The following is a 57671-nucleotide window of genomic DNA, read 5'->3' on the forward strand; positions in this document are numbered from 1 at the left end:
GTTTCTTGCGGCGCGCTTTAAAAAACCAACCGGGGGGGGCCCCCCCCCCCCCCCCCACGGCCTTTTGCTAATCGTCCTGCTTGATGGACCGCCTAAGGATTCGGGCCCGTTGCAACCGGCCGCGACGAATCGGAACTCCATTCGCTCCACGATCCCGCATACAGCGCCGCGCCATGCATGCCGGCAATCTCCATCGCGAGTGCGTTCACGCATGCCGTCACGCCCGAGCCGCATTGCAGAACGACGTGTTCCGGTGACGTGTCACCCAGCAGCGCATGGAATTCCTCACGCAGCGTGTGGGCCGGTTTGTAGCGGCCGTCGGCGGTGAGGTTGTCCTTGAAGAACCGGTTGAGCGCGCCAGGAATATGGCCGCCGACGCGATCCAGCGTTTCGTTCTCGCCGCGATAGCGATCGTTCGCGCGCGCATCGATCACGACGCGTTCTTTCGTGCCGAGATTGCGCTCGACGGTCTGCGCGTCGACCGTGACGGAGAGCGGTGCGCCGGCCTTGAAGTCACCGGTATTCTGCGCCGGTGCATCCTGCGTCAGCGGTTGGCCGGCGGCCTGCCAGGCCTGGAGCCCACCGTCGAGCAGCGCAACCGCGTCGTGGCCGAGCCAGCGCAGCAGCCACCAGGCACGCGCGGCGTACATGCCGCCCTGCGCGTCATAAGCGACCACCTGTTGACCCTGCTTCAGGCCGCGGGACTCCAGCGTCTCCACGAGCCGCGCGCGATCCGGCAGCGGATGGCGTCCATTGCGGCCGTTCTTCGGTCCCGACAGATCGCGATCGAGGTTCAGATAATGCGCGCCCGGCAAATGCCCGGCCAAGTAGGCTTTCTCGCCCGCCTCGGTGTCCGCCAGATCGAAACGGCAATCGATGACAAACACGCTGCCCGGCGCGGCGGTCAGGCGTTCCGCGAGGTTTGTCGCGGAAATGAGGGTGGTGTAATGGGTGTGCGGCATGACGTCTCCTCAAGCAGGCGATTGCGGCGCTTGCCCGGCGGCTTGGCGCCGTTAGCGAATGGCCGAACGATACGGATAGTCTAAACAAAAAAAGACGGGCCGAAGCCCGTCTTCCATGTTTTGATGCAGTTCGCGCAAGGATCGGTCCAAACTCGGCCCAAACCTGGTCCAAGCGCCGGTGCATGCGGAGCACGCGCGGATCAGATCGTGCCGAGTTCGCGCCGCAAGAACTCGTGGAAGTGCTGCATGCCGTCTTCCATCGGGCTCTGATACGGGCCGACCTGCGATTCGCCGCGATTCATCAGCGCGCGGCGGCCTGCGTCCATGCGCTCGGCGATTTCGTCGTCTTCGCGGGCCGTTTCCATATAGGCGGCGCGCTCCGCTTCGACGAACTCGCGTTCGAACAGCGCGATTTCCTCAGGGTAATAGAACTCCACCACATTGGTGGTTTTCTGCGGACCGCGCGGAATCAACCACGACACGACCAGTACGTGCGGATACCACTCGATCATGATGCCGGGGTAGTACACCATCCAGATCGCGCCGAAATCGGGCGGATTGCCGCCGCGGAAGCGCAGCACCTCGTCGTGCCATTTACGGTACGTGGGGCTGCCCGGCTGTTCCAGATCCTTGTGGACGCCGACCGTCTGCACGCTGTACCACTCGCCGAACTCCCACGTCAGGTCGTCGCAATTGACGAAGCTGCCGAGGCCCGGATGGAACGGCGCGACGTGGTAGTCCTCCAGATAGACCTCGATAAAGGTCTTCCAGTTGTAGTTGCACTCGTGCACTTCGACGTGATCGAACATGAAGCCCGAGAAATCGAAGTGCTGCTTGGTGCCGAGGTGTGCCAGATCCCGCGCGACGTCGCGCCCCTGCGCTTCGAACAGCAGGCCTTGCCAGTTCTGCAGCGGCGTGCCGCCCAGATTCAGGCAGGGGTTATCCGCGAAATGAGGCGCACCGAGGAGCTGGCCGTGCAGATCGTACGTCCAGCGATGCAGGGGACAGACGATGTTCTCCGTCTGGCCGCGGCCGTTGAGCATGATGGCTTGCCGGTGGCGGCACACGTTCGACAGCAGTTCGACTTGCGACTGCTGGTTACGGACGAGCACACGCCCCTCGCTCTCGCTGGGCAAGGCAAAATAATTTCCCGCTTCGGGCACCATGAGATCGTGGCCGATGTAGCGAGGACCTTTCTTGAAAAGGGTGTCGATTTCGCGCGTTAGAAGCGCTTCGTCAAAGTAAGCCGTGACTGGCAGCTGGCTGTGGACAGACCGCAACTGCAATGCATTGCTCAGATTGGACATTCCCACTCCCGTGAAGACGTGAAAGCAGTGAACAACCCAACCATCGATAGATTCGATTTAGGGAGCCCGCGATTATACCCGTTTCCCCTTCCTTGGGGCGCTTAAGTGCCTGATTTGGGTCAAAAATGTCAAGGAAGTTCACGGTTTTCGCCGCAGACCAATCGATTTTTTTCTGCGAGACTGGGGGCGGGCGCGAAGGGCAAAGGCGGGGCGCGGGCTGGCGATGGGATCGGAAATGTCGCTTTTGCCGTAGAATGTCCGACTTGTTTTAATTTTGCGACTATTCATGGCGAAGACCGCGTCGAAAGATACTGCTGCCGCGCCTGCTGAAGGCGTCGATACCACGCCGCTGCCCGAGAACTACGAGGCTGCCCAGGCTGAGCTGGAGGGGTTGGTGGCGCGCATGGAAGGCGGCAATCTCAGCCTCGAGGAGTCGCTCAGCGCCTACCGGCGCGGTGCGGCGCTCGTCGCGTTTTGCCAGCAGCAGCTCGAGAAGGTCGAGCAGCAGGTGCGCGTGCTCGATGGCGAGACGCTCAAGCCGCTGCCTATGAATAGCGCAGGCACAGCCGCTACTGAAAGCGGGGACGACCTATGACATTCGAACAATGGACACGCTCGGTGCTCGAGCGGGTTGAAACGGCGCTAGAACATTACCTGCCCACGGAGGCGACGGAGCCGGCCAAACTGCATGAAGCCATGCGCTATGCGGTGCTGGGCGGCGGCAAGCGGGTGCGCCCGCTGCTGTGCCACGCGGCCGGCGAACTGACCGGCGCGCGCGCCGAGTGCCTGGACGCGGCAGCGGCGGCGCTGGAAATGATCCACGTGTACTCGCTCGTGCACGACGACATGCCCTGCATGGACGACGACGCGCTGCGTCGCGGCAAACCCACGGTACACGTCAAATATGACGAAGCCACGGCGCTGCTGGTCGGCGACGCGCTGCAGTCACAGGCCTTCGTCGCGCTGACGTCCGACGTGCTGGCGCCGGCACAGCAGGCTTCGCTGGTACGTGAACTGGCCTTGGCGAGCGGCTCGATCGGCATGTGCGGCGGCCAGGCCATCGACCTGGCGAGCGTCGGCCATACGCTGACGCGTCCGCAACTGGAAACTATGCACCGGATGAAAACCGGCGCTTTGTTGCGTGCCGCGGTGCGCATGGGCGCGCTGGCGGGCGAAACGCCGAATGCGGACGCCATGCGCTCGCTCGACGCGTATGCGGCCGCTGTCGGCCTCGCGTTTCAGGTCGTCGACGATATTCTCGACGTCACGACCGATTCCGCGACGCTTGGCAAGACGGCAGGTAAAGACGCGAAGGACGGCAAGCCGACCTACGTGTCGATTATTGGGCTCGATGCGTCGCGCGCGCTCGCAGCGCAACTGCGCAGCGACGCCCACGCTGCGATTGCGCCATTTGGCGCACGCGCACAGCGTCTTGCCGAATTGGCCGACCTGGTGGTGAACCGGGTCAGCTGAACGCGAAAGCCCGCCGCCGCGCACCTTTGCTACGAGGTGCATGTATGAAGTGCGGGCGCGTAAGTTTTCCTACAATGGAACGACGATGTACGACTTGCTGAAAACCATCGACGACCCGGCGGCCTTGCGCCGCCTCGATCGCCGCCAATTGCAACCGCTTGCCGACGAGTTGCGTGCTTTTGTGCTCGACAGCGTATCGCAGACGGGTGGCCATCTTTCGTCCAACCTCGGCACGGTCGAGTTGACCATTGCTCTGCATTACGTGTTCGACACGCCGCGCGACCGGATCGTGTGGGATGTCGGCCATCAAACGTACCCGCACAAGATCCTGACGGGTCGCCGCGACAAGATGCACACGCTGCGTCAGCTCGGCGGCATTTCCGGCTTCCCGAAACGCGACGAGTCGGAATACGACACCTTCGGCACCGCGCATTCCAGCACGTCGATTTCGGCCGCGCTCGGCATGGCGGTCGCCAGCAAGCTGCAAGGCGAGAACCGCATGGGCATCGCCGTGATCGGCGACGGCGCAATGACGGCCGGCATGGCCTTTGAGGCAATGAACAACGCCGGCGTCGAAGACGACGTGCCGCTGCTGGTCATTCTGAACGACAACGACATGTCGATTTCGCCGCCGGTCGGCGCGCTGAATCGCCATCTGGCGCGCCTGATGTCGGGGCGTTTCTACGCCGCCGCACGTGCAGGCGTGGAACGTGTGCTGCGCGTCGCACCGCCCATGCTCGATCTGGCTCGCAAGCTCGAAGAGCACGCGAAGGGCATGATCGTGCCGGCTACGCTGTTCGAAGAGTTCGGTTTCAACTACATCGGCCCGATTGACGGCCACGACCTCGATTCGCTGATCCCGACGCTGCAGAACATCAAGGAACTGCGCGGTCCGCAATTCCTGCACGTCGTCACGAAGAAGGGCCAGGGTTACAAGCTGGCCGAAGCCGATCCGGTGCTGTACCACGGCCCGGGCAAGTTCAATCCGGCCGAAGGCATCAAGCCCGCCACTACGCCGTCGAAGAAAACCTACACGCAGGTGTTCGGCGAATGGCTGTGCGACGCGGCCGAGCTGGACGCGCGCGTAGTCGGCATTACGCCGGCCATGCGTGAAGGTTCGGGCATGGTCGAGTTCGAGAAGCGCTTCCCGGATCGTTATTTCGATGTCGGCATCGCCGAGCAGCATGCGGTGACGTTCGCCGGCGGCCTGGCTGCGGACGGCATGAAGCCGGTGGTCGCGATTTACTCGACCTTCCTGCAACGTGCTTATGACCAGCTGATCCACGACGTCGCACTGCAGAACCTGCCGGTGGTGTTCGCCATCGACCGCGCGGGTCTGGTCGGCGCGGACGGGGCCACGCACGCAGGCGCCTATGAGCTGGCGTTCATGCGCTGCATCCCGAATATGACCGTGATGGCTCCGTCGGACGAAAACGAATGCCGTCAGATGCTGTACACGGCTTTGCAGCAGCCGAACCCGACGGCGGTGCGCTATCCGCGCGGGGCCGGCACGGGCGTGGCAACGGTCAAGCAAATGACGGCGTTGCCGCTCGGCAAGGGCGAAGTCCGCCGCGAAACGTCGCAACCGGCGGGCAAGCGGATTGCGATTCTGGCCTTCGGCACAATGGTTGCGCCTTCGCTGGCGGCGGCTGAGCAACTGGACGCCACGGTGGCGAACATGCGTTTCGTGAAGCCGCTGGACGCCGAACTGGTCCGCCAACTGGCTGAAACGCACGACGCCATCGTCACGGTGGAAGAAGGCTGTGTGATGGGCGGCGCGGGTTCTGCTTGCGTCGAAGCCCTGCTTGAGAGTGGGGTTATCCGGCCCGTACTACAATTGGGCCTTCCGGATCGCTTCATCGATCACGGGGATCCGGCCAAGCTGCTCGCTGCTTGCGGTTTGGACGCAGCAGGCATCGCCAAGTCGATTCGTGAACGCTTTCTTTCCAGCGGCGCGGTCGCGGGTCAATCCTCGGTGAAGCGCGTCGCTTGATTGCGTCGCTCAGTTGCGTCGCTCAGTTGCGTCATTTAACTGCGTCGCTTCACTGCGTTGATTGGCTAAGTCGTTGTGCTGCTCCGCCGTGCGCTATGCCACGGCTATGACGGCCATAGCAATCTCCAACTTGAGTCGATGGGCCTTCGGGTCCATCATCCAACGCCGGCCGGGGCCGGCGTTCGCCGTTGTGCGACCTGACTTGCATGGTCGCTGAAAGCACCCAAACCTGTCGCGTGGCGACAACCCCCGATGGGGCAATCCGCTAATCTTCCTTGGGGGCTTCCTGCGGAGCGGAAAACTTGGGGCGGCCCGGCGTTTTCCTGAAAGGACAAGAATATGAACCAGATGAATCCCGCCTTTGTGATGCCCGACGTGCAGAGCACGCTCGATACGCGTCAGATTCCGATTCAACGAGTCGGCGTCAAGGCCGTGCGCCATCCGTTGACGGTGCGCACGCAAGGCGGTGAGGTGCAGCCGACGGTCGGCACCTGGAATCTCGACGTGCATCTGCCGGCCGATCAGAAGGGCACGCACATGTCGCGTTTCGTCGCGCTGCTTGAAGAGAACAAGGCGCCGCTCGAGGCGGCCACGTTCCGCACCATGCTCGCCGCGATGCTCGAAAAGCTCGAGGCCGAGGCGGGTCGCATTGAAGTGTCGTTTCCGTACTTCGTGAATAAGACCGCGCCGGTGTCGGGCGTGCAAAGTCTGCTCGACTACGAAGTGACGCTGACGGGCGAGACCCGCAACGGCGCGACGTGTCTGTTCCTGAAGGTGCTGGTGCCGGTTACGAGCCTATGCCCGTGTTCGAAGAAGATTTCGCAGTACGGCGCGCACAACCAGCGCTCGCACGTCACGATCAACGCCGAACTGGTTGGCGATGTGGCGGTGGAAGAGCTGGTTCGTATCGCTGAAGAAGAGGCCTCCTGCGAGCTGTGGGGCTTGCTCAAGCGTCCGGACGAGAAGTTCGTCACCGAGCGTGCCTACGAGAACCCGAAGTTTGTGGAAGACCTGGTGCGCGATGTCGCGCAACGCCTGAACGCGGATGAGCGCATCGTCGCTTATGTGCTCGAAGCCGAGAACTTCGAATCGATCCACAATCACAGCGCGTATGCCGTGATCGAACGGGATAAGCGGGCGGCGTGATTGCGCTTTAGCTTCCTGCTTGCCGTAAATAGAAAAAGCCGCTTTCGAAGCGGCTTTTTCTATGGGGTTGCCATCGTATTGCCCGGCATGCGGCGGGCGCTGTGGACTTGTCGCGGGTTCAGCGGGCGAGGGATGTCAGGTCCCAGCGCGGCTTCACCGTGAACGCGTAGTCTTTGCCCGATTGATCGGGCCAGCGCTGCAATCGCAATGCGCCGGCCAACGCGATCATCGCGCCATTGTCCGTACACAGCGACAAATCCGGATAGTGTACAAAGAAATTGCGTTTCTTCGCCGCAGCGGAAAGCGCTTCGCGCAGTTGCCGGTTCGCGCCGACACCGCCTGCCACCACCAGTCGATTGAGCTTGGTTCGTTTGAGCGCGGCCAGCGATTTCGCCGCCAGCACTTCCACGGCTGCGTCGACGAAACCGCGCGCCAGATCCGCTTTCGCCTGCTCGCAGATATTCGCGCCGCCGAGCTTCTTGGCGTGCGTGAGGACAGCGGTTTTCAGTCCGCTGAAGCTGAAATCCAGGTCGCCGGAATGCAACATTGGGCGCGGCAGGACCACGGCGCCGGGCGTGCCGAATTCAGCCATTCGCGACACTTCCGGGCCGCCTGGATAGCCGAGGCCCAGCAGCTTGGCGGTTTTGTCGAAGGCCTCGCCGGCGGCGTCGTCCAGCGTTTCGCCGAGCGTTTCGTAGACGCCTACGTCCGTCACGCGCATCAGTTGCGTATGGCCGCCCGACACCAGCAGCGCGACGAACGGAAACGGCGGCGGCTCGTCCACCAGCAGCGGCGACAGCAAGTGCCCTTCGAGATGGTGGATACCGATGGTCGGTTTGTCCCACGCCATGGCTAGCGAATTGGCGACGCTCGCGCCGACCAGCAGTGCGCCGGCGAGTCCGGGACCCTGTGTATAGGCGATTGCATCGATGTCGCTGCGCACGGCGCCGGCACGTTCCATCACCTCTTCGAGCAGCGGCAGCGCGCGCCGGATATGGTCGCGCGATGCCAACTCCGGCACCACGCCGCCGTACTCCCGATGCATCGCAATTTGCGAATGCAGCGCGTGCGCGAGCAGGCCGCGCTCTGTGTCGTAGAGCGCGAGACCGGTTTCGTCGCAGGAGCTTTCGATGCCGAGAACGAGCATGATGGGTCGCTAGAACAGGCGCATGAGTGAAGACACCCTGGCGCCCAAAAAGTGAAAAGGGTAGGGTAGCCCCTCTTCCTCGCGGAAGAAGGGCCCCCTAAGAACCGTACGTGCGAGTTTCCCCGCATACGGCTCAAGCCTACAGACGAAACCCGATCTACGACCGGGCCGGCTTAGTTACCGCAATTTTACCAGCGTGTACTTGCCGGTGGCAGTCGGGGTGGAGCAGCACCCGGTTGGAGAGCGCATCGGTCCCGCCATGCATCCGATATTCCAGATGATGGTCGTGCCAACCTGTTTCCTCCGAAAGGGCGCAGCCACAGTGGGCACACAGTCCCTCCTGCGACATGTACAAAGTGACCCATTGCTTGCGATAGCGCATCGACGACTCTATGCGTTTCTGCCGCAACTGCTCACCGTACTGTTCCCACTCCGGATCAAAGGGATTAAATTCCCCTTTGATCTTCTCGTGACGTTTGATCACTGTCCCGCTAACTTGGTACAGCTCAAACAGTCCCCTACCGCCGTCCTCTCGAACTACGGGGCTAGCAAACACCCAGTTGCGATCCCCAACCGAGTGGAAGTACTTCTTTTTCACCCAGTCAGCACCTTTCTGTGGGTGCCGCCGCTTCGACCATCGCCAGAGCGCCCAGAAAACTAGGTGCTCAAGGCGTGTGTACGTCTGCTTGGCACTTACGGGGTGGTGATACTGCGCCCAGCCCCGCAACATCGGGTTTAGCATCCGAATAAGATCCGGCTGCCGTACCGTCTTGTGACCGCTAATCGTATCCGCCACCTTGCTGTAGAACGTTTGCACGTTCTTTTTGCTCGGCTTGATGAGCAGCGTCCCCGAATACTTCCGGAAATTCCACCCAAGGAAATCGAAGCCGTCGTCAATGTGAGTGATCCGTGTTTTCGCCTCAGACAATTGCAGACCTCGAACCCCAAGGAATGCTTCTACCCAAGGTCTGACTTCTTGTTCCAGTAACTCTTTCGAGTCGCCGGTGATCACGAAGTCGTCCGCGTACCGCACCACATTGACTTTCAGCGCCTTAGCCTTCCTGATTCCAAATTTCACACCTAGGTGCGAGATCAGTTCACGTTCTAGCCCGTTCAGCGTCACATTTGCCAGCGTTGGGGAGATGATGCCTCCCTGCGGCGTACCGGCGTCAGTCGCCTGCAGTTGACCTTGATAAATCAGGCCAGCCTTCAACCACTTCTGGAGGATCCCCCTGTCCATCGGAACATGGTTCAACAGCCATTCGTGGTTAATATGGTCAAAGCACCCTTTGATATCGGCTTCCAGTACCCATCGGGACGAATCTTTCCGGGACGTGCAAACACGTATTTGGGCCATGGCATCAGCTGTCGATCGATTAATCCTGAACCCATAGGAGTTCGGATCGCTCATCGATTCAGCCACAGGCTCAAGAGCCAGCAGATACAGGGCTTGCATCGCCCTGTCTCGCAAGGTCGGTATGCCCAGAGGGCGTTCCTTCCCATTGGCCTTGGGAATAAAGACTCTCCTTAAAGGCAGAGGTTTATATCCGCGCCGCTTTAACCGACCGATGGCTTCCCACCGGCTTTCAGGCGAATCCCATAGTTCGCGATCGACCCCAGCCGTTCGCGCACCCTGATTCTGCGTAACACGTCGTACCGCATACAGCTTGGCGGACAACGTGCGGGTAAGCATCCGTTGCAAGGCTTTCACCCTGCGCCAGTCACCTTCCCGCGTCGCCTTCGCAATTCGAATCTGCATCCCTCTCACGTTCCGTTCAACCCGACGCCAATCTACGGCATGCCAGTTGTCAGGCACGTGGGAAAGCGCAGATCCAATCTTTCGACCGGATACTTTCATGCTGCTCTCCTACTCGAAGAAGTGAATCCCGAGCGAAGAACAGATCGCCCCTTGCGGGAGCGTTCTGCTCCCGCAAGGGGGTTAACAACAGATGCTGATTTAAGAAGCCGTCAGCAATCACTTTTCCAGCTAAAGGGTCAGTCAGCCATCTTGCGACGGTAGACCAAACGGAAGTCTGCCTGCTTTCGCATGAGGTGATGTTGCAACCTCTATCCGGACCATTACAACCCGGCATTCGCTTTTTCCGTCCTCCCATACCCACATGGCCGACAGCGTTCCTTGCGGTCCGCCTGCCGGTCCAACAGCGACCGGCAGCCATTTGGGCTTACCACGTTCCCGGCATGTCACATGACTGAGTTAGGTTCTGCCTCTTCCCCGGCGATCTAACGACGACGTAACCCGAAGCTTGAGCGGGTTATCCGATCGCACACCTTTTGGTTAATGCCACAGCAGCTTCGGCATTTCACTTTTTACGAGGTTTATCAGCAGTTCACATACGTTAACCTTGTCAGCCAGCCTAGCTCCTCGACCCCCTCGCTGCTGGGAGTGTCCAGATGGGTACCTCACGGATCGCATCTGCCTGAAATTTCCAGGGGCTACATTGTCAGAAGAGCTTCATACCCCACCGTTACCAGTGACGCATGTCTTCCTAGGCTACTGTTAGTCGTATAGCAGGTTCGCTGCCAGCACCCGGTGCTTCGAGTGTGGTTGAACAATGACATGTCGAGCTTTTCGCTCGTGTCTAAATGAGATCTTGCCCAGCAGTGTGGGATAGAAAAGTAAACGCCATTCCGCTGGTCAGCGGGAATAGTGCCGCTGACGGGGCGGAAATCCAGCGGTAGCTGGATCCATTACATCGCATGCTGGTCGGTTAGGACCGGAGCATGCACTCACGCAGATTGGGAAAAAGACTCCCCCTACCCCCAGAGAAATGGGGGTTGATAGGTCGATGCTCGTAACGTGAGCTAACGGACACGAGCTGTCGTGTCGCACCAAGGCAGCGCGGGCAAGGGCTCGCCGACGCGCAGGTACAATGCGGCCCCATGGAATCCTTCGATATCGCAGTGATCGGCGCAGGCGCGGCCGGCATGATGTGCGCGGCCGTGGCCGGGCAACTTGGCCGTCGCGTGGTGCTGATCGACCAATCGCAGCGCCTCGCGGAGAAAATCCGCATTTCCGGCGGCGGCCGCTGCAACTTCACGAATCTGTACGCCGGACCGGCCAACTACCTGTCGGCCAACCCCCATTTTTGCCGCTCGGCGCTGGCGCGCTATACGCCGCGTGACTTTATGGCGCTGCTCAAGCGCCATCACGTGACATGGCACGAGAAGCACAAAGGGCAGTTGTTCTGCGACCAGTCGAGCGACGCGGTCATCAATGTCCTGAAAAACGAGTGCGACGCGGGCCGGATTGCGTGGCGCACGCCGCTCACGATCGAGCAGGTGCGGCAGAACGCCGAAGGGCGCTTCACGCTGGACACCCACTCGGGCCCGATCACGGCTCGCGCGCTCGTGGTGGCGACGGGCGGGCTGTCGATTCCCAAGATCGGCGCCACCGATTTCGCCTACCGTCTCGCCAAGCAATTCGGCCACAAGCTGATCGACACCCGCCCCGCGCTGGTTCCGCTGACCTTCGCTCCGGCCGACTGGGAGCCGTTTTCGGCGCTCTCAGGCGTGTCACTCGAGGTGCAGCTGGCAACCGGCAACAAGAAGACCGGCGCCGAGTTCAACGAAGATCTGCTGCTTACGCACCGCGGGCTGTCTGGCCCGGGCGTGCTGCAGATTTCGAGCTACTGGCAACCCGGCGAGCCGATTCACATCAATCTGCTGCCCGAGCAGGACGCCACGAGCGCCTTGCTGGAGGCCAAAACCGGCACGAAGCGCCAGATCGCCAATCTGCTCTCGGAATGGGTGCCGCAACGGCTCGCCCACGTCTGGCTGGAAACCCATCAGATTCCCGCCGAAGCGCGCGTGGCCGATCTGCCGGACAAGACGCTGCGCCGTGTCGGTGAGGCTTTGTCGCGCTGGACGCTCACCCCAAACGGCACCGAAGGCTACCGCAAGGCCGAAGTCACGCGCGGCGGTATCGACACGCGCGAGCTGTCATCGGCAACGATGATGAGCGCCCGCGCGCCGGGTTTGTACTTCATCGGCGAGGCCGTCGACGTGACCGGCTGGCTCGGCGGCTACAATTTCCAATGGGCGTGGGCCTCCGGCGTGGCGGCCGGGCAGGCCGCTGCGGAGTACGTTCTGGGGGCTTGACGGCGCATTAGCTTTGTGAGAAAGCTCTGCTATACTCCTGAACCTTTACAAAGTTCCGTTATTGAAAAATGACGACCATCCTCGTAAAAGACAACGAGCCGTTCGAAGTTGCCATGCGGCGCTTCAAGCGCACGATGGAGAAAAACGGGCTGCTGACGGAGCTTCGCGCCCGGGAGTTTTACGAAAAGCCTACGGCTGAGCGCAAGCGCAAGAAGGCGGCTGCGGTTAAGCGTCATTTCAAGCGTCTGCGTAGCCAGATGCTGCCAAAGAAGTTCTACTGATTCTGGCGTTGCCGCGGTTCCCGTCGAACTTCGAACGGAGCGGCGACATCCAACCGGTGGGGGCACAGCAGGTGCCGTCACGGAAAACACGGCCCTTCGGGCCAGCCGGCAGGGTCGCATCCATTACGCAAAATTGCGCCAACCCGCTTGAGGAAGCAGTCCCAAGCGGGCGTTTGTGTTGGATCCAGCGTGTTGGCGCAGCGCATTGATACCGTCAGCGGCCGGTTTTTAAATTTTCAACGCATTCAGGTGAGTAATGAGCCTCAAGGACCAGATCAACGACGACATGAAAGCGGCCATGCGGGCGCGCGAGACCGAGCGTCTCGGCACGATCCGCTTGCTGCTCGCCGCAGTCAAGCAACGTGAAGTCGACGAACGCGTCACCCTTGACGATACGGCGATCACCGCCGTCATCGACAAGATGATCAAGCAGCGCAAAGACTCGATCAGCCAGTTCGAAGCCGCTGGCCGCACGGATCTCGCCGATAAGGAAAAAGCCGAACTGGCCATTCTGTCCGCCTATATGCCGGCGCAGATGTCCGAAGCGGAGATCGTTGCCGAAGTTCAGGCCGCGGTCGCGCAAACGGGCGCGGCCGGCCCGCAGGACATGGGCAAGGTGATGGGCGTGCTCAAGCCGAAGCTGGCCGGCCGCGCCGATATGACCGCTGTCTCGGCGCAAGTCAAAGCCGCGCTCGCGAAGTAATTCCTGTATTTCCGGTCTGTGCGCGCCGTTGCTCGACGGCGTGCGCAGCCTTGAGCTTTTTAGGTAGCGTCATTCACTGTGATTCCACCGTCATTCCTGCAGGACCTGCTCAACCGCGTCGATATCGTCGACGTGGTCGGCCGGTATGTGCAGTTGAAAAAGGGCGGCGCGAACTTCATGGGGCTGTGCCCGTTTCACAACGAAAAGAGCCCCTCGTTTACGGTTAGTCCGACTAAACAGTTCTATCACTGCTTCGGCTGCGGCGCGCATGGGACGGCCATTGGCTTCCTGATGGAGCACGTCGGCTCCACGTTCCCTGAGGCAGTCAACGAACTCGCGCAATCGGTCGGCTTGACCGTGCCGAACGAGCCTTCGCCGGGATATGGCGGCGGCGGTTCCGGCGGGTATGCGCCGGCTGCGTCCAAGGCGGTGACCGCCGCGCTGTCCGATGTCATGCAAACCGCCTGCGATTTCTACCGCAAACAGCTGCGTGGCGCGCCGGTCGCGATCCAGTACCTGAAGAAACGCGGCCTGACCGGCGAGATCGCCGCCCGTTTCGGCCTCGGCTATGCACCGGACGGCTGGCAGAACCTCGAACCCGCGTTCCCCAACTATCGGGACGATGCGCTGGTCGAATCGGGTCTTGTGATCGTCAGCGAAAAGTCGGATGCGCAAGGTCAGAATCGCCGTTACGACCGCTTTCGCGAGCGGATCATGTTCCCGATACGCAATGTGAAAGGGCAGGTGATCGGCTTCGGCGGACGCGTGCTGGACGGCGGCGAACCGAAATATTTGAATTCGCCCGAAACGCCTCTATTTAACAAAGGCAGCGAGTTGTACGGGCTGTTTGAGGCGCGCCTCGCGATTCGTGAACAGCATTACGTGCTGGTGGTCGAAGGCTATATGGACGTGGTTGCGCTGGCCCAATTGGGGTTCCAGAACGCGGTGGCCACGCTCGGCACGGCCTGCACGCCGATTCATGTGCAGAAACTGATGCGCCAGACCGATACGGTCATCTTCAGTTTCGATGGCGATTCGGCGGGGCGGCGGGCCGCGCGCCGGGCGCTGGACGCCTGCCTGCCGCACGCGGCGGACAACCGCACCATCCGGTTCCTGTTCTTGCCGTCCGAGCACGATCCGGACAGCTATGTGCGCGAATTCGGCACGGAAGCGTTCGCCGAGCAGGTCGAGCGCGCCATGCCGCTGTCGCAGTTCATGCTGAACGAGGTGCTGACCGGCAAGGAACTGGACCAGCCGGAAGGCCGGGCCCGCGCGCTGTTCGACGCGAAGCCGCTGCTGCAGCAACTGCCGGCCAATGCGTTGCGTGCGCAGATCATGCATATGTTCGCCGACCGGCTCGACGTGCCGTTCGAGGAAGTGGCCGCTTTATGCGAAGTCGATGCCCGGATCGCGGCGGCCGCCCGCTCGGCGCCGGCCCGCAAAGACCGGCGCAGTGTGACCGGGATCGAAGAAAAAACGCTGCGCAATCTGGTGATGTATCCGCGGACCGTCGCCGTGCTCGACGACGAAGCCGAGCAGGCGCTCCTGAGCGTCACGCGGCACGGCGAACTGTTCGAGGAAGTGACGACGCATGCGCGCGCGCTGGGCGATTCGGCGGAGTTTCAGTTGCTGTCCGACCTATTGCGAAACGGCGCAAATGCCCCAACTTTCGAGGAAATCTTTCGCAAAATTCTAGACTATGATGAAAACGTCCGGGATTTGCTGCTGAAGGACCCGGAGGATGCGACCGTCATCGAGGAACGGCGCGAGCAGGAACGGATCGTCGGAGAGGAATTGAAAGCGGCGATTCTGAAGATGCGATATGACGCTTACTGCGATCGTCTCGAGCAGCTTTCGCGGCAATCCCGGCACACGCCGGAGGAGTTTGCGGAGCTCACGGGCCTCAATCAGAAGCGGGCTGAGATGAAGCGCCAGCTCGGGCTGTAAGCGGGATGGCAGAAACCTGAGTGCTATAATTAAAGGTTTCCAGCGGTTTGTTTTTTCAATGGTTTTCCTAGCAAAGGCGAAAAGGCGATTGCGATGGCAAAGACACCAGGCGGAAAAAAAGCAACAGGCACGGGCTCGAACGAGCCGACCCGAAAGGTCACTGAGGCCAAGTTAGCTTCTTCCCCCAGAAAAACGTCTGCCGCGAGCGTCACACCTGCTGCCGGGAAGAAATCCTCGACCACCTCCGCTGCGCGAGCGGAGCCGGTCAGGGCGGCGAAAGCTGTACCACCACCGGCCGCAAAACGGCCCGGTGTCAGAAGCGCAAGGGAAGCGCCTGCCGTGCAGGATGAAGCGGTAGAGCGCGAGACTTCAGTATCCACGGTTCAACCGGCTGTTGTCCAACAGCCGCGAGTCGAGACTACAGCCGGTACGACGAACTCCATGACGAAAAAGCTGAACGAAACACCCGTCGATGACGAGGCAACCCAGACCGAAGAAACCCCTGCGGCCGTTCCCGGCAAGGTGGAAAAGGTTAAGGCTCGCGATCGCCGTGCGAAGGAAAAAGCGCTGTTGAAAGACGCGTTTGCGTCGTCGCAGCCGGGCACCGTCGAGGAACTCGAAGAGCGCCGCTCCAAACTGCGCGCGCTGATCAAGCTCGGCAAGGAGCGCGGCTTCCTCACGTACGCGGAAATCAACGACCACCTCCCGGACAACTTCACCGAGACCGAGGCGATCGAAGGCATCATCAGCACGTTCAACGATATGGGCGTGGCTGTGTACGAGCAGGCGCCGGATGCTGAAACGCTGCTGCTGAACGACAACGCACCCGCTGCTTCGTCGGACGACGAGGTGGAAGAGGAGGCGGAAGTCGCGCTCTCCACCGTCGACTCCGAATTTGGCCGTACAACGGACCCGGTCCGCATGTACATGCGTGAAATGGGTACGGTCGAGTTGCTCACGCGTGAAGGCGAAATCGAAATCGCGAAGCGGATCGAAGACGGCCTCAAGCACATGGTGATGGCGATCTCCGCGTGCCCGACCACGATCGCCGACATTCTGGCAATGGCCGAGCGCGTCGCGAACGAGGAAATCCGTATCGACGAACTGGTCGACGGCCTGATCGACGCCAACGCGGAAGATGCGGACGGCTTCTCGGCGCAGGAAGCGGAAGCGATCGAAAGCGAAGACGAGGAAGTCGAGGAAGAGGAAACGGACGACGAGGAAGAAGACGACGGCGCTGCGCAAGCCACGGCCAACGCGGCGCAGATGGAAGCGCTCAAGCGTGCGTCTCTCGAGAAGTTCGCCATGATCAGCGAATGGTTCGACAAGATGCGTCGCGCGTTCGAGAAGGAAGGCTACAAGTCCAAGTCGTATCTGAAGGCGCAGGAAACGATCCAGAACGAGCTGATGACGATCCGCTTTACCGCACGTACCGTCGAGCGTCTGTGCGACACGCTGCGTGCGCAGGTGGATGAGGTACGCCAGGTCGAGCGTCAGATTCTGCATACGGTGGTCGACAAGTGCGGCATGCCGCGTGCGGAATTCATCGCGCGTTTCCCGGGCAGCGAAACGGATCTCGAATGGGCCGACAAGATCGTCGGCGAAGGTCACGCGTATAGCGCGATCCTCACGCGTAACATTCCGGCCATTCGCGAACAGCAGCAACGGCTGCTCGATTTGCAGGCCCGCGTCGTACTGCCGCTGAAGGACCTGAAAGAGACCAACCGTCAGATGGCGGCCGGCGAACTGAAAGCGCGCCAGGCAAAGCGTGAAATGACCGAGGCGAACTTGCGTCTCGTGATTTCGATCGCGAAGAAATACACGAACCGTGGTCTGCAGTTCCTCGACCTGATTCAGGAAGGCAACATCGGCCTGATGAAGGCGGTGGACAAGTTCGAATATCGTCGCGGCTACAAGTTCTCCACGTATGCCACATGGTGGATCCGTCAGGCTATCACGCGTTCGATCGCGGACCAGGCGCGTACGATCCGGATTCCGGTTCACATGATCGAAACGATCAACAAGATGAACCGCATCTCGCGTCAGATCCTGCAGGAAACCGGTCTCGAGCCGGATCCGGCAACGCTGGCCGAGAAGATGGAAATGCCGGAAGACAAGATCCGCAAGATCATGAAGATCGCGAAGGAGCCGATCTCGATGGAAACGCCGATCGGTGACGACGACGATTCGCATCTGGGCGACTTCATCGAAGACAACAACACGGTTGCGCCGGCCGACGCCGCTTTGCATGCCAGCATGCGCGACGTCGTGAAGGACGTGCTCGACTCGCTGACGCCGCGCGAAGCGAAGGTGCTGCGCATGCGTTTCGGTATCGAAATGAGCACCGATCACACGCTCGAAGAAGTCGGCAAGCAGTTCGACGTGACGCGTGAGCGGATCCGTCAGATCGAGGCGAAGGCGTTGCGCAAACTGCGTCACCCGAGCCGTTCGGACAAGCTGAAGTCGTTCCTCGAAGGGAATTGATTGAAGCCGGGCGAGTGTGGGAAATGATGTAGTGGTTTGAAGGGGCCTCTCGTTGTTGTTTCGCTTAGGCGAAGCGGTTACGGAGGCCCCTTTTTCGTGTAGTATGTCGGCCAATCAACGAATGGGCCCGGCCTTCATGACCGGGTCTTTTTCTTGGGCCGGACGCCGTGCTGGTTGCAGGCAGCGGACTCATAATCCGCCTCCGAAAGGACATCGTCGGTTCGACTCCGACCCGGCCCACCATAGATGTAAAAAAGGGTTCCGAATTTTCGGAACCCTTTTTATTTTGTGACGAGAAGCCAATATCAGGTGCGGCAATATGCCACTTTCGCTGCGCTATTAATCTGGTTGAGCTGATTCCCGGTTTGGTTTGCCGAGGAGGCTTTGTCGCGATTTTAGCCGGCTTACGCGATGCCCATATCTATCCTCCCCAGTTCAGCCGCACGTATTAAGCGATGCATCTCTTCGCGACAATATCGCGACTCGCTTTGACGAGATCGACGAATTTGTCGCATGCGTGCGCTGGGTTTTTGGCGCTTGGCCGGTTTCTCCGCGGGCCATTTGTGTCGGCGACCGGGAAGTAAGGGAAACTCCGTGTGAAAAATGTGCACGATTGTGCCGTTAAATGAGTACGGAAGGCTGTTCGATGTATGCCTTCCGCTTTCAGCACGGGCCATTGTCACGCGGCGGCCGGCGCCGCAGCTCACCTCCGGGCAACGCCCGTGCTGAAGGTTTCGCTTCTCCTTCTTCGCCCAGCCGGCACCGCACCGTGATCCATTTTAATCACAGCTAATACCGATATTCGTTCCTTGAGTATTCGGCATTAAATCGGCGACCGCATTAAACCAATTAAGTTCCCGCTTTTCGTAAATAAATTTACGCTGCGTCGGAATGAGTCTATCGCTATTGCCTTATTTTCGGGCAATCAGACGTCTCTCACTTTTCAAACGTTCCGACCCGATTACGTCATCCATATTAAATGCTGTTGCATTCACACAACTTTAATATTGGGATGTTGCAGATAATTTTTGTCCAGAGCAGGCATGCCCTTATCCACATTTCGCGATAAACGTATGAAAAATAAAGACTTAATGCTGATCCCCTCTGGATTGTTGCGAATTCTGAAAAATCATGTTGTGTAAATTGCGGGCGTTGCTACTAGGGTCTCCCCCTACACTCACGCTTCGTTTAAAGGGTGCCCGGCTGATCCGAAACGGTTCAGCAAACAGGGCGGCAGCGAGTGATGCATGCGCTGCTGAGGCAGGTCCCGCTCCCCGCGTAAATTTATCGAACTGGAGTCCCACGCATGAAAAAGAGTCTCATCGTCGTTGCGGTTGCCGCATCGTTCGCATCCGTCGCTCACGCACAAAGCAGCGTGACCCTGTATGGTCTGCTGGACGCGGGCCTGACGTACACCAGCAACGTCGCTCCGGCTAACGGCATCGGTCACGGCAACGCAAAGTGGGCAGCGGGCAGCGGCGGTATCAACCAAAGCATGTTCGGTCTGCGCGGTTCGGAAGATCTGGGCGGCGGTCTGAAGGCAATCTTCACGTTGGAAAGCGGCTTCAACATCAACAACGGCAAGTTCGCTAACAACAACGGCATGTTCAACCGTCAAGCGTTTGTCGGTCTGTCGAGCGCGCAATTCGGTACGGTCACGCTGGGTCGTCAATACGACGCAGCACAAGACTACCTGGCACCGCTGACCGCAACGGGCAGCTGGGGCGGTACGTACTTCGCGCACCCGTTCAACAACGACAACCTGAGCACGAACGGCGGCTACTCAGTCAACAACTCGATCAAGTACTCGAGCGCTAACTACGCTGGCTTCACGTTCGGCGGCACGTACGGCTTCTCGAACCAGGCTGGCGCATTCGCAAACAACCGCGAATACAGCGTTGGTGCTGCATACCAGTTCCAAGGTCTGCGTTTGGGCGCTGCTTACGCACAGCAGAACAACCCGGCTGCAAACGTGTCCGGCGCTTCGGATGGCGTGCTGGCTAACACTTCGGGTGTCATCACGGGCAACTTCCGCCAACGTGAGTTCGGCGCAGCTGCTTCGTACTCGTTCGGCCCGGCTACCGTCGGTGCTGCATTCACGCAGTCGCGTATCGACAACCTGGTTGGCGCAGCAGTTGGCCAACGTCAAGGTCGTTCGAACAACTACGAAGTCAACGGCAAGTACAACCTGACGCCGGCAATGGCTCTGGGCGTTGCTTACACGTTCACCGACGCACGTGGCTACGGTGTCAATGCTGACGGCAACGACATGAAGACCCGTTACCACCAGATCGGCCTGCAAGCTGACTACTCGCTGTCGCGTCGTACGGACGTCTACGCTCAAGCTGTGTATCAACACGCAATGGGCGACGGCGGTGTGGCTTCGATCTACAGCGGCGACAACACGCAACTGCCGTCGTCGTCGAAGAACCAGACGGCTGCTACGGTCGGTCTGCGTCACCGCTTCTAAGCTTCAGCAGAAGCTGGTTGTTGTAGAAAAGGTGCCGTTCGCGGCACCTTTTTTTATGGGCGCGCCATTCTGATGGTCGGCCCCCGTGAATACCGGACGCCGCGCGCCTGCTGGACCTTGCCGTACCGTACGGACTCGAAAAATCGTACGCAGACCGAGTGCAACGCCGGTCTGATTGTTCTTGCCCGGCAATTCGACCGAGGCTGCTCCTGACACTTTGCCGAAATCGACCGTACCATAACCCTTGGTGCGCTTCGACAACGCATACTCAGCCAGCGCCACGAGCGTATAGCGATTACCGCTCCCCAACTGACCGTTGCCGATCGCCGCGTTGGACATGTGGTCGTAATACGCCGCGCCGGTCAGCGTGAGGGCGCGCCGATGATAGACGCCCCTCCGCCGCACCATTAATCCATGGCGCAATAACGTATTGCGATTCCTGACAATTGTGCACACGAGTCTGACAATAATTGACTTTCGAGACAGCGCGCTTCGGGTAGTCTGAAACGATTGAGTGATAGACACTATTTTCGCGGCGACGCTAGCACGTGTGCTGCAGGCGCATGTTCTTACTGCACATGGATACTCCCCCTTCAAACCCGCCGGCTCGATCGCCGGCCATTCAGGATCTCACCGACGAGCAATGGCATCGCATCGTGCCGCTCCTGCCGGAAATGAAAGACCTCGGGCCGCGGCGTGGCCGTCCCAGCATCGACATCCGTTGCGTGGTGAATAGCGTGCTGTGGGTGCTGCACACGGGCAAGCCGTGGCACGCGATGCCCGACCGGTATGCGCCGTATCAGACTGCGCATCGCTACTATCTGCGCTGGAAGAATTCAGGTGTGCTGTCAAACATTGTCTTTGCGCTGTTCGATACCGATGCGATGCTGGCACGGCCTGTTACTCGCCGGAGCGATCCGCGCACCGCGTAGCAGGCTCAGAACCGCGTCTGTATAAAACAGGAAGGCCGTTACCCGCCAAGCGGATAACGGCCTTCTTTATCGGCTGCGTTGATGGATCACACCAAGTGACCGCATAAGCATGCCGCTCAATCAGGCATGCTGTTCGACCTTGAACACGGCCACCGCATTTCGCAGACGTTCGGTCTGCTCGTCGAGCGAACCTGCCGCGGCCGCAGCCTGTTCGACTAGCGCGGCATTGCGCTGCGTCACATCGTCCATCTGGCGAATCGCGAGATTGACTTCGCCGATGCCTGAGCTCTGCTCTTTCGAGGCCGCTGAGATCTCGTTCATAATCGCCGTCACGCGGCGCACGGCGTCGACCACCTCGCTGATCGTGCTGCCGGCTTTGCCTGCCAACGTCGAGCCTTCGCCGACCTGCGCGACGGACTGATGAATCAGCACCTTGATCTCTTTGGCCGCCGTCGCGCTGCGCTGCGCGAGATTGCGCACTTCGCCTGCGACGACCGCGAAGCCGCGGCCTTCTTCACCGGCGCGCGCTGCTTCCACTGCTGCGTTCAGCGCGAGGATATTGGTCTGAAACGCGATGCCTTCGATCACGCTGATAATCTCGCCGATCTTGCGCGAACTATCGGTGATGCCGGCCATTTTTTCGACCACGTCGTTGACGACCTGGCCGCCGCGCGCGGCAATATTCGATGCATCCGCCGCGAGTTCCGATGCGGTCGCGGCATTGTCGGCGTTCTGCGAGACGGTCTTGGTGAGCTCGTCCATGCTGGCTGCGGTCTGCTGCAACGAAGCCGCCTGTTCTTCGGTGCGGCTCGACAGATCCAGGTTGCCCGCAGCGATTTCCTTCGAGGCGACCGTGATCGTCTCGGCCGAGGTCTTGATTCGCGCGATGGTGGCAGCCAGTTGATTGCGCATCTCGCGCAACGAGAACAGCAGGCTTGACGTATCGTCGCGGCGCAGGTCGATGTGCGTGGCGAGATCGCCGCGTGCGATCTGCATGGCAAGTGCCGCCGCCGTAGCCGGCTCTCCGCCGATCGAACGCGATACGTTGCGCACCACGCGCGAAGCCACGAACGACACCACCACGCCCAGCAGCACCAGCATGCCGGCCGAGCGCGCGAGCGTTGCGTAGAACTGCGCCTGGATGTCATCCATATAGGCACCGGCGATAAAGTCCCAGTTCCATGGGCCGAAGCGCTTCACATAGCCGATCTTTTCGCTCGGCGCGGTTTCACCGGGTTTGGGCCACCAGTAGCGCAGATAGCCTGCGCCGGACGCCGAGCCGCCTGCCTGCGCGATGTCGTGATACAGCGCATTGCCTTTCGCGTCGCGGAAGCCGCTCATGTCCTTGCCGTTCAGCTTGGGACTCATCGGATGAGCGACCATTACCGAATCGCCGCGCACGATCGTCACGTAGCCCGATGCGCCGTAACGCTGCGCGGTAATGCGGGCGATGGCCTGCTGTTTGGCCTCGTCGACGGGGAGCTTGCCGGCGTCGGCCTGCTTCGCATAGTCCGCGACGATCGACACCGCCATGTCGGTAACGTCGGCCAGATCCGCGCGCCGTGCGTCCATTTGGGCGTTTCGTGCATCGAATGCATTCACAACGGTCACGATCAGGAGCGCCGCCCAGCAAAGCAGTATCGGCACCCACAATTTCTGTTTCAGTGTCAGACGGTTCATTATCGGCTTCGACAATACGGTGAACTCGGAATAGGGAGGGGCTGCAATCTGCGTTGCATAGCCGGCATAACGGCTGTTGCCGAGGATTCTTTATTCCGGCGTCCGAAATTCCTGGCCCGGCACGCGAACGTGCGGCCTGAGGCGGCCTGTGAAAAACGGCAAACGTCGAGGAAAATCGGGGAAAGTGGCGCCAAGCCTGTAGAAAATCGCAGCAAACAACGTGTGGGCTGCGACCGGCAGCCGGGCGCGCGTTTGCTTTAAATCTGCTCCCGACCAAACGCGCACAAGCGTTCGAGATCCAGCACGTCGATCTGGTTGTACGAGAGCCGCAAAATCTGCAGTTTTTCGAGGTTTTGGAGTGCCTGATTGATCCGTTGCCGCGAGACGCCCGCCAGCAGGCCGACTTCTTCCTGCGAAATGGCCAGCGTGCGCCCGGTGTCGGGATAGAGGTCGGGATTGAACAGTTGCGCGAGCGACTGCGCGACGCGCGCGTCGACATCCAGCAGGCGGCTATTCTGGATCGACGCGATGAATTCGCCCATGCGGTTGTTCAACTGCCGGATCACGAAGCCGGTGAACGGCAGGCTCGATTCCAGGAGTGCATGGAACGTCTCCGACGGCACGAACATCACGAGCGAAGGCTGAATGGCGGCTACATCGTATTTGCGCAATTCCCGCTTGATCACACTGCCTTCGCCGAACCAGCCGCCGGGCGGCACGCCGGAGAGCGTGCAACTGCGTCCCGAGGCGTTGTAGATGGCGAGTTTGATGAGGCCGGAATGGACGCCGATCCAGTAGTCTGACGGCTCCTGGCGGCGCGCGATCCATGCGCCCCCTTCCAGACGCTCCGCATACGCGCTGGCAAGGACCATGGCCTGATGCTCGGCGGCAAGCGCCCTGAACCATGCGCAGGTGCCGAACAGCCGCGGCAGATCGGCGCGCGCGATCCGTTCAGGGCGGTGCGAGCGGGTGTCTGCGAGAGCGGTAAACGGTGCGTCGTCCATAAGCGGCTAGCGGGCGTGGAGGCGGCTAAAGTTGGGTTGAGGGGCAGGGCGCGCTACTCTGTCATTTGAATGACAGACAGTTCACCCTGGCAATTGCTAGGCTAGCTCATCACTCAGAATAATCGACGGCGCGGCCAGCGCCTCAGGAGACAAAGCGATGAAGCACATGTTCGAAGAAGGCCTCCAACGGCGCGAAGCCAATTATGTCCCGCTCACACCCATCGATTTCATCGTGCGCGCAGCGGAAGTCTACGGCGAGCGGCTGGCGGTCGTCCATGGGGAGATTCGCCGGAACTGGCGCGAAACCTACGAGCGCGCCCGGCGTCTGGCCAGCGCGTTGCGCCAGGCCGGTGTCGAACGCGGCGACACGGTTGCCGCTTTGCTGCCGAATATTCCTCCGATGATAGAAGCGCATTTCGGCGTACCGATGGCCGGCGCTGTGCTCAATACGCTGAATACGCGGCTCGACGTGTCGTCGCTGCTGTTCATGCTGCGCCATGGCGAGGCGAAGGCGGTGATCGTCGATACCGAGTACAGCGAATTCGCGCACCGTGCCGCGCTGGAATTCCCCGAGTTACGCGTAATCAGCGTGGCCGATGCGATGCCCGCCGACGCCGACAAGTTCATCCGCGCAACCGACTACGAAGCTTTCCTGCAAACCGGCGACCCCGAGTTCGTCTGGACCTTGCCTGCCGACGAGTGGGACGCTATCGCGTTGAACTACACGTCGGGCACGACCGGCGATCCGAAAGGCGTGGTCTACCACCATCGCGGTGCGTATCTGAATGCGCTCAGCAATATTCTCGAATGGGATATGCCCAAGCATGCGGTCTACCTATGGACCTTGCCGCTTTTTCACTGCAACGGCTGGTGTTTTCCATGGACCGTCGCCGCGCGTGCCGGCGTCAACGTCTGTCTCCGCAGGTTCGACGCAAAGATGGTGTTCGACCTGATTCGCCGCGAAAACATCACGCACTATTGCGGCGCGCCGATCGTGCAAAGCGCGCTCGCGAATGCACCCGCCGAGTGGCGCGAAGGCATCACGCATCGCGTGTCGACGATGGTCGCGGGCGCGGCGCCCGCGCCGGCTGTGATCGCGAAGATGAAGGCCATCGGTTTCGATCTGACGCATGTGTATGGGCTCACTGAGACCTACGGGCCGGCCGCGGTCTGTGCGAAGCAGGAGGAATGGGAAACGCTCGACGACAACGTGCGCGCCGAAATGAATGCGCGCCAAGGCGTGCGTTACCACCTGCAGGCAGCCGTCACGGTGCTCGACCCGGACACGCTCGCGCCCGTGCCTGACGACGGTGAAACGCTCGGTGAGATCATGTTCCGCGGCAACATCTGTATGAAGGGATATCTGAAGAACGAGCGCGCCACGGAAGCCACTTTCCTCGGCGGCTGGTTCCACACCGGGGACCTCGGCGTGCGGATGCCTGACGGTTACATCCGTATCCGCGATCGCAGCAAGGACATCATCATTTCGGGCGGCGAGAACATCTCGAGCATCGAGGTCGAAGACACGCTGTACCGTCACCCAGCGGTGTCGGTTGCTGCCGTGGTGGCGATGGCCGATCCGAAGTGGGGCGAGGTGCCGTGCGCCTTCGTCGAACTCAAGGAAGGCGCTCAGGTGAGCGAGGAGGAGATCATCGCGCACTGCCGGCTGTTTCTTGCGGGATACAAGTTGCCCAAAGCGGTGCGCTTCGGCGAATTGCCGAAGACATCGACGGGAAAAATTCAGAAGTTCGAACTGCGCGCGCGGATCAAGGCGGAAGGAACCGCCGAATAGACCGCGCGCGATTTTCTAGCGCGCCCGATGGCGCGCTATGAGGTGCTGAACGATGCAAGCGCGGCGTGCCGCGCGCATCGGGGTCGATTCGCGCTTAACCGCGCGTGTCGACCCAGCGGCGTGCCCAGCGTGCCGAGTGCTGCAGTGCCTGTTCTTCGTTCGGGAAATAGTCGAGCGAATAAAACTGGTAGCGCCCTTCGGTACGCGCGCTGTCAGCGCGTTCGAGCAACAGGTTGGACGAAAAACTACCGTCGGGCAAGCGATGCGCCGAGGGTTTGACGGCATAGCCGTTGTAATGATGAATATGTTTGTTTTGCATTTTATATTTTAATAATGTTCGAGTGCGCGCCTGCCGTGCGAGCCGTTATACGGGTCACGCGGACGAGCCGATTCAAGCCATTGCGAGCCGAATCCAAACGCAGTCGGAAAGCTAAAAAGGGCGTTAAAGCCGGAGGGGAGAATGAGGTGCAACGAGGCGTTTGGCGCTTAGGCTAGCTGAACACTATATGCAGCTAAAAGCGATCGCGCCAACTGTGGGAGACAAAGCTCCGCGAGGATGTCGCTGCAGCCCGATGTCCGTTGCCGGACACCGAGCCCTTCAAACTTACATCGGCTTGATGTTAGCCGCTTGCAGACCCTTCGGGCCTTGCTTCGTTTCGAAGCTCACCTTCTGATTTTCAGCCAGCGTCTTGAAGCCGTCGCCGCTGATTTCGGAGAAGTGCGCGAACAGGTCGTCGCCGCCCTTGTCCGGGGTGATGAAGCCAAAGCCTTTGCTGTCGTTGAACCACTTAACGGTACCGGTATCCATGAAGAATCCTTGAGTAAAAATAGAAAAATTTGCTCTGTTGAGGAGCGCGTGAAGCGTCAAGGAGGGAGAGGACAACGAATACCGCTGAGGAGCGAGACATTGATGAACAGCAATCGAACTTCTTGAACTTCGGGTGCCACAGTAACCGCCGGGGCATGCCAGCGTCAACACTTATCTTGTAACTGTTTTGTTATAGACCGGACTGGTGGACGTTCGGTGCACGCTGATGCGGCCCTTGTCACTGGCTTGCCGTACCGTATGGCGCGGCAAGCCGTTCTGGTAGCGTTTCTGTTTCAGATGCCCACTTTATGCGCCGTCAGGATCAGCCGCAATCCGAGTGCGGCGACCGCGCTTGCGGCGACGCGATCGATCCAGGCCTTCCACTGCAGATAAACCTCACGTGGCCGTTTGCTTGAAAAGCACAGCGCGACGATGGTGTACCAGCCGGCTTCAATGGCGAAGATCGCAGGGGGCAATGCAAAGTAGCACCACAGCGGCGGATGTTGCGGAAGCAGGGCCGCGAAGATACTGCCGTAGTAGACCGCAGTTTTCGGATTGCTGAGTTGTGTACTCAAACCGATCCAGAAGGATTTGCGCACATTGGCGGCTGCGGCTTGCGTGGCGTCGAATGCAAGAGGCTTGGCCGCACCGCGCCAGATCTTCGACGCAAGGTAGATCAGATACAGGCCGCCGGCCACTTTCAAGCCGACGTACAGCCACTCTACGGTCGCGAGCAACGTGTACAGGCCGAGCAAGGCAATCCCGCTGAAGAACACGCCGCCGATACCCATGCCCGCAGCCGTTGCGAGGCCGTCGCCGCGCGAGAGTCCGATTGCATTGCGGGCAACGATGACGAAGCTCGGTCCGGGGCTCATGGCACCGAGTAGCAGGGCGGCCAGGATCGTGGCGATGGCTGTTGAGGCGGGCATTTTCGTGTGTCTCCTGCGGGCGGCGATGCGGGCTCGTGAAACATAGCATGAGCGCGCGAGGTTTTGTTTTTGGTGAGTGCCCATAGAACCAATAGAACCAATAGAACCAGTAAAGAACCAATAAGAATCGAATAAGCGGGTGCCGAACGCAAACGGAATGACAAAGAAAGCCTATTGTCGCGGGCGGACAATCAGTTGCTGCAAGCAGCGGAAATTGGATGCTAGAATCGCTTTCCATACGCTAAAGCAGCCTTGGAACACCAAGGCCGATCGGGCGCGATTCGAGCCGTTTGCCAACGAATTCCCCTAAATTCAGGATCCTTTGGGCATGATTTCAGATGCGAGTTGTTACGCATCGGGAGAGGCATCGTGAGTTCGATTCGCACTCACCCATCTGATTCACGCATAGGCTTCGCGTTGTTTAGCGAAGCCTTTGTTTTTTCAACGCGAGCATTATCAGCCGCGAAACCGGTACGTTATGAAAGAGCGAGAAGAACAACGGCTGTTCGACCTCGACGGGAATGCGCGTGAGCGCCTGATCGTGTGGATCCGCCGCCGCATGGACGAATACGGCATTACGATGGAAGCGCTCGCCGATTCGATCGAAGCCGATAAAACCGCGATCCGGGCCGTGATGTATCGCGACGCCTATGGAAATACGTGGGACGGCTACGGCGATAAGCCTGATTGGCTAGCGCGAGCGATTTACGCCGGGCAGAGCATCGACCACTTCCGTTGCTGAGCGCAAAAAAAAGCCCGCGCGGGGCGGGCTTAACTACTCGGAGTTTCGCGATCCAGTCGCAAGACGGATCATCTCCAGTGTATGTGAAAGCCATATGAAAGTATAGAAAATCCGGCTCACAGATCGAAAAACACGGTTTCCTTGTCGCCCTGCATATAGATATCGAAGCGGTACACATTGGCCGTATTCGGCTCGCGGCGCGCGATCAGCGTGTCACGCCGGTCCGCTGGAACCGCTGCCAGCACGGCATCCCGTTCATTAGCCTCGGCTTCGTCCTCGAAATAGATGCGCGTGAAGGTGTGCAGCAGCATGCCGCGCATCGTCACGATCACATTCAGATGCGGCGCTTCGTCCGGGTTTGCGCGGCCGGGTTTCACCGTTTCAACGACAAATCGTTTGTGCGGATCGGTGCCCGTACCCACGCGGGCGAAGCCGCGGAAACCGGTCTTCAGGATTTCCTCGCGTGATGCCGGGTAGTGGCCTTGCGCGTCAACCTGCGATATTTCCAGCATCGCATCGCCGATTACCTTGCCGTCGCCGTCGAACAGCTGGCCGACGATCGTGATGTGCTCGCCGGCCGCTTCGCGGTCAGCCAGAACGGGCGTGAGCAGGCTCTTGAAGTCGAAGTCATATTGCTGCGGGCACAAACCGTAAGCGAAGTACGGCCCGACCGTTTGCGAAGGTGTTTGCTTGAGAGTCGTCATGGCTTAGCGCTCCATCGGAGTTTCGTTGCGGCCGCGCAGCACGATGTCGAAGTCGTAGCCGAGCGCATAGGCCTCCTGCGTCGTATCGAGCGAGAAGTTTGCGATCAGACGGTCGCGCGCATGTTCGGGCGTGCCCTGGAAAATCGGATCGAAGGCCAGCAGCGGGTCGCCGGGGAAATACATCTGCGTGACGAGACGCGAGCCGAAGTGGTCACCGAACAGCGAGAAGTGAATATGGTTCGGACGCCATGCGTTCGGGTGATTGCCCCACGGGTAGGCGCCCGGTTTGATCGTCAGAAAGCGGTAGCGGCCGTCGTTGTCGGTCATGCAGCGGCCGGCGCCGAGGAAGTTCGGGTCGAGCGGCGCGTCGTGCTGATCATTTTTGTGCACATAGCGGCCGGCGGCATTGGCCTGCCAGATCTCAACCAGCGTATTGCGCACCGGACGGCCGCCTTCGTCGAGCACGCGGCCTGTCACGATGATGCGTTCGCCGAGCGGTTCGCCGTTGCGCACCGCGTTGCGCGTCAGATCGTGATCGAGCGCGCCGAGGTCTTCTGTGCCGTAGACCGGTACGCGCTGGTCGCGCAGCTTTTCCTTCAGCGGGATCAGCGGGCGCGTCGGGCCGCGTTTGACCGAAGAACCGTAGCCGGGATAGACGTAGGGGGGGTGGGACGCGAAGTCGCGTGCGGTGAGAAAGGAATCGTCCATCAGTGTCTCCTTCGAGAATTGTGGGATAAGGCGTTATGGCGCGACTTTATCTAACCTGAGAGGTTATGAAAAATGACGTTTTCGTCCATTTCGTATAACCTGCTGTTATGCAAAGAAGCCTCGCGGACAGCCGCGTCAAATTCCGTCATCTCCAGTGCTTTCTGGCTGTCGCCCAGTTCGGCGGCGTGCAGCGGGCCGCCGAAAGCCTGTCCATTACGCAGCCCGCAGTCTCCAAGACGGTGGCTGAACTGGAGGCGATTCTCGGCGTGAAACTGTTCGAGCGCGGCCGTCACGGAGCCGTGCCGACCCGCGAGGGACAGCTCTTCATGCCGCATGCGAGCGCCTGTGTCAGCGCGTTGCGACAGGGTGTGGATTTGCTGGCGCGGGCGGAAGGCGCGGTGGCCGCCACGTTGGAAATCGGTATTCTGCCGACCGTCGCGGCTGCGCTGGTGCCGCCGGTGCTGAAGCGGTTCGCCGCGCTTTGGCCACGCGTGATCGTGCGTCTTGCCACCGGCGCCAATCCCGAACTGCTCGAACGCCTGAAGGCCGGTGCGATCGAATTCGCGATTGGACGTCTGGCGGACCCGGAACGGATGGTCGGGCTCAGTTTCGAGCAGCTTTTCAGCGAACCGTTGATTGCCGTGGTCCGCGCCGGGCATCCGTTGGCGCTGGGGGCGGCCTTGCCGGCCACGTCGCTGGAGGATTTTCCGGTGGTGCTGCCGCCGTTCGGCACACTAATCCGGCAATCGGCTGAAAGCTTGCTGACTGCGTGGGGCGTGCCGCCGTTGTCGGGGTTTGTCGAAGTGCTGTCGGTATCGACGGGGCGCGCGTTGACGCTGGAAAACGACGCGGTGTGGTTCGTGCCGCTGAGCGCAGTTGAATATGAACTGGCACACGGCATGTTGGTGCGTTTGCCATTACCGTTTGCGGGCACTGGTGAGCCCGTGGGGCTGATCCGGCGCTCTGACACGCAGCCTTCGCCGGTGGGCCGGGCGTTTATTGATGCTGTGCGCGAGGTCGCGCAGCAGCGCATGGCGGCGGCTACCGGCAAGCCTGCGGCTAAACGTGTGTCAAAACGCGGCCGTGGCGGCATGTCCAGGACCTGACGCACGCCGTCAACTGGAACAAGAGATGCGGAAGCCGCGGGCGGCACAATGGCCGCACGCTGCAATCGCGATTCACCGCGCGTGAACCATCCAGTACAAAATGAAGGTTGCGAACGTTCTGCTACCCGGTGTACAAACACGATGCAAAAGCCGTCGCGTGCCGCATTGCTGCTGCATAGCACGCCCGTGCTGTCACACTGCAGGTGGCTCACGGCGCGCACCGAATAGCAGAAACATCACGAACACGCGCAACAGCGTACGAAAGACTGTCCAAGGAGACTGCCATGCCCAGCGACTTGCCCACTCCAGACGCCGCGCTGCGCGCCGTGTCGGCGCCTGAGCACAATCCGCTCGGCACCGCGGGCCTCGAATTCGTCGAGTTCGCCTCGCGCGAGCCAAGGGCGCTCGGCGAGACCTTCACAAAACTCGGCTTCAAGGCGATTGCGCGCCATATCAGCAAGGACGTTACGCTGTACCGCCAGGGCGAGATGCATTTCCTGATCAACGCCGAGCCGGATTCGTTTGCTGAGCGCTACGCCGAGGAATATGGCGCGGGCATCTGCGCGATCGGTATTCGTGTGGCCAACGCGCAGCGTGCCTTCGACCGCGCGATTGAGCTCGGCGCATGGGCGTTCGAAGGCGAGCGCCTCGGCGCGGGCGAGTTGCTGATTCCGGCCATCCAGGGCATTGGCGATTCGCACATCTATTTCGTCGACCGGTGGCGCGGCCGTGGCGGCCAGCGCGGCGGCCTTGGCGACATCTCGATCTTCGACATCGACTTCCGTCCGATCGAGATCGATACCGCGCACGCCGATCTGAGCCACGTCGGCACGGGCCTCGTCGCGGTCGATCATCTGACGCAAACGGTCGGTGAGGGCCGGATGCAGGAGTGGCTCGATTTTTATCGCGATCTGCTCAACTTCCGTGAGATTCACGAGCTGCACGCGAACTGGCATGTGTCGGCCGAATCGCGCGTGATGGTGTCGCCGTGCGGTGCGATCCGCGTGCCTTTGTATGAGGAAGGCACGCGCCGCACGAATCTGATGCACGACTATCTGCCCGATCATCCGGGCGAGGGCGTGCAGCACATTGCGCTCGCCACCGACGATATCTTTGCGTGCGTCGAGCAGCTCATCGCGAACGGCGTCGAATTCGTCGAGCCGCCGCCGCGCTACTACGAGCAGCTCGATGCGCGCCTGCCGGGCCATGGACTCGATGTCGAACGGCTCAGGCGCACGCATGTGCTGGTGGATGGCGAGATCGGCGCCGACGGCGTGCCGTCGCTGTTCTTTCAGACCTTTGTGCGGCGCGGTGCCGGCGAGATCTTCTTTGAGATCGTGCAGCGGCAAGGGCATCACGGTTTCGGCGAAGGCAATTTGAGTGCGTTGGCGCAGGCGCGCGAGCAAACCGGTGATTAACGCCTAACATTTACCGCTACCGCTACCGCTACCGCTACCGCTACCGCTACCGCTACCGCTACCGCTACCGCTACCGCTACCGCTACCGCCGATCACGCGGCATCGGGATTGCCGCCCAGCCCAGGATTCACTGCACTGTATGCCGCCGCTTCCCGCAACAGCCACTCGCGAAAACTCGTGAGCGGCTTACCGTGGCTCAACTCCGTCGGGTAGACGAGGTAATACGCCGAGTCGGCGACGGCGGGCGCGTCGAGCGGCATCACGAGTCCGAGCTGTTCGAGCTGAGCGTCCACGAAAAAGCGCGGCACCAGCGCGATGCCGAGACCGGCTGCGGCGGCGCTGATCAGCATCGTATGGAGTTCGTAGCGAACCCCTTGCATTGTCCGGTTATCGTCGACGCCGAGATTGGCGAACCACGATGCCCAGCCGTCCGGCCGGGTGGTGGAATGCAGCAGCGGGTAATCCAGCAGATCAGCCGCTGTTTCCACAGGCCGCGTCAGCAGACTCGCTGCACATACCGGCACGACTTCCTCGCTAAATAGAAAATCCGCCGACGTGCCCGGCCATGTCGGCTTGCCGTAGTGGATTGCCGCTTCGAAATGCGTATCGGCGAACGGGAAGGTGCCGGTGCGCACGCCCATGTTGACCCGCACGTCCGGATACTGCGCATTGAATGCCGTCAGCCGCGGAATCAGCCATTGCGACGCGAAAGTCGGCAGCACGGCCAGTTCCAGATAACCGCCGCCGCTGCCATGCGCGATGATCGACAGCGTGTCGCGGTCCAGTTGTTCCAGCGAGCGCCGCACCTGCGCGCTATACACCTTGCCCGCCTTGGTCAGCACGACGCGTTGTTTCACGCGCACGAACAGCCGCACGCCGAGATTGCTTTCCAGCGTATTGATCTGCCGGGACACCGCGCTTTCGGTGAGGAACAACTCGCGGGCAGCATGCGTGAAGCTCTCGTGTCGCGCGGCGGCTTCGAACGCGAGCAGCGCGCCCATGTTGGGGATCTTGAACTTTCGCACGTTGATTCCAAAAACGCATCAAGTGGCGATTTTATCTCGCTTTACGGGGGCGCCGCGAATTTGAATAATCTCGCATCCAACGATACCGTGTTTGCGCCTTGAAGCCAGGCCGGCAAACCATCTTCGAAAATACGAACGCTTGCTCACCGCATGCTGCCCGGAACCGATATGCGAAACGTCAAGAATGCGAATGTTGAACAACTGCTGCTGAAACTGCTCGGCGCCGAGAAAACCACGAGACTGTTCGCCACCCTGAATCATCCGCAGATTCTCAATGAGTGGGAAGACGGCACGGTCACCCGCGCCGAACTGGCGCAGGCGATGAACATGGCGCTGTTCGAAGACCTGCTGGCACGCTCGGCAAATGGCCGCCGGTACACCGAGGAGGCGATCGCAGCCGGCGGCAGCGTCTACTTCGACCACGGTGCATTGCGCACGGTGCGCTGGGCCGAGAACGGGGCGTTGCCGCCGGGCGAAGCTGCGTTCGCGCGCATCTTGCGGCCGCTTGGTTTCAGCATCAACGGCCGCTATCCGCTCGACCGCCTGGGCATGACCGGCCGCGCGTGGGCGCACGACGACGCCCCCGATGAGATCGCGCAGTTCTTCGTGAGCGAATTGCATCCTGAGCGTTTCTCAGCGGCGTTTCAGCAGGCGGTGACGAACGTGATCGGCGCCTCGCGCGATCCGCTGACGCCGCAAGCCGCCGGCCAGTTGTGGGAGCTCGAACGCGAAGGTGTATTGCCGCTCGAGGCGGCTCACACATTGCTGCCGGTGATCGTCGGTGCGTTCGCACGGCAACACGAGACGCCACGCGAAGCCGATTACGAAGTATTGTTAAAGGAGTCGGCGGAAATGGCGTGGATCGCAACCGAAGGCAACGCCTTCAATCACGCCACCGATCGTGTCGCGGACGTGTTCAAGCTCTCCGACGACGAAAAGGCGAAGGGTCGTCCGATGAAGCCGGACGTGGAGCGTTCGCGTTCGGGCCGGGTGTTTCAGACCGCGTACCGTGCGGACATCGTGCGGCGCGAATTCCGTGCGGCCGATGGCAGCATCGTGACGCGCGACGTGCCAGGTTCGTTTTACGAGTTCATCACGCGCAAGCGGACCTTCGACCAGGACGTGCGCCGCTGGGAAACGGACCTGCGTTTCGACGCGGGCAACGCACAGGGCATCTTCAAGATGACCGCGAGCCAGGCGGCTTGATTCACGAATGCAGGGCGATAGCGCGGGCGTTGGACACGAGACATGAGGCGCACAGTGGGAACGTCATTGGATGAAGATCAGGGCACGGGCGTGAATGCTTTATCAGGCGATGCGGCTCATGACTCGTTGAAAGAACCACGCATCGCCAGGCCTTTCTCGGGTACGGCCGCCGTGTTGCAGGCGCTCGAAGCCGACCTGCGCCGCAACGTACGCGGCGAAGTACGCTTTGATCAGGGCTCGAAAGCGCTCTATGCGGCGGATGCATCGAACTATCGGCAGGTTCCGCTCGCCGTGGTGGTGCCGTCGGACGTCGACGATCTGGTGGAGACGCTCGCCGCGTGCCGCCGCAATGACGTGCCCTTTCTCCCTCGTGGCGGCGGGACTTCGCAGAACGGCCAATGCGTGAACGTCGCAGTAGTGGCCGACGCGAGCAAGTATGTGAACCGCGTCGTATCGATCGATCCTGTCGCGGGCGTAGCAATCGTCGAACCGGGCGTGATCTGCGACACCTTGCGCGACGCCGCCGAAGCACACGGCCTCACGTTCGCACCCGACCCCGCCACGCACAGTCGCTGCACGCTCGGCGGCATGATCGCCAACAACTCGTGCGGCGCGCATTCGGTGATGGCCGGCAAGACGGTGGAGAACGTCGAGGCGCTGGAAATCGCGACCTTCGATGGCGCGCGTTTCTGGGTGGGTCCGACACCTGACGGCGAACTCGACCGCATCATCGCAGCAGGTGGCCGTCAAGGCGAAATCTACGCCGCGCTCAAGCGGCTGCGCGACACCTACGCTGATCAGATTCGCGCGAAATTCCCGCAGATCAAGCGGCGCGTGTCTGGCTTCAACCTCGATCAACTGCTGCCGGAAAACGGCTTCAACGTCGCGCGTGCGTTGGTCGGCACCGAGGGCACCTGTGCCGTGACGTTGCAGGCGAAAGTGCGGCTCGTAAAGAGTCCGGCGAAACGCGTGATCGTCGTGGTCGGCTTCACCGATATCTACACCGCTGCGGACGCCGTGCCGCATTTCATGCGCTGCGGACCGATCGCGATCGAAGGACTCGACCGCGCGATCATCCGCGGCTTGCAGGCGCGTGGTTTGAAGAAGGATGAAATCGCGTTGCTGCCGGACGGCGACGCCTGGGTCGTGCTCGAATTCGGCGCGGATACACAAGACGACGCCGTGCTTCAGGCCCAGGCCGCGGCAGCGTATTTTTCGTCGGGCGAAGCCGGGCCGAACGTGTCGGCGATGCTCGTCGAGGATCGCGCGTTGCAGGCGAAGGTGTGGTCGATTCGCGAGACCGGGGCTTCGGCGGTGGCGTTGTCGGTGGATGCGGGCACACCCGATCCGGTGGTCGGCTGGGAGGATGCGGCGGTCGATCCCATGCGTCTCGGCGATTATCTGCGTGCCTTCCAGGCGCTGGTGGATCGTTACGGCTATGAGACGAGCCTCTATGGTCATTTCGGGGATGGCTGCGTGCACGCGCGCATTACTTTCGATCTGCGCAGCGTGGAAGGCGTCGCGACGTGGCGCAAGTTTCTGCGCGAAGCGGCGGAACTGGTGGTCGAATTCGGCGGCTCGCTCTCGGGCGAACACGGCGACGGCCAGGCCAAGGCCGAGTTTCTGCCGATCATGTACGGCCCCGAACTGATGCAGGCGATGGAGCAGTTCAAGGCGATCTGGGACCCGGCCAACCGGTTGAATCCGGGCAAGGTCGTGCACGCGTATCGCGCCGACGAAAACCTGCGCATGGGGCCGTCCTATAAGCCCGTGACACTGCAAACGAAGCTCACGTTCGCCAGTCAGGAAGGCGACGGTTTTCAGCGCGAGATCGAACGATGCATTGGCATGGGCAAGTGCCGCTCGCTCGAAGGCGGCACGATGTGCCCGAGCTTTCGCGCGACACGTGAAGAGAAATATTCGACGCGTGGCCGGGCGCATCTGTTCTGGGAGATGCTGCAAGGCGACGTGATCGCGGATGGCTGGCAAAGCCGCGAAGTGAAAGAGGCGCTCGATACCTGCCTCGCGTGCAAGGGCTGCAAATCCGATTGCCCGACGCATACGGATATGGCTTCGTACAAGGCGGAATTTCTTTCGCATTACTACGAGAAGAATCGGCGGCCGCGTCAGGCGTTGTTTATGGGGCGGATTGGCGAATGGGCGCCATGGGCGGCGCGTTTTCCCCGGTTGACGAATTTTATGACGTCGGCGCCGGGGTTGGCGGCGGTGGGGAAGTGGGTCGCCGGTGTGGCGCAGGCGCGTGAACTACCGAAGTTTGCCGCGCGGACGTATCGGCAGCGTGTTCGACGTGCGCCTCAAACGGCGCTTGATTCCCGCTCTCGTGGTGAGGTGAAGAAAGTCATCTTGTGGGTCGATACGTTCAACGATCACTTCACGCCCGAGATCGCGCAGGCCGCTGCCGATGTGTTGACGCAAATGGGGTGGCACGTCGTGCTGCCGAAGAACCGTTTGTGTTGCGGACGTCCACTGTATGACTTCGGTTTGCTCGATCGTGCGCGAGAGTTGTTGACTACCATTCTCGATGATCTCGGAGAGGACATCGCCGCAGGTGTGCCATTGGTCGGGCTCGAACCGGGTTGCTTATCGGTGTTCAAGGACGAACTACTGAAGCAGTTCCCCGGCCATGCTTTGGCGATGCAACTGTCGGCGCAGACGTTTCTATTCTCCGATTTCGTCGCGCGTCAGCCGTTCGATTGGCCGACGCTTGCAGCGGACGTGATCGTGCACGGGCATTGTCATCAGAAGGCGCTGTTTGGCATGCAAGGCGATACCGCGTTGCTGAACAAGCTTGGCGTGAAGTGGACGTTGCTCGATACGGGATGCTGTGGGATGGCGGGATCGTTCGGTTTTAACGACGAGCATCACGCGCTGTCGGAGAAGATCGGGGAGGACGCGTTATTTCCGGCTGTGCGTGCTGCAGCGGCGGCAAACGCGGAAACGATCGTGCTGACCAACGGCTTCAGTTGCCGCGAGCAGATCGAGCAGGGGACCGGGCAACGTGCGGTGCATATCGCGCAACTAGCGCAGCGGGCGTTGGCTGCGCGTCGTTAAAGCGCTGTGGTTGTGGCATTGCCATTAGCGCGGGCGTTAGCGTTGCTATCGGCATCGGCATCGGCATTGACGTTGACGTTGGCTTTCCTTTTGCCATTGACACGTGCCGTGGTCCAGGCGCCCTTCGCTATTTTTTCGCTGGTTCCGCAGTGGCCGACGTCTGCGGAATGTCGGCGCTGGTCGCCATCCACAACACTTCGGCGTCTTCATCACTAGTGGAAACGGCGGCGTGGCCTGTACGGCTGTCGAAGTACAGACTGTCACCTGCATTCAGATGCGTCGGCGCGTACAACTCGGAATAGAGACACACGCTGCCGCTGATCACGTACAGGAATTCTTCGCCTTCGTGACGGCCCCAGTCATCGAAGGCATCCAGCGTGTGCGCCGAGATGCGGATGCGAAACGGCAACATCGCTTTGTGCGCCAGATCCGTGGCGAGCAACTCCATCTGATAGCCGCGGTAGGCGTGGCGCTGGCCTTCGTTTTTGCGGGTCAACGCGCGGCGGCCGCTGGCGCTGACCTTGGGCGTCGAGCCGAAGAGCTCGCCAATCTCGATCTTCAGGCCGAGCACGATTTTTTGCAGAACGTCGAACGTGGGCGACATCAGGCCGTTTTCGACTTTGGAGAGGGTCGAGCGGGAGACGCCGCAGAGGCGGCTCGCGGTTTCGAGCGTCAAGTCCTGCGCCTGGCGGGCGGCGCGGACGCGTCGGCCGAGGTCGGTTGTCGATGGGTCGGCGGGTTTGGTGAGGTGGGTATCCATGGGGCTGGCTTAAATGCTTGCCTTACGCGGCGTCGATGTTTCCGATAATAACATTTGAGAAGAACTGGCTTGGGCAGCGTCCTGCTCGTGCGACTATCGAGCAATTTTTCCCATCGGAAACGTTGCGTGTCGGCATTGATGCGATCAGTCTCACGCGCGTTCGCTGATCGCGGTGTTGTTCATCTGTATTCCGTGGATGCACCGGATGAGCAAAGCTTCCCACCATCTACTTCATACCGCGGAGCTAGCGCCGTCCGAGCAAATATGCGGTAGCCATTTCCACAAGCTCTCGCTTCAGGATCGGCGTTCCTAACGTGCCCCTGTGCGCGGCATCATGAATAACACCCGCGATAGCGGAGGAAAGGACTTGCGCGGCCACTGCAACGGATTCCCGGCCGCGCCGCTTGCCCGCCGCCGCGACCATCGCGGTATAGCGCCGGAGATACTCCGTCTCGAACTTGTCGTGAGCGGATTTCAAGCCTTCAATGTAGGGCGCCTTCTCCAGCAGGACGCGATGCAGCGCTGGATTGATGTTATGGATACCGATCATGCCATGGACCAGTTGCTCGACGCGCCACGCGAACGGCATGGTCTCATCGTCGATCGTACGCAGTACCGCGAGAACTTCGTCGAAGTGACGCGTCGTGATCGCCTGCACCAATACGTTCTTGTTTGGAAAGTACTGATACAACGAGCCAATGCTCACGCCGGCGGCTTCCGCGACGTCGTTGGTCGTGAAGCGGGCCCAGCCCTGGCGCCCCAAAACCTGAGCCCCTGCTGTGAGAATCGCCTCGACGGTGGCGCGCGAACGTGCTTGGCGCGGGGCTTTGCGCATCGTTGCAGCGTGCGTGGGAATGCGAGTAGCCAAATCATTGCCCTCGGGTAAATATGAGTCACATGCTCACATTTTTCGGCGGGCTTGCCAACAACGTGCGTGCCCGCCGCGCGAGGATACCTAGATGACCGCAATACCTGACACCTGTCTCGAAGTTCGATTGAAGACCAGACCCGATGGCGTGCCTAACGCCGAAAATTTCAAAATCGTTTCGGTTCCGCTGCCGATACCCAGGGACGGCGAGGTGCTGGTCCGCAATCGCTATTTCCTCGTATCGGCCTCGCTGCGCATGATGATCAGCAAAGGGGCCGAAGACGTGGAAGGTGTGCCCTTTCCGGCTCTGCGTGAGGGTGACGCACTCGCAGGGGAAGCGCTGGGCGAAATCGTGTCGGCGCCAGCAGGAAGTGGTTTTTCTCATGGCGATCTGGTTCTGCATTTTCGGGGTTGGCGTGAATACGCGACCGTGCCCATCGCGCAATGCCGGTCTGTCGAACCTGGATTGCCCGACCCGGTCGGCTATCTTGGGCACGGATGGACGGCTTATGCGGCGCTCACGCGCGGCGTGCGGATCCGCCCCGGCGATACGGTATTCGTTTCCAGTGCTGCGGGTGCGATCGGTTCAATGGCCGGACAGATCGCGCGATTGCTCGGCGCGGGCCGCGTTATCGGCAGCACCAGTTCCAAGGAAAAGGCCGCTCGCCTTGTGTCCGAGTTGGGGTATGACGCGGCGGTATTCCGCGGAGCCACACCGATCGTCGAGCAACTTGCTGCGGCCGCGCCTCAAGGTATCGACGTGTTCATCGATAACGTCGGTGGCGAACAGTTGCAGGCTGCGATCGCCAACGCACGCGTGGGCGCGCGCGTGGTGATTCTCGGCGCGCTGTCCGGGCAATTGGCGGCCCACGGTCCGGGCCGAACCGCGCCGGTCGAGCTGGACTCCATGCAGCTTCTTCTGAAGAAGATTACGTTGCGTGGCTATAGCGCCGACGACGATCCTGGTGTACAGGCAGAGTGGACCCGTCGCTTTGCCGATTGGCTTGGCGCCGGCAGCATTCGCTTTCCACACGAAATCATGACGGGACTCGAATGGGCGCCGCAGACCTTGGAACGAGTGATCAACGGGAAATGCTTCGGGACGGTGGTCGTGAAGCCTTAGGCGCACGCTCGCCAAATCGATGGCGAACCCGGCAGCCCGGGCATCAATGCAGACGGTGACTTCCGAAAAGGTTTAGTCCCAGATTGCAACCGTTCTGGATAACGAATCAACAAACGGCGAGTACGGTACCTTCGGCTCGCACGTATTCCCGCGCATTCTCAATACCGACCCCTACACACCTAGCTTGTGGCGGCCTCGGCGCCTTTTTCGACCAATACCTGATTGACCACGTCGAGGAAAGCCTGCACGAGTCGCGCTGCTTTACGCTCGGCGAGGCAGGCGACATGCGCGTGAGTCAACACCTGCTCACCATGAATCGTCAGCTTGCGCAGTCGCGAGTCGTCGACGTGTTCGCGTTCCGATACCGCCGCTATACCGAGCCCAAATATGACCGCTTCGCGCACGGCCTCCCGGCTGCCCACCTCCAGCGCAAAGTTTGGTTCGATGCCGTGCTGACGCAATGCGTCTTCCAGCGCCTTACGGGTGGTGGAACCCGGCTCGCGCATGATCATGGGTTCGTTGCGCAGCTCTTCCAGACGAACGCTGCGCCGGCGCGCCAGCCGATGCGACGCCGGAACGATGATGACCAGTGGGTGCTGACGATAGGGCACATAGTGCAGCAAAGGGTTCGCACCGTATTGCGCCAGCACCGCGACGTCCGTCTCATACGACAACAGCCCGCGCACGGTTTCCTCTGAATTGCCGAGGCGGATCGACACGCGCAATCCCGGATAGCGAAGGTGAAACGCCGCGACGATTTCCATGGCGTGGAGTGGCCCAACCGCGCCTACGCGGATGATGCCGGTGCGCAGGCCCGCCGATTCCTTCAGAAAGTCGATCGCCTCCTGTTCGTTACCGAACATCCGCTGAGCAATCGCGAATAGGGTTTCCCCCGCCGCAGTCAGGATGATCCGACGGCCGCTGCGATGGAACAACTCCACCCCGTAGCTTTCCTCCAGATCCCTCACCTGTGTTGTGACAGTCGGCTGGCTGACGTGCAGCGCCCGCGCGGCGGCCGTCACGCTGCCGTGCTTGCCGACGGCGTAAAACGAGCGCAATTGAGTGAGTCGCATAGATTGGCTGAATACATCGATAGAAATATTTGTATTTTTACTATACGTCGATGTTTCCCATAATTCATCCGTAACGCACACAGACGAATAGAGGGGAGACGATGAACGGTGTCTTTTGGAATCCTGTAGAGGTGAATTTCGGTCCCGGCTGTATCGCGCGGTTGCCCGACATTCTCAACGGCCGCCGCGCCGTGGTCGTGACATTCGCGGAGGCGGCGCAGATCGGTCTCGTGCAACGTGTGCGCGAGTTGTGCGGCGATAGCGTGGTGGCGGTGATCGACGACGTACAACCGAACCCGGACGTCACCCATATCGCGGGCATGTACCGCGATTTCTGGCGCCGGCACGAGAGCTGTCCCGTTGTCGTGGCGATCGGCGGCGGCAGCGTGCTCGACACGGCGAAAACGCTGATGGTCGGTACGGAAAGCAACGAGTTCGATGAACTGCTGGCTTTGCTCGACTCGGGCAAGCCGTTCACACCGCCGCGCGTGAAGTCGCTGATCACGGTGCCGACTACCGCAGGCACCGGCAGCGAAGTGACACCATGGGCGACGATCTGGGACCGCACGATCAAGCAGCGCAAGTATTCGCTGCAGCTCCCGCAGACGTGGCCGGAGGCCGCGATCGTCGATCCTGATCTCACACTCTCGTTGCCGCATTCGGTCACGGTGCAGAGCGGTCTCGATGCGCTCTCGCATGCGCTCGAAGCCATCTGGAACGTCAACGCAAACCCGATCTCCGACGAATTCGCCGTATCGGCCGCGCGCGACATGCTGGCCACGCTGCCGGCGCTCGTTGCGAATCTGCAGGACCGGACGCTACGCGAACAGGCCTCGCTCGCGGCGCTCAAAGCCGGGCTCGCGTTCTCGAATACGAAAACCGCACTGGCGCATTCCATTTCGTATGAGATGACGATCCATCATGGTCTGCCGCATGGCATCGCGTGTTCGTTCACATTGCCGATGGTGCTGGATCTCGCGCTGGGAAAAAGCGCTGCGCGCGACGCCGTGCTTGCGAAAGTCTTTCCGTGCCCGCTGGTCGATGCACGGGAGTACCTGACTGGGTTTCTCGAAGCGCTCGGCGTACGTACCTCGTTTTCAAGCTATGGCGTAAGTACCGAGGAATCGGACCGGATGATCGCGCACGCGTTGAGCGGTCCGCGTGGACGCAATTTCATCGCGGCGGCGGCCTGAAGTTCTAGCCGCAGCGAGCCAATGGGAGCAGCATCACCGCACGGTGAGTGAGGAGGAAAAGAACCATCCGGTTTCGCGCCGGCGTATCTTGCAGCACAACAAAAGCCGCATGAACGGCAAGTGTCGAGGCAGCGGACGTCAGGCGACGTCACGGTGCCCGGCAACTATCAGGAGACAAGCAATGGAAGCAGTGGATATTGCAGGAGGCGCGGCAATCAACGTCGACGCCAGGTCTGTGAAGTCGGTTGCCCTAGCCAGTCTGATCGGCACGACCGTCGAATGGTATGACTTTTTTCTCTACGGCACGATCACCGGACTCGTATTCGACAAGCTTTTCTTTCCAACGGGAAACGCCTTCGTTTCCACCATGCTGGCCTACACGGTGTATGCAGTCGGTTTTGTCACACGGCCGCTCGGCGGGGTGATCTTCGGTCATTTCGGCGACCGCTTCGGACGCAAGCCTTTGCTGGTGCTCACGCTTTCCATCATGGGCGTGTCCACGTTCCTGATCGGGGTGTTGCCAACCTATGCGTCGATCGGCATCTGGGCGCCGGCCTGTCTGCTGTTGTTGCGGCTGCTGCAGGGCATTGGTCTTGGCGGCGAATGGGGCGGTGCTGTGCTGATGGCTTTCGAGTATGCGCCCCGCAAAGACCGCGGTCTCTACGCGTCCTATCCGCAGATTGGGCTTGCAATCGGCCTGTGCCTGAGCAGCGGCGCGGTGGCTGCGCTGACTACCTGGCTGACGCCTGAGGCCTTCCTGCAATGGGGCTGGCGGGCTGCCTTCATGGCCAGCATCCTGCTCGTTGGCGTGGGCATGTTTATCCGCTTGCGCGTAGTCGAAACGCCTGCCTTCACGAAGATTCGCGATACACACGCGGTCGCCAAAGTACCGGCGCGCGAAGTGTTCGCCGACTACCGCGGCAACGTGTTTCTGGGCTGGGGCGCACGCTATATCGACGGGGTGATTTTCAACACCTATGCCGTGTTTGCGCTGAGCTATCTGATCGGCATCCAGCACTACGCGAAGTCGGCAATCCTTGTGGCCGTGACGCTTGCCGCGCTGGTGCTGATGTTCATGATTCCGATCGCATCGCGCCTGTCGGACCGGATCGGCCGACGCAAGGTGTTCGGCTGGGGTGCGCTGGCTTGCGGCCTGAGCGCGTGGCCGGCCTTTGCGGTCTTTCATTACTCGAGCAGTCTTGCTGCCGTGACGGCCACCATCGTGATCGTGCTCGGTGTGATCTACGCGTTCGTCTACGGTCCCGAGGCCGCGCTCTTCTGCGAACTGTTCGATACGCGGGTGCGCTATAGCGGCATCTCGATCGTGTACCAGGTGTCCGGCATCGTCTCCAGCTCGATAACGCCGCTCATCGCCACCTCTCTTCTGCACTACGGCAACTTGCAGCCGTGGTGGATTGCGCTCTACATCGCGTGCGTCGGGCTGCTCAGTGCGATCTGCACGTACTTCATCCGGCGCATGTTCTGAACATCCGACCTTGAGGGAATTCGACATGAATCCAGATTCAACCTTGACCGTCAATGGCCGAAGCTATCGTTTGCCGAAACGGCCGACGGTGGTCGTCTGCATCGACGGGTGCGAATACGACTATCTGCGTCGTGCGGCAGAAGCGGGCGCCACGCCGTTCCTGCGCGAATTGCTGGAAAACGGCACGGCGCTGCACGCGAAATGCGTGATGCCTTCCTTCACCAACCCGAACAATCTCTCGATCGTGTGTGGTGCACCGCCGGCCGTGCACGGTATCTGCGGCAACTATTTCTACGACCGCGATGCCGACGAAGGCCGTGGCCGCGAGGTGCTGATGAACGACCCGCGCTATTTGCGGGCCGGCACGCTGCTCGCTGCCGCCGCCGATGCGGGCTCCCGGGTCGCTGTCGTTACGGCGAAAGACAAGTTGCGCGCGCTGCTGGGTCACGGCCTGAACGGCATCTGCCTGTCTGCGGAAAAGGCGAACGAGGCCACCGTCGAGGCGAACGGTATCGATCGGGTGCTGGAGCGCGTCGGCAAGCCGCTGCCCGAGGTGTACAGCGCGGACCTTTCCGAATTCGTCTTCGCGACGGGTGTTTGGCTGCTCGAAAACGATCGCGCGGACCTGATGTATCTATCGACCACCGACTACGTCCAGCACAAGTTCGCCCCGGGCACCGACGGCGCAAACGCGTTTTACGCGATGATGGACCGCTATCTGCTGCGTCTGCACGAACTGGGCGCGGTACTCGGCATCACGGCGGATCACGGGATGAACGCCAAGCACGATCCGAAGACCGGCGAGCCGAACATCATCTACCTGCAGGATCTGCTCGACGACTGGCTTGGGCGCGGCGTCGGAGAGGGCGGTGCGCGGGTCATCCTGCCGATCACGGACCCCTACGTGCGTCACCACGGAGCGCTCGGCTCCTACGCGACCGTGTATCTGCCCGCCGGCGATGACGGCGTCGTGCTGCGCAGACGGCTTTCGGCCTTGCCGCATATCGAAGCGGTCCTGACCCGCGAAGAAGCGTGCGCGCGCTTCGAATTGCCGCCCGACCGCGTGGGTGACCTCGTTGTGATCAGCGACAAATCTTATGTGCTCGGCAGCAGCGCCGCGGCGCACGATCTGTCGGGACTGACGGTGCCCCTGCGTTCACACGGCGGCCTGTCGGAGCAGACCGTGCCGCTGCTGTTCAACCGCGCGCTTGCCGGGCCGCTCGAAGACCGCACGCTGAGGAATTTCGACGTGTTCCATATCGCGTTGAACGCACTTCACGATCAACCTGCCGTCGCATCCCTTCCGGAGCAGCATGCATGAACACGATTGATCTGAAACCGCAGCAGTTTCGCGAAGAGACGCTGCGTATCGATGGCAAGAAGCCGACGCGCGACCGCGTGATCGAAGTGACCAACCCCTATACCGGGGACGTAGTGGGCACTGTGCCGAAGGCTTCAGTCGACGACGTGCGCATGGCCTACGAGGCTGCGCTTCGATACCGGCCGACACTGTCGCGCTTCGAGCGCGCATCGATTCTCAACCGCGCTGCGGAACTCCTGCGCAGCCGGACTGAAGAGGCAGCCGCATTGATCACGCTGGAATCGGGGCTGTGCATGAAAGACGCGCGCTATGAGATCGGGCGCGTGGCCGACGTGTTCAACTTCTCCGCGAGCGAGGCGTTGCGCGACGACGGCCAGGTGTTTTCATGCGATCTCACGCCGCACGGAAAGAAGCGTCGCGTGATCACGCAGCGCGAACCGCTGCTTGGCGTTATTACGGCGATCACACCGTTCAATCACCCAATGAACCAGGTGGCGCACAAGATTGCGCCGGCGATCGCCACCAACAACCGTACCGTGTTGAAGCCGTCGGAAAAGGTGCCGCTGTCCGCCTGCTATCTGGCGGATCTACTCTACGAAGCCGGGCTTCCGCCGCCCATGCTGCAGGTCGTGACCGGCGATCCGGCCGAGATTGCCGACGAACTGATTACGAACCCGAACGTCGCGCTGGTGACGTTCACGGGCGGTGTCGCCATCGGCAAATACATTGCCGAGCGAGCCGGCTATCGACGGGTGGTGCTGGAGCTTGGCGGCAACGATCCGCTGATCGTGATGGACGACGCTGATCTCGAACGCGCTTCGGATCTTGCGGTGCTCGGCTCGTACAAAAACTCCGGGCAACGCTGCACCGCAGTCAAACGGATTCTGGTGCAACGAACGGTGGCTGACCGCTTCACCGAACTGGTGGTCGAGAAGACCCGGGCATGGAAGTGCGGAGACCCGAGCGACGCCAGCACCGACATGGGCACCGTCATTGACGAAGCGGCCGCTTCCTTGTTCGAGGCACGCGTCAATGAAGCGATCGCACAGGGCGCGCGGCTGCTGGTCGGCAACGAGCGTCAGGGTGCGCTGTTTCCGCCGACCGTTCTAGATCGGGTCACACCGTCAATGGAACTGGTCGCGCAGGAAACCTTCGGCCCGGTCTCGCCGATCATTGCCTTCAACGATCTCGACGACGCCATCCGGATAGCCAACGGTACGGCGTATGGCCTGTCGTCCGGCGTCTGCACGGACAGTCTCGAGAACATCACGCGTTTCGCAAATGAGCTCAACGTAGGGACCGTGAACGTTTGGGAAGTGCCCGGCTACCGGATCGAGCTGACGCCGTTCGGCGGCATCAAGGATTCGGGACTGGGTCATAAGGAGGGGGTGCAGGAAGCGATGAAGAGTTTCACGAACGTGAAGACCTTTACCTTGCCTTGGGGCTGACAACGAGGGGAATACGATGCCGGGCAATATCGAACTGATCGCAAGATTGCTCTTTGCCGCAGTGCTGGGCGGCGCCATCGGCTTCGAGCGGGAGCGGTTTGCGTTTCCCGCCGGACTGCGCACGCATATGCTGGTGTGCGTAGCGTCCTCGCTCGTGATGATCGTTTCGGTGTTCGGCTTTGAGGACACGCGCTCGATGCCGAACGTCGCCCTCGATCCGTCACGTGTCGCGGCGCAGGTGGTGTCGGGAATCGGCTTTCTCGGCGCTGGCGCCATTCTGCTGCGCGGCGAGGTGGTGCGAGGGCTCACAACGGCTGCGAGTGTCTGGGCCGTCGCGGGCATCGGGCTCGCGGCGGGCGGCGGACTCTACGTATTGGCGTTGGCGGCAACGGTCATCATTCTGACGACGCTCACATGGGTCAAACCCGTCGCGCGCCAATTGCGGACGAAAGGAAAACTGCGCCGGGCATTGCGCCTCCAGGTGGATCGGGGGGCGATCACGCTGCCGGTGCTGTGCCGCCTGTTTGGCGAGGACAGCCCACGCCTCAGACATATCAGCGTTCACCCGGACGACGACGAACAGCGGGACATGGTCACGATTTCGCTTTCGCGCATGTCTGCCGATGAATTTGCTGCTTATCGCACCATGCTTTGCGGATTGATGGGTGTGCGCGAGGTGGAGGAGATCGACATGCACTGAGGGGGCGTGATGCCGACGTCGGCCGACGTGGCGACTTTGTGGCAAGCTTGCATCGACATCGGGCCGGACGACCACTTCCTGACCGAACCATTCGCTGCCACTCAACCCCGTGATCGCCGTATGCCTCGACAGCCGACTCCATCGCCCCTCAAACCGCGCAGGGCGCCCAGCCAGCCCCGTTCCGAACGCATGGTCGCCACCTTGCTCGAAGCGGCTGCACAGGTGCTCGAAACGAAGGGGCTCGAAGGTTTCAATACGAACGCGGTCGCGGAACGCGCCGGCGTCAGCATTGGTTCGCTGTATCAATACTTCCCCAGCAAAGATGCGTTGACGATCGCGCTGATGCAGCGTGAGAACGAGCGTTTCTACCGGGAGGCGCTGGTTGCTCTCGATCACACGAGCGGACCGGACGCACTGATGCATCTGATCGGCGTCTCCGTGCGGCAGCAGTTCGCGAGACCTACGCTTGCGCGGCTACTCGACGTCGAGGAGAGCAGGCCGCAGTTGCGCGTCGCGCTGGCCAGTACCGGATCGGTGCGTAGCGTGCTATTGCAGATTCTTGTGCGTGACGGCTTGCCGCCGCAAGAGGACGCGTCCGTCGCCGCGCGCGATCTGTTTGCAATCATCCGTGGCCTCGTCGATGCAGCCGGCGAGCGCGAGGAGACGGATACGACCGGACTCACGCGCCGTGTGACGGCCGCCGTGTTGGGCTATCTGACGATGATGTCAGATGAGAGCGCCGAATGGAGTGTCGATTCGTCTGCTACTGCAGACGCGCAACCATCCACGAGCAAACGCGAGCAGGCCGCCCGCAAGACTGCGTCGCGCGGGCTGAAACGTCCGCAGGACGGGCCTAAGCGGCCGCCGACGCGAGCGCGGTGACGCGAGTATTGAACGCGAGCTTTTACTCGTAACATTCTCCGTACGGAACGCAACGAGCGATCCGAATCAACGGAGATCGACATGACCGATATCACCACCACCATGAAGCTCAATCACGTGAGCTTCCCCTCGTCCGACGTGAGCGCCACCGCCACTTTCTTCGAGGCCCATCTAGGCTGTACCGTCGCCGCGCGAGGCGCGAGCTGGTTTCTGAAGCGTCCCGGATTCGACATCGTGATCGATGACGCCGCCGATCATCCGGTCGAGTGGCCTCACAACTTTCACATCGGTTTCGAACTGGCGACCCTCGACGAGGTTCGCGCGCTTTATGACCAGATGGTGACAGCGGACGTCGTCATGAAAACCGGCGTGTTCAAACATGAGCGCGGCTCGCGATTTTTCTGTGAAGTACCGGGCGGCGTCCTCGTCGAAATCAATACCCGTTCAGATGCCGACGAGAAGTATCGTGGCACCTTCGACCTTTGACATCGTCGATAAGGTTGCTGCCGGCTCGGCCTGCTGGTTGAATCGCGAGGGCGGGTTTGGCGAACCGACGTTCATATGACATTATTTGCCAGCGCGGACGTTTTGAGCGTTAATGAGCGAACCACGTCGCGTAGCGAGACAAGCAACACGCAGCAGGCGCTTCGCGGCAGACACAGCTTCGGGCATCACACTGTTACCGCGTCATTCTCTCAAAGGCAAAGCTATGAAATTGACAATCGTCGCACCCCTTCTGATCGTTTCGTTACTCGGCGCGCCCGTTGCCGTCTTTGCACAGCAACACGACGGCAATCACGGCGGGCCGCCTTCGCACGAGAGGCAGAACCCGGGTCACGGGGGCCCGCATGGACGTGGTCACGGGCCGGTACACGATGCGTCTTTGGGCGGCCCGGGCGGCCCCGTTCCTCACAACGATTGGCACAAGGGTGAGCGGCTTCCGACGGAATACCGCGATCGCAATTACGTTGTCGACAACTGGCACGAACACGGCCTGCAAGCACCGCCTCGCGGGTATCAGTGGGTCGGCGTGAACGGGGACTATGTACTCGCTGCCATCGCGACGGGTGTAATTGCGAACGTTCTGCTTGCTGGGCACTAACACGTAAGAGCCCGCATGCCGGTCGAGGCGCTGATGGATATCGTGCGACTCGACTATCGGGCAATGCGGGCAACGACAAGCCGGCGTTGGATCGCTCCATGCCACACGTCCGGCATACCCCTTTGCGCAAAACTGATTTCGATTCCCGGCACTTCTGAGGCCAGCAACCCGCACCTATAGTCAGGTCAGCTTTCGAACGCGAACCTCAAGTTCATGAGGGGACCCGCACGAAGCTCGCCTAACCTACAGGAGCAGACCATGTTGACCAGGACCTCCCCGGCGACGCTCGCCGAACCCGCTCTCGCGACCCTGGACGCGCAATACTTCGAGTACACGTCGTCCGCCAATCCGATCGGCGCGAAGCTCATTTCGCGCGTGCCTTTCCGCAACTTCCCGCCTTCGCTGTACGCCGACGGCGCTACTCGAGTCGTGCCGCTCGACCTCTCCGCGGAGTTGGGCTGCCCCGGCCCCGCGACAGGTCCCGGCCTGAGCGCCAATTTCCTGCGCATCAACGCGGGGGATGCCTTGACGCTTGCCCCGAATGCAACCTCGCAGGTTTGCTACGTCATTAGCGGGACCGGCAGCGTGACACAGGCTGCAACCCGCTTCCCGTTCGCGCAGGGCGATTTCTTCACGCTGCCCGGTGGCGCTGCCGCGGTTCTGTCCGCTGACTCTACGGCCACGCTCTATTACGTCAACGACGCGCCGCTGCTCACCTATCTCGGCACGACCGGCGTTGAGGCGCGTTTTGCGCCGACGCTCTATCCGGCCGCCCAGGCGCAAGCGGAATTACGCAAGGTTTCGGAAGAGGCCAATGCCGGCCGCCGCAATCGCATCAGCGTGTTGATGGGCAACGCCAACTTCCCGCAGACGCGAACGGTTACGCACGTGTTGTGGGCCATGTTCGGCATTGTGCCGCCCAACTCGATGCAGAAGCCGCACCGTCATCAGTCGATTGCACTCGACTTCATCGCCGGGGGCGGTTCAGGCGTCTATACGCTGGTCGGCAGCGAACTGGACGAGCACGGCAATATCGCGAATCCGACACGCGTGGATTGGGAAGCCGGAATGGCGTTTGTCACACCGCCGGGATACTGGCATGCGCATTTCAATGAAACGAATGAAAACGCTTATGTGATTCCGATCCAGGACGCGGGCTTGCAGACCTGGCTGCGCACCCTCGATATCCGCTTCGCCCGTTAAGGCCGACGCTTCGATGCGAGTCCGTCGTCCCAGTACGGCGGCTCGCCAATCGCCTCGGCGTAGAAATCCACGAACGCGCGCACCTTCGACGATACGATTTTTTTCGGCGGATAGACTGCCCAGACCGCGGGTTCGGCCCGCCCCGTGCGCGCCTCCCATTCGGGCAGCACGTGCTGGAGGCGCCCGTCGCGCAGGGCCGTAGACGCGAGCCACGTCGGCAGGAGCGCCAGGCCGCAGCCGGCCATAGCGAGTTCCAGCACGGCTTCGGAGTCGTCTGCGCGCACGCGCCCTTGCAATTCCACCAGCACCTGCTCCGGCGCCCCCTGTGCATCCGTTATGCGGGTGAAAGACCATTTGTCGTCCGGCAGAAGGGGCAAGCGAAGCGTATCGTGCGCGGCCAGATCTTCAGGGACACGAGGCATTCCGCTTCGCTCGAAATACATCGGACTGCCGCAGACGATACGGCGATGCGGCGCAATGCGTTTGGCCATCAATGACGAATCGGGCAGCACGCCGATACGGATCGCCACGTCGATGCCCGCTTCGATCATGTTGAGCGTTTCATCGGCCGACACGATATCGAGGTTGATGGCAGGGTAGCGCGTCATGAATGCCGGCAGATGCGGCACGATATGCCGGCGCCCGAATGCCGGCGGCATCGTGACGCGCAGCACACCTTGCGGGGTGAGATTCAGTGACGAGGTCACCTGGCGCGCATCGTCGAGCGCCTGCAGGGCAATCACGGCGTGTTCACGAAATAGCCTGCCGCCCTCCGTCAGGACGAGCCCCCGCGTGGACCGGTTGAACAGGGCAATGCCCAGATCCTTTTCCAGCTCGCTCACGTAGCGCGAGATGGTCGAGGTCTTGACCGCCATTTCATGGGCCGTCTTGCTGAAGCTCTGCAGCTCTGCTGCGGAAACGAAGGCCCGTACCGCGGCAAAATAATCCATGGGGTGTCTGACGCGAATTGAGCGTTCTACAAGAGACTTCACGAGGTGAGGATCGGCCTCGCGCAATGCGCTGCCTGTGGGACCTCGGCGCATGCGCGGACCGGATCATCCGGATTTTGCTTTGGTGGGTAGTGTACTGGTATGGCGTTGCGGACGTGAAGCGCTTGCCTTGCTAGTCGGCCAGCGACTGAACCCGGGCGCCGTTCATGCCGAGCTCCCCGGAGCCTGGATCATCTTCCAGCCGTTGCCGGCAGGGTCGCGGAACCCGGCGTCGACGCTGCCGAAGCGGTCTATCGGTTCCTGGGTGAATTCCACGCCGCTGGCCTTCAGTCTGGTGTAGGTGGCGCGACAGTCGGCCACGGCAAGAACCAGCGGAGGCATGGCCCCCTTGGCGACCATGGCGCGCAGGGTTTGCGCGGTGGCTTCGTCGTGGATGGGCGGGCCGGGTGTGAACAGGCCGAGTTGGAACGAGGGCTGATCCGGATGCTGGACCGTGAGCCAGCGGTAGGGACCGTTGCGCACGTCCGTGTGAACGTGGAAGCCGAGCTTGTCGACGTAGAACGCGAGCGCTTCGTCCTGGTTATCGACATACAAGCCCACTACATTGACACCTTGGTTCATGACACCTCCTGGGTTAATGGCCGGACTGTATCCCTGGCCACGCGGCGGCGCTTCTCCAAAACTGCGATGTTGAGATCGGGGCGTTGCGCGGCCTTCAGAACGCAGGCGGGCACGCGGTCGAGTTGAGGCAGCTTGGCTTGAGTCGCAAGGCGCATGGCGCTGGGGCTTCGTCCGGTGACGTCGTGGAAGGTGCGGCCGAAGGTGCCCAGGCTTTCCCAGCCGGTCGCGAAGGCAATTTCCGTGATGCTGAGCCCGGTGTCGCGCAGCAGGGTGGTGGCTTGCTCGATGCGCCGTGTCAGCAGGTAGCGGTGAGGTGGGAGGCCGAAGGCCCGCTTGAAGGAGCGCGCGAAGTGCGCTTCGGAGACGCCGCTGACTTCGGCGAGGCGCTTGACGGGCCAGGCTTCGTGCGAGGCGGCGTCCATGCGGTCTTTGGCGCGTAGCAGGCGGCGCAGGAGGGCCGGGTCCTGCAATGCGTCGGCGCCGATCGGTGTGGCAACCATCTTGCATGGAACCGGCGTAAGCGCCAAAGCGCTGACTCCGGTCGACACAGGGGACGCGGCAAGCGATTGCTCGTTGTGATCTTCGTGATGGGCCATGAATTCAGGGAAAGCCGACGGTATGCCGGTAGTTTAGGCTCAACATGTCGTGAATATCAGCGCGACGGCCTCCGAGCATGTCACGCGCGCAGTTTTGTTTCGGTCGCGGTTAGATGACGACCCGCGTCGCAGAATGGTCACGCGGTTTACAACGATACATGTGCGACACCCTGTGTGGGCATGGGCGGCTGGCTTGCGGCGGCGCGCATTTCGACCAGGGTTTACCCATTCGAAACGAGGCGGCAAAGCACATACAGTTCTGACATACCAGCAGGCTTCAGACGCGGGTAGATCTCCGCCCAGACGTGTCCGGCGGTGTTTCCTTGGTTCCACGAAATCAAAGGAGATGACGAATGGAAATCCGCGACCCTTCCCCCGGTCTCTACAACGAAGATCTCGCGCCCGCCAGGCAACGCAATTGGGGGGCCTTCAGCATCTTCAACGTCTGGACTTCGGACGTGCACAGTCTCTGGGGCTACTACCTCGCTGCCAGCCTGTTCCTGCTGTGCGGCAGCTTTATCAACTTCGTGCTGGCGATCGGAATTAGCTCGCTGGTGATCTTCGCGCTCATGAACCTGATCGGCTACGCCGGCGAGAAGACCGGCGTGCCTTATCCGGTGCTGGCGCGCGCCTCCTTTGGCGTGTGGGGCGCCAACCTGGCCGCAATGGTGCGCGCCGTGGTGGCCTGCTTCTGGTACGGCGCACAGACGGCAGCCGCGTCGGGCGCGATGGTCGCGCTGCTGATCCGCAGCGACAGCCTGATGGCTTTCCACAAAGGCACGCAGTTGCTTGGCCACTCAGCGCTGGAGGTGATCTGCTACGTGGTCATTTGGGCGCTGCAGTTGCTCATCATCCAGAAGGGTATGGAGACGGTGCGCAAGTTTCAGGACTGGGCCGGTCCGGCGGTGTGGGTTGCGATGCTGATCCTGGCGATCGGTCTGTGCATAAAGGCCGGCGGCTTTTCGTTCACCCATGGCATTCCGATGAACGTGCTGCTGCAGAAGACCGGCGACGCCGGCGTCAGCGGCGAGCCAGGCTCGTTCTGGGCGCTGATGGCTGTGGGTGCGACCTGGATCACTTACTTCGCGGCGCTATACCTGAATTTTTGCGATTTCTCGCGCTACGCGAAAAACCGCGATGCAGTGAAAAAAGGCAATCTGTGGGGCCTGCCGGTCAACCTGATCGCGTTCTCGCTGGTTGCCGGCGTCACCACTATCGCTGCCTTCAAGGTATACGGCGAAGTGCTGCTTCACCCCGAACAGATTTCGGCCAAGTTCGACAGCTGGTTGCTGGCGCTCATCGCGGCGCTGACCTTCGCGGTCGCCACACTGGGCATCAACGTCGTGGCCAATTTCGTCTCCGCGGCATTCGATATTTCCAACACGTTCCCCAAGCAGATCAGCTTCAGGAAGGGGGGCTACATCGCTGCGGCCATCGCGCTGGTGCTCTATCCATTCGCGCCATGGGAAGGCAACGCCGCGCACTTCGTCAATGCCATCGGCGCCACGATGGGCCCGCTGCTGGGGATCATTCTGGTGGACTACTACCTGGTGGCGAAAGGCAACATCAACGTCGCGGCGCTCTACCAGGAATATGGTGAGTACCGCTACGAAGGCGGCTGGAACGTCAACGCGCTGGTCTCGGCGGCGGTGGGCAGTGTGTTTTCGACCTTCCTGCCTAACTTCACCAACCTGCTGCCGGTCTGGTGGAATACCTATGGGTGGTTCTTCGGCGTGGTGATCGGCGGTGGCATGTATCTGATCATGGCGACGCTGCGGCCGCGGGCTGCGATCGCGCCGACCCGCGCTTGAGGGTTTTGCTGGAGAGCCGGTGAGACTGACAAAAAGCGGGCACGCCGCCGACCGTTCTGGCGACGCGCCACGCCTCATCTTAGCCTCTGGCGCGTGGAACCGGCAGGGCAACAATGCTGATGGTTGGCCGTCGCCGCTCATGCTAGGATTTCTCGCAAACAACTCCGGAGACTGCTATGCCGTTCATCTGCGAAAACGTTGAATGCCGCGCCGTGCTGGCCCGCGGGCAAGTCAGATCCATTCGCGAGGACGAGGGGTGGTGCTTCTACTGCCCGGACTGCAAAGCGAGGAACGCGTTAAACGATATCGGCGAACCGGGTGGTCCTGTTGCGTTGGTTCAGCCGGAGAGATCCGATCTTCCGCACAAGGTGATAGCAACGGCTCAACCCCTGGCGGACGGCAGGTACGCGGCTCAATTACGCGTACAAAGGGCTCTCGGTATGAAGGGGACTTACGCGGTCGAAGAGCATTGGGAACAGCTCGGTGTATTCCCAGACGCGCACGAGGCCGTCGCGCATGCGAAGTCCATCGCGGCAGACTTGCTGGATCGAAAGGCATAGCCCCGAGTGGAACGTTGGCTTCAGCCGCGCACACCGTGCGCGGTTCTTGACGGCCGGCCCGCGACCGTAGAGCTGCACGATCGACCTGGTGTTGAATGGCGCCGGGTCGTCGTCAAGTTAACGGCTCAGCTTTCGGTGCGCTCAATAGCAGACGTCAATGGAATTGCTTCACGCTGAAATATGCTGTGAGAAGCGATGTCACGGGTTTGAATTCATACAACGTCACTCACTGCGCTTCGGGTGGAGCGAGCTTGATAAATAGTCTGGCGGCTTCGTTGCCATGGGACAAGGCGCGCAGTGCAAAGGAGAGCGCTAGCTGCGCGTCGTGAGCGACCGCGCTACGGTCCTGATCGAAGAGCTTGACGGCGTGGCGCATATGTTGCGCCGCCTGGTCGTGAAGCTCTGCTGCCATTGCGTGATGTTTTGCCGCGTTGGTATTGTCTGCGCCAGAGCCGGTTGATGCAGGTGTGATAGGTGGTGTATTGGCGCTGTGTGCGCCAGCGTCGTGTGCCTGATCGATCGCCTGCAAGGTGTGGCCATGAGCCATCATCGCCTGATGTGCGGCGTGGGCATAGTCTTTACCCGCCTCGAAATGGCGCGCCGCGCCACGGTGATATCGCGCTGCCTGCTCGTGGTGTGATGCTGCGGCTTCAAGATGTTCTTTTTTGTTGTGCTTCGTGCTCATACCGGCTCCTGTAAATCTGGAAGACCAACGCCGATGACGACCGATTCGAAGACCAGTGGCGGGTCGGAAACCACATGCCGCGAGCAAAGCGTTCTTCGTCAAGGCACTCGAACCGCTGGGCGTAGCGATTGTCTTGGAGGGGCCGCCGACGTACGGTGTCGGACCCATTTAGGATGGCCCCGAAAATCGGAATACGTCAGAAGGCCACCGTTGCTGTCGCCATCACAGTTGACGTGCTCGAAAGCCGGTTCTTGCTGCCTACCGTCGGAACCCAGCGCAACGACATACTGAGCGGAGTCTTGCCACCGATCTTGGTGTCGTAGGTCACGATCGGGCCGACCGCCCAGTCGTAGCCCCGGAAGCCGTTCAGTTTGTCCGCAGTTGGACCACTATCGTTACCGATCTGCTGGACCGTGCCGACGATCAGACCGGCGCCCACACCGTTGCCGAAGCGCTTGAGCATCAACAGGTCAAGGGTAAACAGTGGCGCATTCTGATAGTCGGTCGCGGAATTGCGCGTGTAGAACTGAACGCCGGCGGTTACATCGAATTCCATCCCGATTGACGGCACCAGCTTGGTATAAGACACCGTGGGGATGAACGTCCAGTTGTTCAGGCTGACGTTGGCAAGGCTGCCAGGATCGTACTTGCCAGTAGGCGCCCAGATGTTGACGCTAAAGGAAATATGGTCGGTCTTCGAGAAATGATAGCCAGCGATCAACGGTGTGAAGGTCAGATCGAACAAGCCAGACGCGTCCTGCTTGACGCCTGCCGTCCGGTTGCCGATTCCGAGCACCGCATTTGCGCTGGTCCAGGCGTAGGGGAGCGTGACACTCGACGCAAAGTTCCAGGGGCCGGGGCCGGTGTCCCAGACCTTCAACAAGGTTGCCAGCGTGAACGAGACCTGGGCGTCGAGCCCCAGCGTCGTCTTGCCGCCTATGGGAACGGAGTGTCCTGCACTGATCGAGCCGTCATAGTAAATTTCAGTCAGGTTCACGAACCATCCTGGCTCCGGTGGCACGACGCCAACATCGGGCGTCACACCCGCACCTGAGATGGGGCGGCCCAATGCGCCTTCGGTGCCATGTGCGGCGAACGGCAATCCGAACGTCAGCACGAGAACGGCGGCACCCATGATCCGTTTTATCTTGCACAGCGCCATAAGCGGGTAGTGGAGTTGTATTTCCGTTAGACGTCGCACGCTTACACTGCGGCCCTAAATCGCACTAAAGATCGTAGGCTCTGCCGGCGATGATTGCCAGCTTTTCGTCGGCGTCGCGTCAGAAAGTTGGCATTGCACGCCGGTGGCCGTTTTGTCTGCACTACACTTAGGAACCGATCGGGACAGCGGCGCCGTGTTGCCGCTGTCTTCCCCGTCGCGACTTGGCTGCACTCATTGAGCGCTGGTTTTCACGAGATCCGGCAGAGCCCAGGTTTTGTCGAAGAGAGGCTTCGTGGGGCTGTATAAGCGGAACAGGAGTTCGAAGTTTTCCCCGCTCTTTGTCGGTACCCAGTTCCTCTCGTGGCCGGCCGGCAGTTCCGGTCCAAAGTAGATATCCACCGAACCGTCAGGATTTTTCTCCATGTCCTGCAGTTGCGACGAACGGCTCGCGCGCGGCATGTCCTTGATCAGCGCATGCGTAATGCGGCTGTATGCCGTCACCGACCAATATTGGCGCATCGGCGCATTGGGCGGTACCGTCAATCGATAGTGTTGTCCGCCATCGAGATGATCACCGTCCTTATCCTGCCACGACATCAGATAGAACTGGCCCGCGCCGAGGCGTTTGATGCCGACATAGCCCATCGAATAGACGATCGCGCGTGCATCGACGGGATAGATATTGGGTTCCGTATAGCCCTTCGACGCGTCCTGTACCAGCTCGGATGCGGCGGGAACGGCCCAATGCGTATTGGGGAAATAGGGTGCGTAAGCGCGCTCCGACTGATACTCGATCCATTCGTGCGCATCGCGCGCGCCCTCGTTGAGCAGCGCAACGCGCTTGTCATCGGGTGCGAACGGCTTGCCCTTTTCGATTCCAATCGACTTGAGCTGGTCGATCATGACCTTGTCCCGTTCGAGCCACGGTTCCTTCTGAACGATACGGTCGAGAGACTGGAAATAGCGGAT

The 57671-nt window shown here is 61.0% G+C and carries 49 protein-coding genes, 1 tRNA gene and 2 pseudogenes (1 of these 52 running past the window's edge); 30 read left to right on the forward strand and 22 right to left on the reverse strand.

Translation table 11 applies throughout. From position 1 onward, the window contains the following. Positions 1 to 92 precede the first annotated feature (92 nt). A complete protein-coding gene (locus PQQ95_RS30060; RefSeq protein WP_408444229.1) occupies positions 93 to 962 on the reverse strand; it encodes a sulfurtransferase in 870 nt (289 codons plus the stop codon). A gap of 200 nt (positions 963 to 1162) precedes the next feature. After that, positions 1163 to 2269, reverse strand: coding sequence for an aromatic ring-hydroxylating oxygenase subunit alpha (locus PQQ95_RS30065; protein ID WP_408444231.1), 1107 nt, complete (start codon positions 2267 to 2269; stop codon positions 1163 to 1165). A 286-nt stretch (positions 2270 to 2555) separates the two neighbouring features. On the opposite strand from PQQ95_RS30065, the gene PQQ95_RS30070 reads away from it, so the two are divergent. The 4 genes from PQQ95_RS30070 to folE2 all read left to right on the forward strand — a co-directional run bounded on the left by PQQ95_RS30070 (position 2556) and on the right by folE2 (position 6881). Then, positions 2556 to 2864 (forward strand): exodeoxyribonuclease VII small subunit, encoded by a 309-nt coding sequence (locus tag PQQ95_RS30070; protein WP_408444234.1) that lies wholly within the window; start codon positions 2556 to 2558, stop codon positions 2862 to 2864. Further along, a complete protein-coding gene (locus PQQ95_RS30075; RefSeq protein ID WP_408444237.1) occupies positions 2861 to 3742 on the forward strand; it encodes a polyprenyl synthetase family protein in 882 nt (293 codons plus the stop codon). The genes PQQ95_RS30070 and PQQ95_RS30075 overlap by 4 nt, the downstream gene beginning before the upstream one ends. Positions 3743 to 3827: 85 nt before the next feature. Then, positions 3828 to 5735 carry a 1-deoxy-D-xylulose-5-phosphate synthase gene (gene dxs, locus PQQ95_RS30080; protein WP_408444240.1) on the forward strand — a complete coding sequence of 636 codons (1908 nt, stop codon included), beginning with the start codon at positions 3828 to 3830 and terminating at the stop codon, positions 5733 to 5735. 339 nt (positions 5736 to 6074) lie between these two features. Beyond that, a complete protein-coding gene (gene folE2, locus PQQ95_RS30085) occupies positions 6075 to 6881 on the forward strand; it encodes a GTP cyclohydrolase FolE2 (RefSeq protein WP_408444242.1) in 807 nt (268 codons plus the stop codon). A gap of 118 nt (positions 6882 to 6999) precedes the next feature. Here the strand turns inward: folE2 and tsaD are convergent, their stop codons facing one another. Together tsaD and ltrA are read right to left on the reverse strand one after the other, a co-directional pair. Beyond that, a complete protein-coding gene (gene tsaD, locus PQQ95_RS30090) occupies positions 7000 to 8028 on the reverse strand; it encodes a tRNA (adenosine(37)-N6)-threonylcarbamoyltransferase complex transferase subunit TsaD (protein WP_408444245.1) in 1029 nt (342 codons plus the stop codon). A 157-nt stretch (positions 8029 to 8185) separates the two neighbouring features. Next, positions 8186 to 9886 (reverse strand): group II intron reverse transcriptase/maturase, encoded by a 1701-nt coding sequence (gene ltrA, locus PQQ95_RS30095; protein WP_408444248.1) that lies wholly within the window; start codon positions 9884 to 9886, stop codon positions 8186 to 8188. A gap of 1043 nt (positions 9887 to 10929) precedes the next feature. Between ltrA and PQQ95_RS30100 the strand changes: the two genes are divergently transcribed. From PQQ95_RS30100 to PQQ95_RS30130, 7 genes are all read left to right on the forward strand, one after another. After that, positions 10930 to 12147 carry a BaiN/RdsA family NAD(P)/FAD-dependent oxidoreductase gene (locus PQQ95_RS30100; protein WP_408444250.1) on the forward strand — a complete coding sequence of 406 codons (1218 nt, stop codon included), beginning with the start codon at positions 10930 to 10932 and terminating at the stop codon, positions 12145 to 12147. 68 nt (positions 12148 to 12215) lie between these two features. Next, complete coding sequence (gene rpsU, locus PQQ95_RS30105) at positions 12216 to 12428, forward strand: 30S ribosomal protein S21 (RefSeq protein ID WP_120348843.1); 213 nt, start codon at positions 12216 to 12218, stop codon at positions 12426 to 12428. A 256-nt stretch (positions 12429 to 12684) separates the two neighbouring features. Beyond that, positions 12685 to 13131, forward strand: a complete 447-nt coding sequence (locus PQQ95_RS30110) for a GatB/YqeY domain-containing protein (RefSeq protein ID WP_120348844.1) — start codon at positions 12685 to 12687, stop codon at positions 13129 to 13131. Positions 13132 to 13209: 78 nt separating this feature from the next. Next, positions 13210 to 15078 (forward strand): DNA primase, encoded by a 1869-nt coding sequence (gene dnaG / locus PQQ95_RS30115; RefSeq protein WP_408444253.1) that lies wholly within the window; start codon positions 13210 to 13212, stop codon positions 15076 to 15078. 93 nt (positions 15079 to 15171) lie between these two features. Continuing rightward, positions 15172 to 17562, forward strand: coding sequence for an RNA polymerase sigma factor RpoD (gene rpoD / locus PQQ95_RS30120; RefSeq protein WP_408444256.1), 2391 nt, complete (start codon positions 15172 to 15174; stop codon positions 17560 to 17562). A gap of 155 nt (positions 17563 to 17717) precedes the next feature. Next, positions 17718 to 17805: transfer RNA gene (locus PQQ95_RS30125), tRNA-Ile, on the forward strand. 1063 nt (positions 17806 to 18868) lie between these two features. Next, positions 18869 to 20032 (forward strand): porin, encoded by a 1164-nt coding sequence (locus tag PQQ95_RS30130; protein ID WP_408444258.1) that lies wholly within the window; start codon positions 18869 to 18871, stop codon positions 20030 to 20032. A 138-nt stretch (positions 20033 to 20170) separates the two neighbouring features. On the opposite strand, the pseudogene PQQ95_RS30135 reads toward PQQ95_RS30130, so the two are convergent. After that, positions 20171 to 20407, reverse strand: a pseudogene (locus PQQ95_RS30135) (porin); the annotation flags it as partial. Between the two features lie 203 nt (positions 20408 to 20610). On the opposite strand from PQQ95_RS30135, the gene PQQ95_RS30140 reads away from it, so the two are divergent. After that, positions 20611 to 20964, forward strand: a complete 354-nt coding sequence (locus PQQ95_RS30140; protein ID WP_408444261.1) for a transposase — start codon at positions 20611 to 20613, stop codon at positions 20962 to 20964. Between the two features lie 120 nt (positions 20965 to 21084). On the opposite strand, the gene PQQ95_RS30145 is transcribed toward PQQ95_RS30140, so the two are convergent. Beyond that, the gene (locus PQQ95_RS30145; RefSeq protein WP_408444264.1) at positions 21085 to 22644 is read right to left on the reverse strand and encodes a methyl-accepting chemotaxis protein; all 1560 of its coding nucleotides are present in this window, start codon (positions 22642 to 22644) and stop codon (positions 21085 to 21087) included. Positions 22645 to 22901: 257 nt separating this feature from the next. Beyond that, positions 22902 to 23648 (reverse strand): Crp/Fnr family transcriptional regulator, encoded by a 747-nt coding sequence (locus tag PQQ95_RS30150; RefSeq protein WP_408444267.1) that lies wholly within the window; start codon positions 23646 to 23648, stop codon positions 22902 to 22904. Positions 23649 to 23805: 157 nt separating this feature from the next. On the opposite strand from PQQ95_RS30150, the gene PQQ95_RS30155 reads away from it, so the two are divergent. Beyond that, on the forward strand, positions 23806 to 25440 hold the full coding sequence (locus PQQ95_RS30155; RefSeq protein ID WP_408444269.1) for an acyl-CoA synthetase: 1635 nt from the start codon (positions 23806 to 23808) through the stop codon (positions 25438 to 25440). Positions 25441 to 25534: 94 nt separating this feature from the next. On the opposite strand, the gene PQQ95_RS30160 is transcribed toward PQQ95_RS30155, so the two are convergent. The 3 genes from PQQ95_RS30160 to PQQ95_RS30170 form a co-directional block, all read right to left on the reverse strand. Further along, a complete protein-coding gene (locus tag PQQ95_RS30160) occupies positions 25535 to 25759 on the reverse strand; it encodes a hypothetical protein (RefSeq protein ID WP_025495857.1) in 225 nt (74 codons plus the stop codon). A gap of 285 nt (positions 25760 to 26044) precedes the next feature. Further along, the gene (locus PQQ95_RS30165; protein ID WP_007178877.1) at positions 26045 to 26248 is read right to left on the reverse strand and encodes a cold-shock protein; all 204 of its coding nucleotides are present in this window, start codon (positions 26246 to 26248) and stop codon (positions 26045 to 26047) included. Positions 26249 to 26541: 293 nt separating this feature from the next. After that, entirely contained in the window at positions 26542 to 27177 is a 636-nt protein-coding gene (locus PQQ95_RS30170; protein WP_408444272.1) for a LysE family translocator, read from the reverse strand. 478 nt (positions 27178 to 27655) lie between these two features. Here PQQ95_RS30170 and PQQ95_RS30175 point away from each other — a divergent pair, with 478 nt between their 5' ends. Then, positions 27656 to 27919, forward strand: a complete 264-nt coding sequence (locus PQQ95_RS30175) for an H-NS family nucleoid-associated regulatory protein (RefSeq protein WP_408444275.1) — start codon at positions 27656 to 27658, stop codon at positions 27917 to 27919. Positions 27920 to 28035: 116 nt separating this feature from the next. Here PQQ95_RS30175 and pcaG read toward each other — a convergent pair whose 3' ends face one another. Both pcaG and pcaH read right to left on the reverse strand, forming a co-directional pair. Beyond that, positions 28036 to 28623, reverse strand: coding sequence for a protocatechuate 3,4-dioxygenase subunit alpha (gene pcaG / locus PQQ95_RS30180; protein WP_408444278.1), 588 nt, complete (start codon positions 28621 to 28623; stop codon positions 28036 to 28038). Positions 28624 to 28626: 3 nt separating this feature from the next. Further along, positions 28627 to 29331 carry a protocatechuate 3,4-dioxygenase subunit beta gene (pcaH, locus tag PQQ95_RS30185; protein ID WP_408444281.1) on the reverse strand — a complete coding sequence of 235 codons (705 nt, stop codon included), beginning with the start codon at positions 29329 to 29331 and terminating at the stop codon, positions 28627 to 28629. A gap of 107 nt (positions 29332 to 29438) precedes the next feature. Here pcaH and pcaQ point away from each other — a divergent pair, with 107 nt between their 5' ends. Both pcaQ and PQQ95_RS30195 read left to right on the forward strand, forming a co-directional pair. Beyond that, the gene (gene pcaQ, locus PQQ95_RS30190; RefSeq protein WP_408444283.1) at positions 29439 to 30437 is read left to right on the forward strand and encodes a pca operon transcription factor PcaQ; all 999 of its coding nucleotides are present in this window, start codon (positions 29439 to 29441) and stop codon (positions 30435 to 30437) included. A gap of 284 nt (positions 30438 to 30721) precedes the next feature. Continuing rightward, positions 30722 to 31855, forward strand: coding sequence for a 4-hydroxyphenylpyruvate dioxygenase family protein (locus tag PQQ95_RS30195; RefSeq protein WP_408444286.1), 1134 nt, complete (start codon positions 30722 to 30724; stop codon positions 31853 to 31855). Between the two features lie 92 nt (positions 31856 to 31947). Here the strand turns inward: PQQ95_RS30195 and PQQ95_RS30200 are convergent, their stop codons facing one another. Continuing rightward, positions 31948 to 32880, reverse strand: coding sequence for a LysR substrate-binding domain-containing protein (locus PQQ95_RS30200; RefSeq protein WP_408444289.1), 933 nt, complete (start codon positions 32878 to 32880; stop codon positions 31948 to 31950). A gap of 168 nt (positions 32881 to 33048) precedes the next feature. Here PQQ95_RS30200 and PQQ95_RS30205 point away from each other — a divergent pair, with 168 nt between their 5' ends. Next, positions 33049 to 34086 carry a DUF1338 domain-containing protein gene (locus PQQ95_RS30205; RefSeq protein WP_408444292.1) on the forward strand — a complete coding sequence of 346 codons (1038 nt, stop codon included), beginning with the start codon at positions 33049 to 33051 and terminating at the stop codon, positions 34084 to 34086. A gap of 54 nt (positions 34087 to 34140) precedes the next feature. After that, entirely contained in the window at positions 34141 to 37158 is a 3018-nt protein-coding gene (locus PQQ95_RS30210; RefSeq protein ID WP_408444295.1) for an FAD-binding and (Fe-S)-binding domain-containing protein, read from the forward strand. A 127-nt stretch (positions 37159 to 37285) separates the two neighbouring features. Here the strand turns inward: PQQ95_RS30210 and PQQ95_RS30215 are convergent, their stop codons facing one another. Then, positions 37286 to 37918 carry a helix-turn-helix domain-containing protein gene (locus PQQ95_RS30215; RefSeq protein WP_408278716.1) on the reverse strand — a complete coding sequence of 211 codons (633 nt, stop codon included), beginning with the start codon at positions 37916 to 37918 and terminating at the stop codon, positions 37286 to 37288. 244 nt (positions 37919 to 38162) lie between these two features. After that, positions 38163 to 38753 (reverse strand): TetR/AcrR family transcriptional regulator, encoded by a 591-nt coding sequence (locus tag PQQ95_RS30220; RefSeq protein WP_408444298.1) that lies wholly within the window; start codon positions 38751 to 38753, stop codon positions 38163 to 38165. A 124-nt stretch (positions 38754 to 38877) separates the two neighbouring features. Between PQQ95_RS30220 and PQQ95_RS30225 the strand changes: the two genes are divergently transcribed. Then, positions 38878 to 39909: an MDR family NADP-dependent oxidoreductase gene (locus PQQ95_RS30225; protein ID WP_408444301.1), complete on the forward strand. Its 1032-nt coding sequence runs from the start codon at positions 38878 to 38880 to the stop codon at positions 39907 to 39909. Positions 39910 to 40088: 179 nt separating this feature from the next. Here the strand turns inward: PQQ95_RS30225 and PQQ95_RS30230 are convergent, their stop codons facing one another. Beyond that, complete coding sequence (locus PQQ95_RS30230) at positions 40089 to 40982, reverse strand: LysR substrate-binding domain-containing protein (RefSeq protein ID WP_408444304.1); 894 nt, start codon at positions 40980 to 40982, stop codon at positions 40089 to 40091. A gap of 101 nt (positions 40983 to 41083) precedes the next feature. Between PQQ95_RS30230 and psrA the strand changes: the two genes are divergently transcribed. From psrA to PQQ95_RS30275, 9 genes and pseudogenes are all read left to right on the forward strand, one after another. After that, complete coding sequence (gene psrA, locus PQQ95_RS30235; protein WP_408444307.1) at positions 41084 to 42175, forward strand: iron-containing alcohol dehydrogenase PsrA; 1092 nt, start codon at positions 41084 to 41086, stop codon at positions 42173 to 42175. A gap of 181 nt (positions 42176 to 42356) precedes the next feature. After that, complete coding sequence (locus tag PQQ95_RS30240) at positions 42357 to 43661, forward strand: MFS transporter (protein ID WP_408444309.1); 1305 nt, start codon at positions 42357 to 42359, stop codon at positions 43659 to 43661. 25 nt (positions 43662 to 43686) lie between these two features. Beyond that, on the forward strand, positions 43687 to 44982 hold the full coding sequence (phnA, locus tag PQQ95_RS30245; protein ID WP_408444312.1) for a phosphonoacetate hydrolase: 1296 nt from the start codon (positions 43687 to 43689) through the stop codon (positions 44980 to 44982). Continuing rightward, entirely contained in the window at positions 44979 to 46430 is a 1452-nt protein-coding gene (gene phnY / locus PQQ95_RS30250; protein ID WP_408444315.1) for a phosphonoacetaldehyde dehydrogenase, read from the forward strand. Before phnA ends, phnY begins: the two co-directional genes overlap by 4 nt. Positions 46431 to 46446: 16 nt before the next feature. Continuing rightward, positions 46447 to 47130 carry an MgtC/SapB family protein gene (locus PQQ95_RS30255; protein WP_408444318.1) on the forward strand — a complete coding sequence of 228 codons (684 nt, stop codon included), beginning with the start codon at positions 46447 to 46449 and terminating at the stop codon, positions 47128 to 47130. Positions 47131 to 47250: 120 nt separating this feature from the next. Continuing rightward, positions 47251 to 47850 (forward strand): annotated as a pseudogene (locus PQQ95_RS30260) (TetR/AcrR family transcriptional regulator); the annotation flags it as partial. Between the two features lie 243 nt (positions 47851 to 48093). Next, the gene (locus PQQ95_RS30265) at positions 48094 to 48498 is read left to right on the forward strand and encodes a VOC family protein (RefSeq protein WP_408444320.1); all 405 of its coding nucleotides are present in this window, start codon (positions 48094 to 48096) and stop codon (positions 48496 to 48498) included. 223 nt (positions 48499 to 48721) lie between these two features. Further along, positions 48722 to 49114 (forward strand): RcnB family protein, encoded by a 393-nt coding sequence (locus PQQ95_RS30270; RefSeq protein ID WP_408444323.1) that lies wholly within the window; start codon positions 48722 to 48724, stop codon positions 49112 to 49114. Positions 49115 to 49372: 258 nt separating this feature from the next. Continuing rightward, positions 49373 to 50317 carry a cupin domain-containing protein gene (locus PQQ95_RS30275; RefSeq protein ID WP_408444326.1) on the forward strand — a complete coding sequence of 315 codons (945 nt, stop codon included), beginning with the start codon at positions 49373 to 49375 and terminating at the stop codon, positions 50315 to 50317. Here the strand turns inward: PQQ95_RS30275 and PQQ95_RS30280 are convergent. The 3 genes from PQQ95_RS30280 to PQQ95_RS30290 form a co-directional block, all read right to left on the reverse strand. Further along, positions 50314 to 51267, reverse strand: a complete 954-nt coding sequence (locus PQQ95_RS30280; RefSeq protein ID WP_408444444.1) for a LysR family transcriptional regulator — start codon at positions 51265 to 51267, stop codon at positions 50314 to 50316. The two genes, PQQ95_RS30275 and PQQ95_RS30280, sit on opposite strands and share 4 nt — an antisense overlap. A gap of 204 nt (positions 51268 to 51471) precedes the next feature. After that, positions 51472 to 51888, reverse strand: coding sequence for a VOC family protein (locus PQQ95_RS30285; RefSeq protein WP_408444329.1), 417 nt, complete (start codon positions 51886 to 51888; stop codon positions 51472 to 51474). Continuing rightward, the gene (locus PQQ95_RS30290; protein WP_408444447.1) at positions 51885 to 52388 is read right to left on the reverse strand and encodes a helix-turn-helix domain-containing protein; all 504 of its coding nucleotides are present in this window, start codon (positions 52386 to 52388) and stop codon (positions 51885 to 51887) included. Before PQQ95_RS30290 ends, PQQ95_RS30285 begins: the two co-directional genes overlap by 4 nt. Before the next feature lie 449 nt (positions 52389 to 52837). On the opposite strand from PQQ95_RS30290, the gene PQQ95_RS30295 reads away from it, so the two are divergent. Beyond that, positions 52838 to 54295: an NCS1 family nucleobase:cation symporter-1 gene (locus PQQ95_RS30295; protein WP_408444332.1), complete on the forward strand. Its 1458-nt coding sequence runs from the start codon at positions 52838 to 52840 to the stop codon at positions 54293 to 54295. Between the two features lie 176 nt (positions 54296 to 54471). Continuing rightward, positions 54472 to 54855: a hypothetical protein gene (locus tag PQQ95_RS30300; RefSeq protein WP_408444335.1), complete on the forward strand. Its 384-nt coding sequence runs from the start codon at positions 54472 to 54474 to the stop codon at positions 54853 to 54855. Between the two features lie 226 nt (positions 54856 to 55081). On the opposite strand, the gene PQQ95_RS30305 is transcribed toward PQQ95_RS30300, so the two are convergent. The 3 genes from PQQ95_RS30305 to PQQ95_RS30315 form a co-directional block, all read right to left on the reverse strand. After that, positions 55082 to 55540, reverse strand: a complete 459-nt coding sequence (locus tag PQQ95_RS30305) for a hypothetical protein (RefSeq protein ID WP_408444338.1) — start codon at positions 55538 to 55540, stop codon at positions 55082 to 55084. 196 nt (positions 55541 to 55736) lie between these two features. Then, complete coding sequence (locus tag PQQ95_RS30310) at positions 55737 to 56675, reverse strand: SphA family protein (RefSeq protein WP_408444340.1); 939 nt, start codon at positions 56673 to 56675, stop codon at positions 55737 to 55739. A 258-nt stretch (positions 56676 to 56933) separates the two neighbouring features. Continuing rightward, positions 56934 to 57671, reverse strand: the 3' portion of a protein-coding gene (locus PQQ95_RS30315; protein ID WP_408444342.1) for a DUF1254 domain-containing protein. It continues 663 nt past the right edge of the window; 738 of the gene's 1401 nt are visible here — the last part of the coding sequence; the start codon falls outside the window, past its right edge; it ends in the stop codon at positions 56934 to 56936.

Origin of the sequence: Paraburkholderia caffeinilytica (genome assembly GCF_046030355.1) — a bacterium.
In the GTDB taxonomy this organism is placed as follows: Bacteria; Pseudomonadota; Gammaproteobacteria; order Burkholderiales; family Burkholderiaceae; genus Paraburkholderia; species Paraburkholderia caffeinilytica_B.

Coding starts and splice junctions, on each gene's coding strand:
- PQQ95_RS30300 (WP_408444335.1), top strand. CDS start 54,472: ATGCCGTTCATCTGCGAAAACGTTGAATGCCGCGCCGTGCTGGCCCGC.
- PQQ95_RS30155 (WP_408444269.1), top strand. CDS start 23,806: ATGAAGCACATGTTCGAAGAAGGCCTCCAACGGCGCGAAGCCAATTAT.
- PQQ95_RS30145 (WP_408444264.1), bottom strand. CDS start 22,644: ATGAACCGTCTGACACTGAAACAGAAATTGTGGGTGCCGATACTGCTT.
- psrA (WP_408444307.1), top strand. CDS start 41,084: ATGAACGGTGTCTTTTGGAATCCTGTAGAGGTGAATTTCGGTCCCGGC.
- PQQ95_RS30110 (WP_120348844.1), top strand. CDS start 12,685: ATGAGCCTCAAGGACCAGATCAACGACGACATGAAAGCGGCCATGCGG.
- PQQ95_RS30150 (WP_408444267.1), bottom strand. CDS start 23,648: ATGGACGACGCACCGTTTACCGCTCTCGCAGACACCCGCTCGCACCGC.
- ltrA (WP_408444248.1), bottom strand. CDS start 9,886: ATGAAAGTATCCGGTCGAAAGATTGGATCTGCGCTTTCCCACGTGCCT.
- PQQ95_RS30280 (WP_408444444.1), bottom strand. CDS start 51,267: ATGGATTATTTTGCCGCGGTACGGGCCTTCGTTTCCGCAGCAGAGCTG.
- PQQ95_RS30070 (WP_408444234.1), top strand. CDS start 2,556: ATGGCGAAGACCGCGTCGAAAGATACTGCTGCCGCGCCTGCTGAAGGC.
- pcaG (WP_408444278.1), bottom strand. CDS start 28,623: ATGACGACTCTCAAGCAAACACCTTCGCAAACGGTCGGGCCGTACTTC.
- PQQ95_RS30290 (WP_408444447.1), bottom strand. CDS start 52,388: ATGGTTGCCACACCGATCGGCGCCGACGCATTGCAGGACCCGGCCCTC.
- dxs (WP_408444240.1), top strand. CDS start 3,828: ATGTACGACTTGCTGAAAACCATCGACGACCCGGCGGCCTTGCGCCGC.
- PQQ95_RS30165 (WP_007178877.1), bottom strand. CDS start 26,248: ATGGATACCGGTACCGTTAAGTGGTTCAACGACAGCAAAGGCTTTGGC.
- PQQ95_RS30205 (WP_408444292.1), top strand. CDS start 33,049: ATGCGAAACGTCAAGAATGCGAATGTTGAACAACTGCTGCTGAAACTG.
- PQQ95_RS30275 (WP_408444326.1), top strand. CDS start 49,373: ATGTTGACCAGGACCTCCCCGGCGACGCTCGCCGAACCCGCTCTCGCG.
- PQQ95_RS30240 (WP_408444309.1), top strand. CDS start 42,357: ATGGAAGCAGTGGATATTGCAGGAGGCGCGGCAATCAACGTCGACGCC.
- PQQ95_RS30065 (WP_408444231.1), bottom strand. CDS start 2,269: ATGTCCAATCTGAGCAATGCATTGCAGTTGCGGTCTGTCCACAGCCAG.
- phnY (WP_408444315.1), top strand. CDS start 44,979: ATGAACACGATTGATCTGAAACCGCAGCAGTTTCGCGAAGAGACGCTG.
- PQQ95_RS30160 (WP_025495857.1), bottom strand. CDS start 25,759: ATGCAAAACAAACATATTCATCATTACAACGGCTATGCCGTCAAACCC.
- PQQ95_RS30305 (WP_408444338.1), bottom strand. CDS start 55,540: ATGAGCACGAAGCACAACAAAAAAGAACATCTTGAAGCCGCAGCATCA.
- PQQ95_RS30265 (WP_408444320.1), top strand. CDS start 48,094: ATGACCGATATCACCACCACCATGAAGCTCAATCACGTGAGCTTCCCC.
- PQQ95_RS30130 (WP_408444258.1), top strand. CDS start 18,869: ATGAAAAAGAGTCTCATCGTCGTTGCGGTTGCCGCATCGTTCGCATCC.
- rpsU (WP_120348843.1), top strand. CDS start 12,216: ATGACGACCATCCTCGTAAAAGACAACGAGCCGTTCGAAGTTGCCATG.
- PQQ95_RS30140 (WP_408444261.1), top strand. CDS start 20,611: ATGGATACTCCCCCTTCAAACCCGCCGGCTCGATCGCCGGCCATTCAG.
- PQQ95_RS30220 (WP_408444298.1), bottom strand. CDS start 38,753: ATGCGCAAAGCCCCGCGCCAAGCACGTTCGCGCGCCACCGTCGAGGCG.
- PQQ95_RS30285 (WP_408444329.1), bottom strand. CDS start 51,888: ATGAACCAAGGTGTCAATGTAGTGGGCTTGTATGTCGATAACCAGGAC.
- pcaH (WP_408444281.1), bottom strand. CDS start 29,331: ATGGACGATTCCTTTCTCACCGCACGCGACTTCGCGTCCCACCCCCCC.
- folE2 (WP_408444242.1), top strand. CDS start 6,075: ATGAACCAGATGAATCCCGCCTTTGTGATGCCCGACGTGCAGAGCACG.
- rpoD (WP_408444256.1), top strand. CDS start 15,172: ATGGCAAAGACACCAGGCGGAAAAAAAGCAACAGGCACGGGCTCGAAC.
- PQQ95_RS30175 (WP_408444275.1), top strand. CDS start 27,656: ATGAAAGAGCGAGAAGAACAACGGCTGTTCGACCTCGACGGGAATGCG.
- PQQ95_RS30075 (WP_408444237.1), top strand. CDS start 2,861: ATGACATTCGAACAATGGACACGCTCGGTGCTCGAGCGGGTTGAAACG.
- pcaQ (WP_408444283.1), top strand. CDS start 29,439: ATGCAAAGAAGCCTCGCGGACAGCCGCGTCAAATTCCGTCATCTCCAG.
- PQQ95_RS30225 (WP_408444301.1), top strand. CDS start 38,878: ATGACCGCAATACCTGACACCTGTCTCGAAGTTCGATTGAAGACCAGA.
- PQQ95_RS30100 (WP_408444250.1), top strand. CDS start 10,930: ATGGAATCCTTCGATATCGCAGTGATCGGCGCAGGCGCGGCCGGCATG.
- PQQ95_RS30195 (WP_408444286.1), top strand. CDS start 30,722: ATGCCCAGCGACTTGCCCACTCCAGACGCCGCGCTGCGCGCCGTGTCG.
- PQQ95_RS30255 (WP_408444318.1), top strand. CDS start 46,447: ATGCCGGGCAATATCGAACTGATCGCAAGATTGCTCTTTGCCGCAGTG.
- PQQ95_RS30170 (WP_408444272.1), bottom strand. CDS start 27,177: ATGCCCGCCTCAACAGCCATCGCCACGATCCTGGCCGCCCTGCTACTC.
- PQQ95_RS30230 (WP_408444304.1), bottom strand. CDS start 40,982: ATGCGACTCACTCAATTGCGCTCGTTTTACGCCGTCGGCAAGCACGGC.
- PQQ95_RS30215 (WP_408278716.1), bottom strand. CDS start 37,918: ATGGATACCCACCTCACCAAACCCGCCGACCCATCGACAACCGACCTC.
- PQQ95_RS30310 (WP_408444340.1), bottom strand. CDS start 56,675: ATGGGTGCCGCCGTTCTCGTGCTGACGTTCGGATTGCCGTTCGCCGCA.
- PQQ95_RS30270 (WP_408444323.1), top strand. CDS start 48,722: ATGAAATTGACAATCGTCGCACCCCTTCTGATCGTTTCGTTACTCGGC.
- tsaD (WP_408444245.1), bottom strand. CDS start 8,028: ATGCTCGTTCTCGGCATCGAAAGCTCCTGCGACGAAACCGGTCTCGCG.
- PQQ95_RS30295 (WP_408444332.1), top strand. CDS start 52,838: ATGGAAATCCGCGACCCTTCCCCCGGTCTCTACAACGAAGATCTCGCG.
- phnA (WP_408444312.1), top strand. CDS start 43,687: ATGAATCCAGATTCAACCTTGACCGTCAATGGCCGAAGCTATCGTTTG.
- PQQ95_RS30060 (WP_408444229.1), bottom strand. CDS start 962: ATGCCGCACACCCATTACACCACCCTCATTTCCGCGACAAACCTCGCG.